This is a genomic window from Fusobacterium perfoetens (genome assembly GCF_021531475.1).
Taxonomy (GTDB): Bacteria; Fusobacteriota; Fusobacteriia; order Fusobacteriales; family Fusobacteriaceae; genus Fusobacterium_B.
In genome coordinates this window covers 1-46,416 of sequence record NZ_JADYTX010000016.1, presented here as the reverse complement: position 1 = coordinate 46,416, position 46,416 = coordinate 1, and the positions used below count along the sequence as shown (strand labels likewise).

The window sequence follows — 46,416 nt, the reverse complement described above, 5'->3', positions numbered from 1 at the left end:
GCTGAAAGTACTTGGGGGGCAGCCCTCTGGGAGGATAGGAACTTGCCAACTTTTTAATTTTTTGTAAAAGTTGGAAATTCATAGGAAGAAGTTCTAAAGTTAAGGGAATTATAGGCTGATTTTTTAATTTAGGAATAGAAAAATTATTTTATATGTAAAAGTGGTGTGATATTTTTAAAATAGAATTGAGATAGATATTAAGATATATTATTTTTTATATTATATAGTGGAGTTGATTTGAAATATTAGTTTCAAGTCAACTTTTTATTTTTTTGAAAAATAAAAAAAGAGAAGAATTTTATTAAAATATATTTTTGTGATATAATTAGATGAGAAAAATAAAAATGGAGAGAATATGAAAAAAGCAGTTGGAATTGTAGTGGAATATAATCCTTTTTATAATGAAAAAGAATTTTAAGAAAATTGAAAAAATTTTTTATTAATAAATTATAAAAATAAAATTATTTTGAAGTAAATTATTTTAATAAAAACAAAGATAATATTTTATAAATTACATAAAATAACTTTTTTATAGATGGAATAGTCTAATAAATATATTGAAATTAAGGAGGGATTTTTATGGAGAATGAACAAAGATATTTTGAAATGACAGCTAGTAGTAATAAACTATTAAGATCTTCATTTCTATATATGATACTTGGTTTATTAGTTACTTTTTTAGTGCCTGTGTATATGATATTTTTTAATAATAATCTGATAAATTTTGTTATAAGAGGATACTACGCTATACTTATAGCTGAAGTGATACTTGTGATGGTGTTATCAGCTCGAATTGAAAAAATATCTCCAATGTCGGCAAAAATTTTATTTTTTGTATATTCAATTTTAAATGGATTGGTATTTTCGATGATAGGATTAGCTGTCGGGGATATATTCTTGATAGGATATACTTTAGCTATAACAATAGTTATGTTTGGATTATTAGCAATCTATGGGTATACTACAAAAGAGGATTTAAGCAATTATGGTGGATATTTAAAAACAAGTCTTTTAACTCTTTTGATAGTAAGTGTTCTTAATATTTTCTTGAAAGCTCCAATGCTATATTGGATAGTTTCAATAGGTGGAGTGGTTGTATTTTCTGCCTTAACAGTGTATGATGTTAATAAAATAAAACAACTTGCTTATAGAATTTCTGATGGAGATCCAGAAATGGTTGAAAAGTTAGGTATAATTGGTGCATTGGAATTATATTTAGATTTTATTAACATTTTCTTATACTTACTAAGAATTTTTTCAAAGAGAAGAAACTAGTTAAAAATTTAAGATAAAAAATAAAGAGGTTGTTGCAAATTTAAGAAATATAAGATTAAAAATTACTGCAGATTACGAAAAATTGATTTATTTAAAGCTCATCTCACTAAAATCACAAAACTCGCTACGCTCAAACAGTTGTGATTTTTAGCATTCAATGTCGCTTTATAAATCTAATTTTTCTCCATAATTTCCGTAATTTTTAATCTATATTCTTTTTAATAAAGAATGCAACAATCTCTTTTTATATTCTGATTAAACCAGAGCTTTTATCCATTTTCTAGAAAGAAATCTAGGATAAGCGATGATTATTTTTCCAAATTCTTCAAGACAGATTAAAATATATAGTATCGAAATATTTACATCAAATAAAAATATTGATACAAATCCCATTGGAATAGCAATAAACCACATAGCGATAAACTCAGTTACAGTGGCATATAAAACATCTCCTCCACCTCTGAAAGCTCCAATTATATAGCTCATTCCTAAAAACTTAAACGGTAATACAAAAGCCATAATTCTTAAAACTGATAAAATATCTTGTTTGATACTTGGTGAAACATTAAAATAAACATTTGTAAAAGGAGCAGTGAAGAAAAATAAAACTCCCATAACGACACCAACTAAGAAAGAGAAAGAACCCATTTTCAATCCTTTTTCATAGACAGACTCAATAGAATCTCCCTCACCAATACTATTTCCAATTACAATAGAGCTTGCAACTCCAAGTCCTACACCAAAAATATAGAAAAGATTATTTGTAATATTTGCAACTTGCATAGTAGTTATAGCATCAGTTCCAAGTACAGCATAAGCTTTTGAATAAGCAGTAGTTCCAGATACCCAAATAAAATCGTTTACAACTACAGGGAGAGCAGTTTTTATAAAAAGTTTTACATCATATTTATCAAAATCAAATAGTTCTTGGAAACTAGCTTTAACAATATTATTTTTAAAATAAACCATATATGTTAGATATAAAAATTCTATAAGTCTTGCAAAAGTTGTACCAAGGGCAGCTCCAACAACTCCAAGTGGCTCAATTCCAAATTTTCCAAAAATAAAAATATAGTTAAGGACACCATTAAATAAAAATCCGATTAAACTTCCTTTCATTGGAATAGAAGTTTGACCTGTACTTCTTAAAGTAGCACAGAAATTAAAAGATAGGCAAGTAAAAATATAACTAGGTGCAACAGCTCTTAAATAAGCAGAACCAGTTGATATAACATCTTTATTTTTATCAAATAACCCAATTATAAATTCTGGAAAAATAAGGGCGATACTTGTAAAAAAAACTGATGATAAAAGTGATAGTATAAGTCCAATTCCAGCAAATTTTTTTATATTAAATATCTCTTTCTTTCCCCAAAATTGAGATATAAGTACACTTCCTCCGACGCAAACAGCAGAAGTTGTTAAGAAAAACATCAGATAATATTGGTTAGCAAGTCCTACAGCAGCAATGGAAGTTTCTCCCAAATGTCCAATCATAATATTATCTAAAAAATTTAGAGAGGAAGTAATAAGATTTTGACCTATAAGAGGTAGAGATAAAATAAGTAAATTTTTAATAAATTTTTTATCAAAACTAAAAAGTGAAAGTAATTTCATAAATATCTCCTTAAAAAATTAAAAATAAAAAAGCAGTGTGGGTAATATAGCCGCTCACCTGCTTTTGACTTTGTATATTATACTTAAAAAAGAGTTATTAGTCAATACAAAAGAATTTTAAAATTATAAAATTAATATATTTAAAAAAATTTAAAGAAAAACAGGATTGATAAAATTAATAACTAGATTAAAATGCAATTTTTTGTTATAATTCAACTATAAAGAACATTTTTTGGGGGATTTAGATGAATACAAGAAAAATGGAAAATAGAATAGAAAGTGAAATATTAGAATTAACTTCTTATACAGGAAAATTAATTCTTCAAAATGGAGGGGAAGTCTATAGGGCTGAAGATGTTATTTGTCGTGTAGGAAGACACTATGGTTATGAGATAGAAACTTTTGTTACATTGACTTGTATAGTTGTTTCTGTAAAAGGAAGAGATAGCCAATATCAATCTTTGGTTACAAGAGTTACTGAAAGAAGTTGGAACTTAAATAAAGTTCATAAGGCAAATAAACTTATAAGAGAGATAGATAAATATACTTTTGAAGAATTTTATGAAAAAATGAGAAAGATAGATAAAAGTTTTTATATAGAACTTTATAGATATATAATTGGATTTGTTTTTGTAGCAATGTTCATTGGACTTTTATTCGGTGGAGGATTTAATGAAGCTATAATTGGTGGAATTGGTGGATTGATTGCTGGAATAGTAACTTATCTAATGGGAAAAGTTGGATTAAATGGTGTTATGGTCAATCTTGCAGGAAGTATAATTTGTACAGGGGTGGCGTGTATTGGAACTTATCTGGGATATACAGAAAAAACTTCAACGATTATAATTGCCTCGCTTATGAATTTAGTTCCAGGACTTGTGTTTGTTAATGCCATAAGAGATTTTGTGGCAGGAGATTTGATAGCAGGTAGTTCAAGACTTATGGAAGCTCTGATGATAGCCACATCTTTAGCTATTGGAGCAGGATTTATTATTACTTGTTATACTGCTTTGGGAGGTGTAATCTACTAATGATAATTCAAATGATAGGTCAATTTATATATTCTTCGCTGGCAACTTATGGATTTTGTCTAATATTTAACGTAAGAGGAATGATAGCTATGTCAGCCTCTTTTGTAGGTGGACTTGGTTGGATGGTTTATATTATTTCTTCAAAGTTAGGATTTAGCATAGGAGTTGCATTCTTTTTGGCAGGAGTGGTAGTAACTCTTGGTTCGGAAATAATAGCTAGAATTTTAAAAACTCCAGTAACTTCAGCTTTGATACCGACGTTTACACCATTAGTTCCCGGAGGAGGAGCATATTATACAATGCTTTATCTTTTTAATGGAGAATATACAAGAGCTATGGAAAAGGGAGCAGAAACTTTTATAATTTCGGTGGCTATAATAATTGGATTTGTTATTGTGACAGAGATGTTTAAATTATATGGAAAAAGAGTAAAAAAATTAAAAGAAAAGGAGCAAAAAATTGAAAAAAACTAATGCAGTTAGGGAATTAGACCAACATAAGATAAAATATTCTTTGAGAGAATATAAAGTTGATGAAAATGATTTAAGTGCTATTCACGTGGCTTTGGAAACAGGTTTAGAATTAGAAAGAGTATTTAAAACATTGACTTTATTAAATGAGAAAAAAGAATTTTTGGTAGTTTGTATTCCCGGTGGAGATAATATTGATTTAAAAAAACTTGCAAAACTTGCCGGTTGTAAAAAAGTAGAGATGTTACCATTAAAAGATTTAACAGCTTATACTGGATATGTAAGAGGTGGTTGTTCGCCACTTGGAATCAAGAAAAAACATTTAAGTTTTATTCATAAATCAGCACTTAACTATGAAACTATAATTTTTAGTGGTGGAATGAGAGGTCTACAAATAGAGATGTCACCAAAAGATTTGATAGATTATCTTCAAATGACAGTTGGAGATCTGATAGTTTAGTCTGGAAAGGAAAAAAATTTTGGAAAGAAAATTGAATGAATTTTTTAAAGAGATAGATGGAAAAGATAGAATAATAGGAAAAGAGAAAAAATTAAATTATTCTGTGATGGTTTTGTTTTGTAAAATAGAAGATGAAATAAATATCCTTTTTGAAAAAAGAGCTATGAATATAGCTCAAGGGGGAGAAGTATCTTTTCCCGGTGGAAAAATTGAAAAAGAGGATAAAAATTGTATAGAAACAGCTTTAAGGGAAACTTTTGAAGAAGTGGGGATAAAAAAAGAGAGAATAACTGAGGTAGTTCATTATGGAAAACTTTTGATTCCTACTGGGCAACTTATAGATGTACAATTTGGAGTGGTTGAAAATTTTTGTTATGAGGAATTAAAATTAAATCCAGATGAAGTGGAAAAAATATTTTTAGTGCCACTTAAATTTTTTCTTGAGACAGAACCAAGAATAGAAAAAGTAATGGTGGAGAATAGACCTAAATATTTAAAAGGAAATGAAGAAAAAAATTTTCCTGTTGAAGAACTGGGGATACCACATAGATATGAAAAACCTTGGGGAAGAGAAAGAGAAATTTATTTTTATAACTATGCTGGAGAAGTGATTTGGGGAATTACTGGAGAGATAATTTATTCTGTGGCAAAAGATATGAAAAAAAATGTTTGACAAAAAAAGTGATTTATGTTATTATTAAAAAAAACAAAAAAAAAAAATAAAAAATTTTAACAATTAAATTTTAAAAAAAAAAAAAAAAACGAAATGATTCAAAAATATAATTTAGTAAAATAATGGAAACGTTATGACACAAAGCTATAGGGCCTTTAAAATGGCAGCCAGTTGCAGCTTAAGAATTACACAAGAGGGGTAATTTTTTATGCTGTTTTTTTACACAAGAAAATTATAATTTGATTTAAAAAAAGTATTACTAAATGAAAAAGAGTGAGGAAGATTTATGAAAAAAGTATTATTATTAACAGGAATTATGGCATTATCAATGGCAACATTTGCTGCAACAACAACAACAACAACAGCAAAAAAATTTGCTGACGCAGTAGAAGGAGTAGTAAATGTAAAAGCTAAAGTAGTAGCTCCATTACAAATAGTAGCTACACATTTGGATTTTGGAACAATGATTCAAGGAGAAGAAATAACTCATGAATCTAATGTACCATTAGATATTTTAGGAACAACAGGTGAAAAATTACTTATAGAAATAAAAACTTCGGAAGAAGGAGAATATGTAAAGTATACAGGATCATTACATAAGTTTAATGTAATATTAAAAACAGGAACAGGAGCTACTGATAACGAAAAGCTTACAACAAAATTATCAATGTTTACAGCTGGAGCACCTGGAGATGATACTACAAATGGAATTTATGTTTTAGAAGCTGGAAACAAAAAAGAATTTATGATAGGTGGAACAGCTACAGCAAGTGCAACTCAAAAAGAGGGAGATTATACTGGAAAACTTTATATAAGAGCAAAATATTATTAATAAAAAAATAAGAGTTCGAAAGTTTCGGACTCTTATTTAGTATTTATCTAAATAAGGAGGATTTGGCTTTGAAAAAATTATATATATTTTTAAGCTTATTATTTATAAATATGTTTGCGTATGGAGTTAATTTTGCAGTTGCTCCTACAAGATTTGAAATTAAAATTGATAAAGTTGTAACAAATGAAGTTTATATTTTTAACAACACAAAAAAACCTTTAAGAATAGAAACATATACAGAAAGTGATAATGATTTTGGAAGTGAATATAATTTAGATTCAAATATAGTAGTGTTTCCAAAAATAGTATCTATAAAACCTGGAGGAAGACAAACAGTAAGATTTAGAGTAAAACCAGGGCAAAATTTAAAAGATGGAGAATATAAAAGCTATATTATTTTTAAAGAAGTTCCATCAGAAATAAAATCTTATGGAGAAAATAGTTCTGAAGAAGTATTAACATCAAAAGTAACAATTCTGACAGAATTAGGAATAAGTGTGTATGGAAGTATTGGAGAAGAAATTCTTAAAGGAAGAATAGAAAATTTTAAAACTTCTTATGAAAATGGAATTTTATCAATAAGATTTGATGGAATATCTGAAGGAAATACTTCATTTAAATATCAATTTGTGGTAGAAGATGAAAATGGAGATATTTTAAGTAAAGGAAAATGTGGAATTCCTACAAGAAATAAAAAAAATCAAATAGGATTTGGTGTAAAAGAAGTTGCTAATGCTAAAGGAAAAAGTATAAAAGTAAAAATTTTAGACCAAAAGAATAATATATTAAAAGAAGAAAAAGTAAGAATAAAAAAATAATTGAATAGAATTAGTTGTGATTAAATTAATAAAAAGGAGGAGAGAAAAATAAAAATTGAGATAGGAAAAAAGAATAGATATATAATTTTCTTTTTAACATATTTATTAACTTTTATATATGTCCAAGCTATTGAAACAGATATTCTTTCTTTTTATTGTAAAGAAATTATTATAAGAAAGGTTACTACTAGGGCAGAATTTACAGCAAAATTAAGAGTTAAAACTGATAGCACAACTGAAAATCAATATATAGATTTTGGAAATTTAAATGGTAGTGATGGAGATAATTTTATTAGAGTTGAAAATGTTCGTGTGGTTGAAACAGATTCTACTGAGATTAAATTTTCAAAAGATGAAAATGGAAATTTTCAAGATACTCTGGAATTTAATATAAAAGGAAATTTGGTTTTTTATTGGGATAAAGAAAAAAGTAACAGTTTAAAAAGAGTTAAACTGGGGAAAGTCCGTGAAAAATTAACTAGAAGTAGTAGTGTTGTGGAAGCAATAGTGGACACTTTAACTGTGAAAGAGCCGCTAACAATCAAAGTAATAAATCATATGGATTTTGGAACTATTGTTGTAGGAAGTGGAGCAAATGCTAAAACACCTGCTGAAATAGAGGTAGGGGGAAGTGATGGAAGTTTTATACAAGTTACAATACCTAAAACAGTGGATATATCAAATAAATCAAATGGTAAACTTCCAGTTGGATTAAAATTTAAAGATAAAACAGAAGAAATATCTGGAGAAGAAAAATTTATAACAGAAACAATTAAAACAGAAGGAAAAACAGATAAAATTATAATTGATGGAAGCGTTAATACTTCAGGAATAAATGAAGGAGTTTATGAAGGGAAGTTTACAGTTAGGGTAAGATATATATGATTAAAAAATTTATTTTTGTAATAATGAGTGCTGTATCTTTTTCTTTTACAACATTGGGAATGGAATTAGAAGATTATTATCTACAATTAAAAGTAAAAAGTTTAACAGATGATTTTTTTATGGGAAAATATGATAGTTTAAATGATGAAATTTATTTGGGAATGAATTCATTTTTTTACTTTATGGAATTGTATGATATAGATGTGGATATAAAAAGAAAAAAGATTTTTGGAAAAATAGATAAGCAAGAAATAAAAATTACTTTTGAAGATGATGAATGTGCAATTTTAGATGATGAATTGTATGTAAAATTAGAGGTATTAGCTGAAAAATTAAATTTTAAATCAGCAAAATTTTCTTCAGAAGATTTAAGAATTGTTATTGAACCAAGGTTTGAACTTCCTTATGAGAAGAGAGAAAAAGGGAAACTTAATAGATTGAGATTGGATTTAAGTAAGGAAGAGGAAGAGAAAAAAATAGATGTAGAGATGCCGAGAAAATTATTTACTCCCGGTTTGGTTAAACTAGGATATAGACAACCAAATTTAAAAAATAATTCGTATAATGTAAATTATGAATACGCATCTCAGCTTTTTTATGGAGAATTTTATATGTCAGGGGGAATAAAACCTGAAAGGGATATTGATTATGGAAATTTGACATACTCAAATATTTTAGGTGGGAATGATTTAGTTCTTGGAAATTTCTCTTTGATAATTCCGAGTTTTTTGGACGTAGAAACTAAAACTATTGGGGTTAGTTTGGATAGTAATGGGACTTATATGACAAGAGATGGTGGAATTACTATTGTTAAAGGTGAGGCAATAGATGCTGAAAGTATTGAATTATACAGAAATAATTTTTTACTAGATTATAAAAATTATGGTGATGAAGGATTTAGAGATAAAAATTTTGAATTTAGAGTAAATGATGGAGTTATTAATTCTAACTATATTTTAAAAATTTATTATAGAAATGGAAGAATTGAAGAAAGAATTGTTTATTCTTTATCAGATTCAGATTTGTTGAAAAAAGGAAAAAATAGATATTCTTTACAAGTTGGAAAAACTGATGGAACTGAAGACCACCAAAGAGTAGGAAAATATTTTTATGGAGTTACAGATAATATTACTTTAGGTATAGGTGGAATGAGGCTTACATCTGTTGAGGGAGAGGAGTACAAGTTTTTAGAGAATGATATTTTATTTAGAACTGGTACAAATAAATTTCCTTTGATGATTCAATATAAAAATTATTATGATTATCAAAATCACGAAAATAATTTTGAATCTACAATAGAACAAAAAATATTTGATTATAATTTAAAATATACTTATAATGAATATTCGGAAAAAATTGATATAGATAATAAAATAAAAAATTATAAATCGGTTTCTGTTGGAAAATCTTTTGGAAGAAATTATATAGAGTTTGGAGAAAGTAAAACTCAAGAAACTACTGGAGCAACAGAAAAATATATTTATGGATTGATAGATACTTCAATATTTTATCCTTTGTATACTTCATTAAGAGTTGAAAAAAATATTAACGGATATAATAAAAGAATAGCTTATAATCCCTATATAAGTTATATGGGGAGCAATGGTTTTAGTATAATGGCAAATACTAGAATAGAAAAAATTAATGATGGAGATTATATAAAGGAATATTCGTTGAGGACAAACCTAAGAAGGCAGGAGATTGTAAAAAATAAACTTTATGCAGATTTAGGGTTTGAAGTGAGATATAGAGATGGTTATCGTAGACCGACATATGGAATAACTTTTGATATTGAGTTAGATGATTTTATTTATACAAGAATTTCTTCAAGTTCAAACTTTGATGAAAAAGGAAAACATTCAAATGGAACAGGAATTCAAGTGGATAAAACAATAGATTTAAGTGATCCAAAACGTCAAATTAGTAAAAATATTTCTTTGAAAAATTCTTGGGTTTATGGAAAAGTATTCTTAGACGCAAATAATAATGGTGTTTTTGATGAGGGAGAAGAAGTTCTTAGCAATGTAGGAATTATGGCGGATAATGTAATATTCTACAGTAATGGAGATGGAGATTATATTGCAGAGGGATTATATTCTACAAATGTAATAGAATTAAAAGTTGATAGAAGAACTATTGATCCTATGACAAAATATTTGAAGGAAACTTTGAAAATAAAAACTAGAAAATCAGCTGGAATGAGAATAGATATTCCTATAAATATTGTTTCTATGGTGGCTGGAAATATATGGAAGAGTGAAGATTTTACCGAAAGAGAATTTATGCAAAAATTAACGATGGTAAATATTCTTTTGGAAAAAGATGGTAAGGTAATTGATGAAGTGAGACCAGAGTTTGATGGAATGTTTTTCTTTGAAAGCGTTCCAGCAGGGGAATATAAGATAAAATTTGAGTATTTGGGACAAGATGAAATTGGTTTCTCTCTTCCTGAGGTAGATGTAAAAATTGAAACTTTGGGAACAGATATGGGAGAATATTTTGATGGATTTGATACTGTTTTAATAAGAAAATAGAATTAAAGAAAAAGGGACTGTTGCAAGTTCAATAAAAAATGCAACAGTCTTTTTATTTTATAAAATATTAAAATATTAATTCGTTTAAAGGAATTTTTGGCACATAGTTATGACGTTTTTCAACATCTCTATAATAATCAATATTTCCCTCAACAGCGTCAACAACAGTTGAGATCTCCAAAGGTTTACCAAGAGCAATCAGAATCTCACAATTATAATTTTCAGGAATATTTAATAAATCGTGAACTTCTTTTTTATTGAAAGCTCCAAGGATACAACCACCATATCCCATAGATACTGCAGTAAGTAAAATATTTTGAGCAGAAAGCCCCATATCAAAATAATTATAATTCATATTAAGAGTTTTATCATTAGGTAAACACATTACAATATATGCCACTGGTGATTCTTCCAAAGATGGATTCCACTCTAAAAGTCCAGCCCATTTTGTAAGAGAAAATATTTTATCACAAGTTTCTTCATTTTCTACCAAAGCATAACGAATATTTTGGGAGTTTCTAGCACTGGCAGAGAGTCTAGCATTCTCAACCATCATTAAAAGTTCACCCTTATTAATTCTTTCATTAGAAAAAGTTCTGTAAGATCTGTTTTTTAGAAAAATATCTTTTTCCATTTAATAAAACCTCCTTTAAGTTTGTAGTTATAATTCTAAAATAAATCTAAATATATATAAATAGAAAACAATCAATAAAAAAATCTATATTTTTAAATAAAACTATTAAAATCAAATAAATTATGGTACAATACTCATATCACTACAAGTATTGGAGGGATAAAATGAAAAGAAGTCTTGAAGAAATCTTAAATGCCATAACACATTACACAGGAGCTATCTTTTCTTTGATAGGTCTTATATTAATAGTAACACATTCTGTGAAAATTGGGAAGATTGGTTATACTTTTGGTTGCGTGATATTTGGTTTGGCTCTAATTTTTCTTTATATGATGTCAGGTACATATCATATTTTGGTAAATGAAAAATTAAAAAAATTATTTAGAAAGCTTGACCATATAGGAATATATATTTTAATATCAGCTTCCTATACACCTTATATATTTACTATTTTAGACGGCAAAACTAGATGGATAGTTTTTTTTATTCAATGGGGTTGTACACTTCTTGGAATAGTTTATAAAATATTTTTTACAGGAAAACTAAAACTTTTATCTACTATTATATATCTAATAATGGGTTGGATGGTTGTTTTTGTATTTAAAGATGTGAAAGCGTCACTTAGTGTTTTATCATTTAATTATCTTGTTGCAGGAGGAATAGTTTACACAGTTGGAACGATATTTTATATGATGAAAAATTTAAAATACAGCCATGTAATTTGGCATATATTTGTAATATTTGGAAGTTTATTTAATTATCTTTCAATATATTATATAGCAGAAACAGTATAATTTTTGGGAGGCAGAATGAATTTTTATGTAAAACTGATAATAAAAATTTTAGAAAGAAGTATGAGTAGTCAAGATTCAGAAATTTTAAAAAAATTAAAAAGAGGTATTGATCTTACAACAGAGGACAAAAAAGAACTTGAAGAGATGATTGATAACTTATAGAAAGGAGCAGAATATGGCGATAAAATTTGTTACAGACTTTAATAAGGAAGCCGTATTTTATAAAAACAAAGAGTATACTTACAAGGATTTAATAAGAGAGGCAAAATATATCTCAAAAGTTTTAGGGATAGAAAAGGGAGAAAAAGTAGTAAACTTTATGGAAAATCGTCCAGAGTTTATCTGTAGCTTTTTTGGAATTTGGAATAGCAAAGGTGTACCAATAAATATTGATGCAGGATATACAGCAGAGGAATTAGAATATATTTTAACTGACGCTGATCCAAAAGTTATTATGACTTCAAATAAAAATCTTAAAGTGGTAGAGGAAGCAATAAAATTAAGTGGAAAAAATATTAGGATTATAAATTGTGATGAGATAAAATCTCCAGAAGATTTCGAGGTTGATGAGTATGTGATTTATTCTCCAGAACCTGAAGATATAGGAGTTTTACTTTATACCTCTGGAACAACTGGAAAACCAAAAGGAGTTGTTCTTACTTTTGATAACCTTATGTCAAATGTTGATGCGATAATTGAGATAAAAATGGCAACTCCAAAAGATAGACTTTTGGCACTTCTTCCATATCATCACGTATTGCCACTTTCAATAAATCTTTTGATGGCAATCCATATTGGAACTTTAGTTGTTTTAATTGATGAGCTTTCGGCTAGTGCTATCTTAGGAGCTTTACAAAAATATAAGATAACAATAGTTGTTGGAGTTCCAAGACTTTGGGAAATGATTCACAAGGGACTTATGGAAAAAATAAAAAGTAGCAAGATTGCTAATCTTTTATTTGAACTTTGTAAAAAAGTAAAAAGTGTAACTCTAAGTAAAATAGTTTTCAAAAAAGTTCATCAAGCTCTTGGAGGAAATATAAGATATTTAGTTTCTGGTGGTGCAAAACTTGATCCAAATATAATGGACGATTTTAAAGTTTTAGGAATAAAAGTTCTTGAGGGATATGGACTTACAGAAACATCTCCAATAATTGCTTTTACAAGACCAGATGACGTTTGTATCGGAACTGTTGGAAAAACAATCCCCGGTGTAGAAGTGAAAATTGCTGAAGATGGAGAACTTTTAGTAAAAGGAAGAAATGTCCTTAAAGAATATTATAATAAGCCTGAAGCAACAAAAGAGGCTAAAGATGAAAATGGTTGGTTTCATACTGGAGATTTAGGAAAAATAGAAAATGGATATATAACTATAATCGGTAGAAAAAAAGAGATGATAGTTTTATCAAATGGTAAAAATATAAATCCTATTGATATTGAAAATGAGATTGCTAAGGGAAGCGACCTTATAAAAGAGATAGCTGTTGTGGAGCATAATAATCATCTTTTAGCTTTAGTTTATCCAGATTTTAAACTTATAAAAGAGAGAAGTATAACAAATATTACAGAAACATTAAAATGGGATATAATAGATTCTTACAATATAAATGCTCCAGCTTATAGAAAAATTTTGGAGATTAAAATAGTTAAAGATGAATTTCCAAAAACGAAACTTGGAAAATTGAGAAGATTTATGCTTAAGGATATATTAAAAAATCTTGAAGATGGTGGAGAAAACGCTCATAAAGAAAGACCAGAAGATCCAGAAACTAAAACAAGAGAATTCCAAACTTTAGCTCAATATATAAAAGAGGAAAAGGGAGAAAATATCTATCCAGATTCTCATATAGAGATAGATTTAGGACTTGATTCCCTTGATATAATTCAATTAAACTCATTTATTGAAAAAACTTTTGGATTTAAAATAAAAGAGGAAGAAGCTATTGATTTAAAAGTTATAAAAGATATTTGTGAATATATAAGAAAAAATAGTAAAGAATATCACCTTGAAAAAATTAATTGGTCAGAAATTTTAAAAGAATCTATTGATTATCCATTGCCATCATCAAATATGATTTGGTTGACTAAGATTTTCTTTGCTCCAATTTTAAAATTCTATCTAGGTTTAAAAATAAAAGGAATAGAAAAACTTTCTAAAGAGCCAAGAATAATAATCTGTAACCATGAAAGTTTTATTGACGCTTTTGCAGTTCAAAGATTATTTAAAGGGGATATGCTAAAAAATACTTATTACTTTGCTATCAAAAAACATTTTGATAAAGCAGGGTTAAGATTTATGGCAAACCACGGAAATATAATTCTTATGGATATAAATGAAAATTTAAAAGAAAGTTTACAAATTTCTGCTGAAGTTTTAAAAGAGGGAAAAAATTTAGTAATCTTCCCAGAGGGAGCAAGAACTCGTGACGGAAAATTACAAGATTTCAAAAAATTCTTTGGAATTTTATCAAAAGAACTGAATATTCCTGTTACAGTTTTAGGAATAGATGGGGCTTACGAATCTATGCCATTTGGAAGTATATTCCCAAGACCTGCAAAAATAAAACTAGAAGTTTTGGGAGAAGTTAATCCTAGTGGACTTTCTGTTGAAGAAATTGTTAATAATTCCAAGGAAATTATAAGAGTTTGGAAGTCTGGAAAATAAAAATTAACTTGACAAAATAACCTAAATAAAGTATAATTGGTTATGCAGTAGAGATTATTGAAGTAGTTGTAAAATGTAAAGGTATCGAGATAAAATACTGAAGTTTGTTTTAGTACCTTGTAAAATTTAAGTATGGAGAAATCGTCTATGCAAAAAGTATTTTATGGAGGTATCAAAATGAACAAAGGAACAGTTAAATGGTTTAACGCTGAGAAAGGATTTGGATTTATCACTTCTGAAGAAGGAAAAGACTTATTCGTTCACTATTCTGAAATCAAAAAAGAAGGATTCAAAACTTTAGAAGAAGGACAACAAGTATCTTTCGACGTTAAAGAAGGACAAAAAGGACCTCAAGCTGCAAACGTACAAATCCTTGGATAATTGAAAAATTAAAGGAAAAAATTAAACCTACTCGATTGAGTAGGTTTTTTTATTTTATAAATTATTTAACATTTCTAAAACGATTTTTGCCGAGTGGTCAGATGCAGCAGTTTTTAAATCTTCATAACTTATTTGAGCAGAACCATCAGCTTTATCAGATATAGTTCTTAAAACTACAAATGGAACTTTATACATAGCATAAGCTACTTGAGCAACAGCAGCTCCTTCCATTTCAACAGCTTTAGCTTCAAAAGAGTTTCCAAGAGATATAACTTTTTGTTTATCAGCGATAAATTGGTCACCAGATATTATAGTTCCAACGTGAACTTTATCTTCTCCTAAAACTTTAATAGCAGATTTTTTTGCTAATTCAATTAAATCTCTGTCAGCTGGGAAGAAAGGTGATTCTTCTTCATCAACAAGTCCAAGTGGACAACCAAAAGCTGTAAGGTCAACGTCGTGTTGAGCAAGTTTATCAGAAACTACAAGGTCAAGAACATTTAAGTTGTGGTCGATAGCTCCAGCAATTCCAGTGAAGATTATTTTATCGACACCAAATTCTCTGATGGCAATATCTGTTCCAACAGCAGAATTAACTTTTCCTACTCCTGTTCTAAATAAAACAACATTTTTTCCTTGAAGTTCACCCTCGTAGAAAGTTATTTTTCCTATTTTTTTAGAGTTTACATTTTTCATAGAACCTTTTAAAAGATTGATTTCAGAGTCCATAGCTCCGATAATTCCTATTTTCATTTTTTCTCCTTAATAAATTTTATAATATACTATGCAAGGCATAGTTTTTAACTAATTAACTTTCTTTACAATATAAATTAATATCAGTTCCATCATCAAGAGTTAGAATATACCAAAAATATCCAGCATATATCCCACTTCTACCAGCATTTTGAAAACCGATTATACATTCACTTTCAAAAATATTTTCAAAAATTTCTTTTGTTACAATTTCAGTATCTAAACTTAGAATTTCTTCTCTAGTCATAATAAAACTCCCTATTCAATATTTTTAAATCCTTCACCAAGAACTTCAGAAACATCACTTATAAAAATAAATGCTTTTTTATCAATGTTTCTTACTATTTTTTTAACAGCAGTAACCTCATATCTTGAAACTATGCAACAGATAACTTCTTTAGGATCTCCTTTAAATCCACCTTTTGCATTAAGGATTGTAGTACCTCTCTCAAGTTCTTCCATAATTTTTTCTTTTATCTCAAAACTTTTCTCAGAGATTATACTTATAGATTTTGTTGAGTCAAATCCATCTTGTATAATATCAATAACTTTTGCTGAAGTGAAAAGTCCAACAAGAGTGTACATAAAGACCTCTTTTCCAAAGAAGAAAGCTAAAAGTCCAAGAACTATTGTATCTAAAATTAAGAAACATTTTCCAACTGGAATATTGAAGAATTTATTAAAAATCTTAACTAAAATATCAGCTCCACCACTAGATCCTCCAGCTATAAATATTGTCCCAAGCCCAATACCACTTAAAAGTCCACCAAATAGTGCTGCCATCAGTTTATCTTCCATTGGTCCAAGGCAATTTTGTAAAAGTCTAAAAGCTATTGATGTAGCCAAAGTTCCATAAAAAGTTTTTATAATAAATTTTCCACCGATTAATTTATATCCTGCTATAACCAAAGGAATATTTATACAAGCATAGGTAACACTTATATTAAATTCAAAAAGATAATATAAAATGGTGCAAATTCCTGCAACTCCACCATCAGCCATCTGGTTAGCTACAAAAAAATAATTTACTCCAAAAGCATAGACAAAAGCTCCAAAAGTGATAAGTAGAATATCTTTTACAATCTCTTTATAACTAACTTCTGAAAATATATCTTTAATCTTTTTTTTCATAGTTTATCTCCTAAAAAATCAAGTAAAATAAAATGTCTATTACAATTATAATCTATTTTTTTTAAATTATCAAGTAGATGAAAAATATTGAAAAAATATGAAAAATTATATTGACAAATATTCTAATAAGTGGTACTATTACATTATGAAATTATTAGCACTCACTAATAAAGAGTGCTAAAAAATAAAATAAAAAATTTAAAAATTATTATATAAAGATTTTATGAGGAGGAATTGGAAAAATGAGTATTAAACCTATTGGAGAAAGAGTTGTGGCAAAAGCTATAAAAGCTGAAGAAAAAACATCAGGTGGAATTATTTTGACAGCTTCTTCCACTAAAGTAAATCCAAATACAGTTGAAGTTGTGGCTGTTGGACTTGGAGAAAAAGTAGCGAAAGAGATTAAAGTTGGAGATAAAATAATCTATACTGGTTATGGTGCAACAAAAGTTCACGACGGTAACGAAGAATTTATGATAATTGATTTTGAAAATATTTTAGGAATTATAGACTAATTTGGGAGGCAAGAAAATGTCTAAAGTATTATTATTTGATGAAACAGCTAGAAAAAAATTAGAAAAAGGTGTTGATACATTAGCTAATGCAGTAAAAATTACATTAGGACCTAAAGGAAGAAATGTAATTCTTGATAGAGGATTTGGTTCTCCATTAATTACAAATGACGGAGTATCTATCGCAAGAGAGATAGAACTTGAAGATCCATTTGAAAATATGGGAGCAAAACTTATAAAAGAAGTGGCTACAAAAGCTAACGACGTTGCAGGAGATGGAACTACAACTGCTACAATTTTAGCTCAAGCTATTGTAAAAGAGGGACTAAAAATAGTAAGTTCTGGTGCAAATCCAATGTTTGTAAAAAAAGGTATAGAAAAAGCAGTTGATAAAGTTATAGAAAAATTAAAGGAAAAATCTAAAAAAGTTGAATCAAACTCAGAGATAGAACAAGTAGCTTCAATCTCTGCTGGTGATGGAGAAATCGGAAGACTTATAGCTGAGGCAATGTCAAAAGTAGGAGAAACAGGAGTTATAACTGTTGAGGAGGCTCGTTCTTTTGAAACTTCACTAGAAGTTGTAGAGGGAATGCAATTTGATAAAGGATATGTTTCTCCATATATGGCTGACCCTACAAGAATGGAAGCTGATATGGAAAATCCATTTATTCTGATAACAGATAAAAAAATTACAAATATTCAAGAACTTTTACCAATTCTTGAAAAAGTTGTAAAAACTTCAAAACCATTATTATTAATAGCTGATGATTTAGAAGGAGAAGCTCTAACAACTCTTGTTCTAAATTGTATCCGTGGAACATTAAATCTAGTTGCTGTAAAAGCTCCATCATTCGGAGATAGAAGAAAAGCAATATTAGAAGATATAGCAGTATTAACAGGTGCTACAGTAATTTCTGAAGATAGAGGAATGAAATTAGAAGAAGCAGATATGTCAGTTCTTGGTACTGCTAAGAGAGTAAAAGTAAGCAAAGATTCTACAACAATAGTTGATGGAGCAGGAGAAAAGGAAAATATCAAAGAAAGAGTTGCTCAAATCAAAGCTCAACTTGAAAATATAACTTCTGATTATGATAAAGAAAAAATGCAAGAAAGAATAGCAAAACTTTCTGGTGGAGTTGCGGTAATTAAAGTTGGTGCTGTAACAGAAACAGAGATGAAAGATAAAAAATTAAGAATAGAAGATGCTTTAAACGCAACTAGAGCAGCAGTTGAAGAAGGAATAGTTCCAGGTGGTGGAGTAGCTCTTGTAGAGATTGCAAAAGCTATAAAAGATTTTAAACTTGAAGGAGAAGAAGGAATGGGTGTAGAAATAGTTAAAAAAGCTCTTCTTGCTCCAATGAAACAAATCGCTACAAATGCTGGACTTGATGGTGGAGTTGTAGTAGAAAAAGTAAAAACTATGGAAGATGGATTTGGTCTTAATGCAGCCACTGAAGAATATGTTGATATGGTTTCAGCAGGAATTATCGACCCAACAAAAGTAACTAGATCAGCTGTACAAAATGCAGCTTCAATAGCAGCATTAATTCTTACAACAGAAGTATTGGTAGCAGATAAAAAAGAGGAAAAACCTAGTATGCCTGCACAAGGTATGCCAGAAATGATGTAAACTTTTAAATTTTAACTTTAGGGAAACAATAAATTTTAATATAAAAATAGCAAATATTAGGCAAATTTAAAAAACTTTCAAACTTTCAAAAAAAGAAAAAGCCATATAAATCAGTAAATAAAATTATTGATTATATGGCTTTTTTTGGGGTATTATTTATTTAAAAAATTTATAGCGGAATTTACCATTACACTAAGAGTGGTAGTAGTAATTTTTTCATCATTTATTTGAAAACATGAATTATGTGAAGGAGCGTAATTTCCTGAACCTACTATGAAGAAGCAACTTGGAACTTTTTGAGCAAAGAATCCAAAATCTTCAGCACCTAGCATTGGTTTAGTTCCTAAATTTATAAATTTGTCGATATTTTCATTAGGATAGATTGAAGAATAGTATTCTCTTGCAGAATTATTTACTAAATCAACCATCTCTGTATCATTGACAACTGATGGATATCCTTCTTTAAAAAGAAACTCTAAAGATCCACCCATAGATTCAGCAATAGATTTTGATATTTTTTCAATATTTTCTATTAAAGTTTGTCTAGCAGTTTTATCTAAGTTTCTCATCATTCCATTAATTTCTACATAGTCAGGAACTATATTAGGAGCACTTCCACCAGAAATTTTTCCTAAAGAGAAAGTACTTATTGCAAAAGGATCAATATTTCTAGTAAGAATTGATTGTAGAGCAACTATAATATGTCCAGCTATTAAAATTGCATCAACTCCATCTTGAGGTTTTGAAGTATGAGCTTTTTTTCCATGAATTTTTAAAGTAAATCCATCTGAGTAAGCAGATGAAGCGCCATATCCTAAAGATACAATTCCTTCAAGTTCTGGCATAACATGAAGAGCCATAGCAGCATCAACTTTAGGATTTTCTAAAACTCCTTCATTGACCATGCTTCTTCCTCCGCCACCATTTTCTTCAGCAGGTTGGAAGACAAATTTTACTGTACCAGAAAAATCATCTTTCATTTCATTTAAAATCATAGCCACACCAAGTAAATTTGCAGTATGGAAATCATGTCCACAAGCGTGCATTACACCGGGATTTTTTGAAATATAATCTACAGGAGCTTCTTCTTGTAAAGGAAGAGCATCCATATCAGCTCTAAGTAAAAGAGTTTTTCCTTCGCCTTTACCTTTTAATATAGCAATAATTCCTGTTTTTGCTATATTGTCTTTAACTTCTAAACCTAATGAAAGAAGTTCTTTTTTCACCAATTCAGAAGTTTTATATTCTTGAAATGATAATTCTGGATTAGCATGTATGGTTCTTCTAAGTTCTATAACTTTATTTTTGTATTTTTCAGATAAACTTTTAATTTTTTCTATATTCATAATTTCCTCCTAAGCCCAACCAATAGATACAGCAATTGAAAGAGAAGCTATAATTACTATAAGAAATGCAATATATAGTGGATAAATAAGTTTAAACCAATCTTTCAAAGATGCTTTTGCAACAGTAAGGCTACCTAATAACATAACATTTATTGGATTTAAAAGATTTGTATATCCATCTCCTAGTTGATAAGCAAGAACAGCGGTTTGTCTTGTAACATTAACAACATCTGCAAGAGGAGCCATTATCGGCATAACAACAACTGCTTGACCAGAACCAGATCCAATTCCAAGATTTATAATTGCATTTGCAATAAACATACCTATTGCAGCCATTTGTTCTCCAAGAGAAGCTAGAGGAATTGAAACATAATAAACAATAGTATCAAGAATACCAGAACCTTCTAATATAACAGTTATAGTTGTAGCAAATAGCATAAATAATATAGGATTTGCCATTCCTTGAGCACCTTTTATCATTGATTTACAAATTTCATCAACACTTTTTCTTGAAACTAAACCACAAAGGAAAGAAGTTGGCAACATAACAGAAGCTAGTTGACTTACTCCAAATTTCCAGTTTGCTGAACCATATGAGAATAAAACGAAAGCAGCAAAGAAAATAAATAAAACCAGTCCGTGAGTTACAGTAAATTTTTCATTAGATAAATCTTCTAACTCCCCAAAAGAATCTAAAGTTATTTTATCCATAACACTTTTACTTTTATCATGTCTTACTCTATAAGCGTAGAAGGTTAAGTAAAAAGCAGTTATTGAAAGTAAAATTAAAGTTAAAATTAAACGGAATTTAAAACCTGATAATGGTGGAATTCCAGATAATTCTTGAGCTAGTGCCGTAGTTATTGGAGAAATTGGTGAAGACATAAATCCAGTGTATGAACCTAAAAACATAAGTCCAACAGCAAATATATTATCAATATCAAGTCTTCTAGCAATAGTTATTCCAAGAGGAATAAAAGCTATTACAGTAGAGATCATAACAGAAGCTGTTCCTAAAAATCCAGTGAAAGCAAGTAATAAAGGAATTATAAAAACTGCTTTGTCTCCCATTTTTTTGGTTAAAGCATATATTCCCATATCCATAGCTTTTGTATCTTGCACAACACTTATAGTTCCTCCAACGATCATCATAGTTATGAAAAGTTTACCCATACTTCTATATGCTGTTATAGGAAGATCATTTAAAACTTTAAGAGGAGATAAAAATTCTTTATTAACATAATGGAAAGAATTTGGATCTATTATTTTTCCTATTCTATCATAAGCTCCAGATGGAATTATAAAAGATAAAAGATATACAATAGCTATAAGAATAAAAAGTAATATAAATGGATTGGAAGCTTTACTTATTTTTTTCTCGTTATTTTTTTTCATTATAAAATCACCTCTAAAATTTATTTTTATTTAATTGTGCTTATCTCTATTAATTTTTTGAATAGAGGTAGCATCTCGTCAGAATCAGTTAATAACATTTCTGGGTGCCATTGAACTCCCAAAATAAATTTTTTATTTTTTAGCTGAATAGATTCAACTATATCATCATTAGATGTAGCAATAATTTCTAAATCTTTTCCTAATTTTGCTACACTTTGATGGTGATAACTATTTACAAAAATTTCTTTACCAAAAATTTCAGATAAAATTGAATTTTCTTTTAAAGAAACTTTATGGCTAGCTTCATGTCTTTTGCTTTTTTGAACATGGTTAAAAGCAATGTAAGAAAGAGCATTTAAATCTTGAAATAAAGTTCCTCCTAAAGCCACATTTAAAATTTGATGTCCTCTACAAATTCCTAAAAGAGGTTTATTTTTTTCTACAATAAGTTTACAAAGAGCTAATTGATATTTATCTAATTCAGAATTAGTAGCTCCTAATTTAATATGAGGGTCTTCTCCATAGTAGATAGGATTGATGTCTACACCTCCAGAAAAAATAAATCCATCACATAAATCACATTGAGATTTGATATCTTCTTCATTTGTAATTGGTGGAAGCATTAGAGGTATTCCCCCAGCTTTTTCTACAGCTTTAACATAGTCATGATTAACATAAACTCTATCTAAGCCCGGCATCATTCCATTTTCCATTGTAAGAAAACTTGTAGATATTCCGATTATAGGTTTCATAAATGAATCGTTCTCCTTTCTTTAAAATATATTTGATATGATATATTCAAGCAATTATTGTGCCAAAGTAAATTAAAAGAATACCCCATAAAAAATTGAGGTTTCCCAAAAAATTAATTAAAAAAATAGGGTAAATTAAAAAAATACCCTATTTATATTAGATTTACCCTAAAAAAATTATACCTTTTTCAGTAATTTCAGTGCCTTTTCTTCCTTTAGTAATAATAATATATCCATTATTTTTTAAATTATTTAAAATAGTTCGTAAATTATTTTCCGAAATATATAGATTTTTTTCTTTTAAAACATTTAAGATTTTTGTTCTACTGGCTGTAGAGTTATTAGAATTAAAAACAGATATTTCTTCAAGAACTATTTTATTCCAATCAACTTCAATTTCTTTACTAATAGTAAAAATATTAGGTGGAAGAGATTTCATAAGTTTAAAATAATAAGAGCAATTTATTAGTTCTCTTATATTGCCAGGCCATTCATAAGAAACAAGAGATTTTTCTATATATGGATTTAAAAATTTTATATCTTTTTCTATAAAAGTTTTAAAAAGTAAAAGTATATCTTCTTTTCTTTCTCTTAAAGGTGGAAGATTTATAGGTAGAATATTTAGTCTATAATATAAATCTTGTCTAAATTTTCCATCTTTTATAAGCTGAGGAAGATTTCTATTTGTAGCAGCAATGATTCTAACATCTATATTAATAATATGATCACTACCTATTCTCATTATTTGGCGTTCTTGTAAAACTCTTAAAAGTCTACTTTGTAAAGAAAGAGACATATCTCCAATTTCATCTAAAAAAATAGTTCCATAATTTGCCTGCTCAAATAATCCAAGTTTGCCATTTTTATTCGCACCTGTAAAAGCTCCTTTTTCATATCCAAAAAGTTCACTTTCAAGTAAATTTTCAGGAAGGGCAGCACAGTTTATAGCAACAAAAGGATTATTTTTTCTTTTGGAAGAGTTATGAATGGCTTGAGCCATTATTTCTTTACCAGTTCCACTTTCTCCATAAATAATAGTAGTATAATCTGTAGTGGCCATTTTTTTAGCTATTGTTATTACGCTTTGCATTGCTTTAGATGAATGGATAATATCTGAAAAAGTATATTTAGCAAAAAATCCTTTTTTTACAAGTTTATTAGTTAACTCTTCATTTAAAGCTTTTATATTATTTATAGGATTAAAATTAAAAAAGTAAGCTCCTATTTCTCCGAAAAAATGAAGTTCACTTTTAGATACCATAAAAGATTCTTCATTTAAAATTAAAAGCTCTTGTTCAGATGTCATTTTAGAAAGTTTATTGAAGAGTTCATCTTCAAGATAGTTTTTTATATTTCCAGAAGAGTTTTCTCCTAAGTTAAAAAGTTCTTTTATTTGAAAGTTGCTGTGTATTATATTATAGTTATTATCTACAATCAATACTCCAGAATCAAATTTTTCTAAAGTAGTTTTTAAAATTTCATTTTTTAAAAAAGAATTTTTATATTGTTCTTTTAAACCAGCATTTATATCTAAAATAGTAGAGCTATATTTAATCAAATTTTGCGAGATACTTTTATCTTCTAACTTTAATACATTCATTATTTTCATCAAAGTATAAGTATCTAAACAACGTTGTCCAATATCTAAAATATTTTCGATATAACTTGGAACATGATTTTTTTCTCCTGGAGTAATTGCTATTTTTATTGAAGTATCTTGTACATCATTTTCATTGAAAGGGATTAATTGTAAATGATTTATTCCAAGTTGATAGATTGTTGAAAGAGTTTGAATACTTGTTTCATAACAATCATTTACAATAAGAACTTTTGTTCCACTAGGAATATTTAATATATCATAGGCTGATTTTTCGAGAATAGTTCTTTCAACGACAATTACATTATCAGTAGAATTAATATAATTTTTTATTTCTACTAATTTTTTTTCAAGCATAACTAGAATTACATCACCTATAATAGAATCTGAAGGAATTAGTTCATTTAAGTAGTAATTTTTTATGTTGACTTTATTTTCAAAAACTTTTGTTAAATCATTGGTTAAATTTTTTGATACCTGATTATTCTTTCGTGAATTAGTGACAATAGCTATTGTTTTAATATTAAACTCCTCCTTTTGAAAAAATATTAATACATAATTAATCATACCATAAATTACATAATTTTTGTGAGATTTTTTTTGTTATAGTCCAAATCGCAAAAAATAAAAAAAGATTAACTTCTCATTAGGTAGAGAAATTAATCTTAAGAAAATTAAATTTCATTTAAAATTTTATCAATCTTTTTAAAAAGATTAAATAAAGTTTTTTGTTTGTCTACTGGCAGTTTTTCAAGAGTTTCTTTTTTAGGAAGATGAGTTAAAAAATTATTAAAATCAAAATCCATTATCTCATTTTTTTCTTGAAAAGAGATACTATCAAGAGTCATATTATCCAATATATCTATTGACCTTTCTCTTTCGATAGTTCTTATGATAGATTGAGGATTTTCATTTTTACAGATGTCATTTATCTGTCTATAAGGAAGTTTTGCAACAACTTCTTTTGAAAAATCATCTTCACATAAAGTATAAAGTTTATAACGGTTTCTATGTCTTAGGGCAGTCATCTTATTAAATCCATTAAATTCAAGCCATTTTACATAGCAACCAGTATATCTATTACCAGCAAGTCTAAGCTCAACCTCTGAAAATATTTTACCAAGAGTAAGTGATGTACGAGCTTGAAGGTTTAAAACTTCCAAAGATTTCTCTTTTAAAAAACTATTTACTTCATCATCACCAGTTATTTGAAAAATCTCCTTATTGATATTTTTTATTAATAAAGATTTTTTTTCCTCTTGAGGTTTTTCAGATACTTTTTTTTGCTTTCTTGAGTTTAGTAGATCTTTTAATTTTTCATCAATTTTTTTCTCCATGCTACTCACCTAATTCTATCATAATATCAGCTAAAGTTTTTTTAGCATCATCTAAAAGTTTTGATTTTGTTTCCCATATAGTTTTTCCATTTCCTAAAAGATTTTCAACTTGAGAAAGTTCTCTTATTGGTTCAGGGAAAAGAATATCAGTATCTCTTAAAAGATTTTTAAGTTTTTCAAGATTTTCACTTTGAGTAACTGTACTTCTAAATTTATTAGGAACAACAGCAAGAATTTTTTCAATTCCAGCTTCTTCAATTACATTTGCTACTCCCTCAATAGTAGCTCTGTCGCAGAAAACAGGGATTATTATTTTATCAGAACATCTTACAAACTCAGAGTCAATTTTAAGTAAAGGCATACTATCTATTAAAATATAATCGTATTCCTCTCTCATTCTATCTAAAAATGGCTCTAATTTTTTTGAGAAAACTGATGAAAATTTACTATTTTCAAGAGGAATGAAGAAAAGATTTTCTCTAAGTTTGATAAGTTCTCCCTTTTTACCTCTTACCCAAACTTTCAAACCATTTTTAAAAGATGGCACTTCTCCATCTCTAAAAGTATAGTGAAGAATATTATTTTGAGAGTCAGAAGTAAGGATTAAAACTTTTTTACCAATTGAGGCAAGTCCAGCTCCAAGTTGAACTGTTAAGAAAGTTTTTCCAACTCCCCCTTTATTAACTTTTATAATTATAACTTTTCCTTTATTATCAATCATAATTTATCTCCTGTAAAAAATAATTTTGCCCATATATTGTAGCACAAATACTAAAAAAAGTTTATAGAAAAATTAGATTTAAAATTTTAAACTCAAGAAACCCTTTGGAATATAAAGAATTTTTTTGAATTATAAAACACTTTTATTTGTTCTGCTTTCTTAAATAATTTTATTTAGAGGAGATAAAAAATAAAAAAAATAAAAAATAACACTTGATTTAATTTGAGTTTCATACTATAATCTTAGCAGTATTAACCAAGGGACAAGAAAAAAGATTATAAATTTTAATATATATCATTAATAAAATATCTTAAAAAAATTTTGAGATATTTTAAAATAAATAAAAGGAGGATGTATTTAATATTTATTAAATTGTATTGTATGGATATGTTTAAGTTAAAAAATATTATCTTTTCTTAGGGGGCTTTTTAATAAAAGCTTGCCAGTAGTTAAGTCTTAGTTATAAAAAAATTACAACAGTTGGTAAAATTTTTATAAAATTTATTTATCCTGATTATGTGGGAAACTTAACTTTCTCTGTTTAGGCTGTAGTTAAATGAGTGTAGAGAGTTCAATAACTTAACGCCACGAGAACAAAAAACAGAGAACCTGAGAAAATTTATTTTGTACTCCGAGAAGTCTGCTGGGTAGCTTTTAGAGTAGCAGATAGTTTATCTTTACACTTTACAAAAAATCATTATCAAATGGAGAAAATAGATAAAATTATCTCTATCTTTTTTTGATATTGAAAAATTGAAAGGTTTTATATAAAAATCTGAAAAAATATTGAGTACAAAAGTATTATGAAAAAAAGTTTTATGGCGTTTTTTGTGTCACTGTTTTTATTTTTGTTTGTAGGTTGTGGTGGAGGAGAAGAAAAATCAGCTCCTAAAGAGGCAACTAAAAAAGTTGTAGTAAAAATTTCAGCAGACCCTGATTTTTTAGACCCACACAAATATGTAGCAGCAGCAACTGGAGAGATAACTTTTAATATCTTTGAAGGATTAGTTAAAATGGATTCTAAAGGAGAAATTAATCCAGCTTTAGCAGAAAGTTATAAAGTATCTGATGATTTTTTAACTTATACTTTCAAAATAAAAAAAGGAATCTTATTCCAAAATGGTGTAGAACTTACACCAGAATTAGTAAAAGCATCTTATGATAGATTTTTACTAACTGACTTCCCAACAAACCTTTCTACAACAGAGTTTAAAAAATTAATAAAATCTGTTGAAGTAAATGGAGATGAAGTTATATTTACTTTAAAACAAGTTACTGGAGAGGGAATTGCTGCATTCTTAGATGGTATAGTTTATGTTGATGGAGAAAAAATCTATGGAACAGGACCTTTCTATTTAGACGAATATGTTCCAGGTGAAAGAGTAACATTGAAAAAATTCGACAAATATTGGAATATAGCAAATACTGGAAATGTGGAAGAGGCAGAATTTAGAGTAATAAAAGATGACCAAAGTGGAATAATGTCTTTCCAAATGGGAGATGTAGATATTATTCATAGACTTGGAGCTGAATATGTTGGAATGATAGGAGATTCAGGAAAAATTCAAGAGGGAGAACAAAATATGGTTCAACTTCTAGCTCTAAATAATGATGTGGCTCCATTAAATGATTTAAGAGTAAGACAAGCTATCCACTATGCTATCAATAAAAATGAAATTATAGAGGGAGCATCTCTTGGTAGAGGAGCAGTTACTGGTGGAGCAGTAAGTCCATCTGTAAAATCTATTTATAACAGAGAAACAGAAGATTTATACCAAACTAACTTAGAAAAATCAAAAGAACTTTTAAAAGAAGCTGGGTATGAAAATGGATTAAAATTAGTTTTAAGAGCTCCAGCAAACTATAGAGTTCACGTTGATACAGCTCAAATAATCAAAGAACAACTTATAAAAGTTGGAATTGATGTAGAAATAGAAGAGATTGAATGGGGAACTTGGTTAAGTGATGTTTATAAAAATAGAAATTATCAAATGACAGTAATTGGATTTGAAGGAAAACCATCTCCATATGCTACTGTTGATAGATATAGAACTAAAGATCCAAGAAATATGTGTAATTTCTCAAATAAAGACTATGACAAAGTTTTATCACAAATTCCTGTTGAAATGGATAAAGAAAAACAAATTGCACTTTATAAAGAAGCTCAAAAAATATTAACAGAAAATGTAGGAGCAGTATTCTTACAAGCTCCAAGCTATATAGTAGCACTAAATAAAAAAATAGACGGATATCAAATATATCCTATCTATGTATTAGATTTAAGTTGTCTAGTAATAAAATAAAAAAAGGAGTTAAAAAGTGTTTTTAATAAAGAAAATTTTTACCTCAATAATAACACTTTTTCTAGTATCTATAATAAGTTTTACAGTATTAAATGTAATTCCGGGAGATCCTATTTTATCAAAATTAGGTGTAGATGCTACAAAAGAACAGGTAATAGCATTAAAAAAAGAATATGGACTTGATAAACCAAAACATATAGCATATATTGAGTGGACAAGAGATGCTCTTCGTGGAGATATGGGAGAATCAATAAAATATTCAACACCTGTAAATGATTTAATAGCAAAAAGAATGGGAGTAACTTTAAATCTTGCAGGAAAAGCGATGGTTATTACTATTTTGTTTGGATTTCCTTTGGGACTTTTATCAGCAATGAGAAATAAAAAAAGAGGAGACGGATTCCTATCAATATTTAATATGATAGGGATCTCTATCCCATCATTTTGGATAGGACTTCTTCTTTTGATGATATTTGGAATTTATTTGAAAGTTCCTATAAAAACTGTTACAAATATTTTACCAGCTGTGACACTTGCTGTATCACAAATTTCTATAACTTCAATTTATCTAAAAAATATAATTCTTGAGGAGCTTAACAAAGATTATGTAAAAGCTGCCATTGCAAGAGGAAGAGGGAAAAATGAAGTTATAATAACTGATGTGTTGAGAAATATTTTATTTCCAATGCTTACAATAGTCTCTGGACTTTTTGTAAAAATATTAGCTGGAAGTGTAATAGTGGAGAGTCTTTTTAATATTCCGGGACTTGGAAGTCTTATGGTTTTAGGAGTAGAGAATAGGGATTATCCAGTGGTTCAAGCTTTGGTACTTTATAGTGCTATTATAGTTATAGTTACAAATTTATTTACAGATTTACTTTATTCTTATGTAGACCCTAGAGTAAAAATTTCTTAGAGGTATAATTTATGAAAAAATTAGCAAAAATAGATAAAAAACTTTTATTCGGAATAAGTTTCTTTGGAGTTTTGGTGCTTGCCATTATTCTTACAAAGATATTTAGTCCCTACGGAGTAACTTCTATAGATGTAAATAATAAATTTGCTGAGCCAAGTTTTTCTCATCTTTTTGGGACGGATAAATTTGGTAGAGATATATTTACAAGAGTAATGGAGGGAGGACAAATCGCCCTTTTGGTAGGAATTTCTTCAATATGTATCGGACTTTCAGTGGGAAGTATCTTGGGAATGTATTCTGGTTACTCTGGTGGATATGTAGATGAAGTTATAATGAGAATTATAGATGCTTTTATGTCTTTTCCGGGAATCTTATTTGCTTTGATGATGATAACTGCTTTTGGATCAGGGACTTTTAATACAATCTTAGTAATTGGGATAATGAATATTCCTCACTTCACTCGTTTTGCAAGAGGGGAAACTTTGAAAGAAAAAGAAAAAAATTATACTCTTTCGGCAAAAACTAGAGGAGCATCAGATTGGTGGATATTATGTCACTATATTTTCCCAAATATAAGAGGAAAACTTATAGTTTCAACAGCTCTATCTCTTGGAGTATCAATTCTTACAGAAGCATCTTTAAGTTATCTAGGACTTGGTATTCAAGCTCCATATCCAAGTTGGGGTTCAATGCTTCGTGAAGCTCAAATATATTTTTTAACAGCTCCGTGGTATGCAATTTTTCCGGGACTTTTTATAACTCTTACTATATGTTCTATCAATTTGATAGGAGAATATGCTAGAGAAAAATATAATTCAAAAGGATAATATAAAAATGAAATTATTAGAAGTAAAAAACTTAAATATATCAGTTGATTATAAAGAACAACTTTTATCATTAGTTGAAAATCTAAATTTTTATGTAAAAGAGGGAGAGATATTTGGAATAGTTGGAGAATCTGGTTGTGGAAAAAGTATATCTTCAAAAAGTATAATAAGAATTTTGGAAGATAGATTTCACCCAACAGGTACAGTTTTATTTCAAGGAAAAAATCTTTTAGAACTTTCTGAAAAAGAAATGATGGGGATAAGAGGAAATAAAATTAGTCTTGTGTTTCAAGATGCTCTAAGTGCTTTAAATCCTCTTAAAAGAATAGGAAAACAAGTAGAGGAGATTTTAAAAATCCATAAAAAGTCTATGTCAGCTGATGAAAGAAAATCAAAAGTTATAGAGATTTTAACAGAGTGTGATATTTATAATCCAGAAGAAGCTTATAATAAATTTCCTCATGAACTTTCAGGAGGGCAAAGACAAAGAGTTATGATAGCTATGGCTGTTATATGTGAGCCATCTCTTATAATTTGTGATGAATCTACAACAGCTCTAGATCTTAGAACTCAACTTAGAGTTATAAAACTTTTGAAAAAATTAAATAAAGATAAAAAAATGGCGATAATTTTTGTTTCTCATGATATAGCTTTAATAGAATCTATCTGTGACAGAGTTATGGTTATGTATGGTGGAAGAAGTGTGGAAATATTAGAGGGAAGTTTAAAAAATGCAAAGCACCCTTATACAAGAGCTTTATATAGTATGCTTTTTAGTATGGAGGATAAAAATAGAATGCTTCCATATGTTCCCGGTACTGTAATATCTCCACTTGTGAGAAAAAGAGAAAAATGTTATTTCGGTGACAGATGTAAATATTATAATAATTGTCGTGAAAATGATTTGGTGGAAATATCAGAAAATCATTTTGTAGCTTGTGAAAAGGTGATAAAAGATGTTGCTAGAGATAAAAAATCTTAATAAATATTATGGAGAAAAACATATTTTAAAAAATATATCTTTTTCCATTGAAGAGGGAGAAGTTTACGGATTGGTTGGAGAATCTGGTTGTGGAAAATCTACAACAGCAAGAGTTTTAACTGGTCTTACACCAGCTCAAAGTGGAGAGATAATATTTCAAGGGGAAAAATTAAATTGTAAAAAAATCAGTGGTTTTAGAGATATACAAATGGTGTTTCAAGACCCAAATTCATCACTAAATCCTATGAAAAATATTCGTTGGATATTAGAAGAACCTTTTAAAATAAATAAAATGAAAGATAAAAAAAATATGGAATATCAAATTAAAGAGATGCTTGAAATGGCTAATCTTAGTGAGGATATATTATCAAAATATCCTTATGAACTAAGTGGAGGACAAAAACAAAGAATTGCTATTATATTAGCACTTCTTTCTGACCCAAAACTTTTAATAGCCGATGAGGCAGTTTCGTCTTTGGATTTGTCTGGTCAAGCAAGTATTCTTAATTTTTTTAAAAAACTTCAAACAGAACTTAAGGTTTCTTATCTTTTTATATCTCATGATTTGAGAGTTGTTTATCATATGTGTGATAGAATAGGAATAATGAGAAATGGTGAGATTGTAGAAGAGGGAACTCCAGAAGAAATTTATAAAAATCCAAAACATGATTATACAAAAGCACTTTTAAGAGCATTGCCAGGCTCTTATGAGTTTGAAAAAGAGTTAGAAAATATATAAAAAGTTGGGGAAAATAATATGAATAAAAAAACAGAAGAATTAAAAAGATATTTAAAATTATATATTGGACTTTTTATGTGTGCTTTAGGTTGTATAATGATTTTAAAAGCAGATTTGGGACTTTCTCCTTGGGACGTTTTACATCAAGGGATTTCTAAAACAACAGGAATTACAATTGGTCAAGCAAGTATAGGACTTGGAATAACAATAGTTTTGCTTGATATTTTTCTTGGACAACCAATTGGTCTTGGAACTGTATTAAATTTTTTGAGCATAGGACTTTTTATGGACTTGATATTGTATTTAGATTTTATTCCAGTAAAAGAATCTTATCTATACAGAGGAATTTTACTAATGACAGGAATATTTTTCTATGCTTATGGAACTTTTTTCTATATGATTCAAGGTATGGGCTGTGGTCCAAGAGATGGATTTATGCAAATTATAACTAAAAAGACAAAATATCCAGTTGGAATTATAAAAAATATAATAGAACTTTCAGCTCTTGGAAGTGGTTGGCTTTTAGGAGGAAAAGTTGGAGTTGGCACTGTTGTTACTGCTATAAGTATGGGAATATTTTTACAAATATTTTTTAAGGTTTATAAGATGGATATAAAAACTCTGAAACATAGAAATATAAAAGAGGAAGTTTTTCATCTAAAAGAAGTATTTGGATAAAAAATAAAATGGACTGTTGCAAATTTAATAAAAAATGCAACAGTCCTTTTTTATCAATCTTTTTTATCTAAAGTTTCACTTATAAATGTTGAACCTAAAATTAAAATTCCTCCAATAACTTGGAATATTGTCATCTTTTCTCCTAAAAATAGAGATGAGATAAGAACGGCAGTTATTGGGTCAATATAACTTAGAACAGCGATTGTATTACTTTTTAAATTTTTTAATGAAGAGAAATATAAAACATATGCAAATCCAGTATGAATAACTCCTAAGAATATTAAATATACCCAAGAAATTTCAGTCATTTTTGAAAAATCAAATCCAGTTGTAAAAGCTACATATGGGAAAAGCAAAAGTGAAGCAAGGACAAGTTGACTTACAGTTGTTTCAACTCCTCCAAGTCCTTTTATAAATTTATTTAGAAGTATTACTCCAGCATAGAAAATAGCAGCAGCAAGTCCATAAGTTATTCCTAAAAAATGATTGTATTCTCCAATAGAACTGTTTTTATTAGCTCCAACTATACATAACATTCCTACCATTGCCAAGCAGACACAAAGAAATTTTTTTAAAGTTATTTTTTCTTTTAAGACAGCAGGAGCAAGAATTGTCACAAATATAGGAGCACAATAATAACTCAAAGTAGCAATCGAAACGGTTGTATATTTATATGCCTCAAAAAGAAATATCCAATTTCCTCCAACAAATAATCCTGAAACTGTGAGAATAGGAAGATTTTTTTTCATTGCTTGAAATGAAGTTTTTTCCTTAGAAAAAAGTATCACTCCAAAAAGAAATATACTCCCAATAACTCCTCTAAAAACTGCTATCTCTGGTGATGTAAGATTAATATTTCTTACAAAAAGAGCGATAGTTCCAAAAATAAGCATTGCTGATAAATTCATCAATTTGCTTTTAAACATAATATCTCCCCCTTTACAATTTAATTATAAGGAAGTATATATCATATTTTTTTAAAAGTCAATTTTTTTCTAAAATAAGAATATAGCTCCAATATTTCTAGCTAAATTTTTATCTCTTCTAAATGAACTAAATCTTGGATTTTTAAAAGTACACTCATCTGAAACTATAATATTTTTAGGTGAGATTCCATATTTTTTAAAGTTTTCAAGGTTAAATCTTACATTATCAAAATGCCATTTTTCATCTATTTTAGAAAATGAGCAATCTAGTAAATCTTTCGAAAAGTTTGATTTAAAATTTTCATAAAATTCATCTCCTACTTCATATTTTTCCATTGAAATTCCGATACCAATTCCTATTAAAATATTTTCTTTTAGAGAACCATAATTTTTATTCATTTTTTTTATAACTTTTATTCCAATCTCTTGAAAAGATCCTTTCCAACCGGAATGACAAATCCCAATAACTTTATTTACAGTGTCATAAAAATATATTGGTAAACAATCGGCGTGTTTTGTTATAAGTATTACATCTTTTCTTTGAGTTATAAATCCATCAACACCTTCATAAAAAAATTCTTGGATATCATTTTTTATATCTACTATATTTGCAGAATGAGTTTGCTTAGCCCAACTAAAGAAAAAGGAGTTAATTTTTCTGTTTTAAAAAATCTTTTTAGATTTTCTTGCCCTGATTCTAAATTAAGATCAGTATCTCCAATAGCCTTTGTAGTAAATAAAGCTTTCACTCTCAAATTTTTAAATTTCTCTATTTCAAAATATTTTTCTCTATCTTTAAACATATCTTATCCTTTCTATATTTTATAATTTATTATAAATATTATATCATAAAATTTAAGATAAAATAAAAAAATAGAGCTACCATATTTTTTTAGTTGCGATAGCTCCATTAAAATTATTATTTAGAATTATATTTTTTTAATCCCTCTTCTAAGATTTTAAGAGATTTTCTTATTTTTTCCTCTTCTATACAGTAAGAAATTCTAACTTGTTGTTTTCCTGCATCTGGAGTTTTGTAGAAACCTTGAGCAGGAGTAAGCATAACAGTTTCTCCCTCATAATCAAAATATTCTAGCATCCAAATTGCAAATTTTTCACTGTCATCAACTGGAAGAGTAACCATAACATAGAACGCTCCCTCAGGTTTTGTAACTTTCACTCCATCTATTTTAAGAAGTCCTTCGTAAATAACATCTCTTCTTTTTTCATAGATAGCTCTATTTCCATCAAAGTAATCTTTTTTTAATGTGTTGTAAAGTCCCTCTGCTCCAATCATATCAAGAGTAGATACAGAAAGTCTTGCTTGACATAATTTATAAACTTGAGATATAAACTCTTTATTTTTACTAACTATTGCACCAATTCTTGCTCCACAAGCTGAATAAGTTTTTGAAATAGATTCTATTATGATAGTATTTTCTCTATATTCTGGGAAAGAACCCATACTAGTAGCAATTTTGTTATCATAAGATAAAAGTCTATAAACTTCATCACTGATTACATAAAGATTATATTCTTTTGCAATATCTCCAATAATTTTTAATTCTTCTTCAGTATAAACAGTTCCTGTAGGATTTCCTGGGTGAGTAAGAAGAATAGCTTTTGTTTTTGGAGTTATTTTTGCTATTATTTCTTCTTTTGGTGGAAGATGGAACCCATCTTCAGATTTTGCTGAGAAAGCATTTACTTTTATTTGTAACATTTCAAAGAAACTGTTGTAGTTTGCATAATATGGTTCTGAAAGTAAAATTTCATCATCTACATCAAATATTGTAGTAAGAACAAAAAGTAAAGCTTCACTACCTCCAGCTGTGATAAGAATTTCTTCTTCATTGAAATCTAAATCAAAATTTTCTTTGTAAAATTTGCTCATTGCTAGACGAAGTCCAAGATTTCCTTTTGAATGAGCATAAGATAAAGTTTTTTCACCAGAGTTTACAATAAATTCTGTAAATTCTGGTGGTGTTGGTAAATCTGGTTGACCTATATTTAAATGATAAACTTTTTTTCCTCTTTTGATAGCTTCTTCTTGATATGGTATTAATTTTCTAACAGGAGAAACTTTTATATTACTAGCTCTTTTAGAAATATTCATTAAAACACCCCTTTAAATTTTATACTTTAACCTTATTATATAATATTTTACAAATAATTGGAAGAGTTTTTGTAAGTATACTTAAAAATACATATAAACTGAGAAAATAATTTGGTAATTTTTTTCAAAAGAGTATTATTTTTTTAAATTATAGTTCGATTTTTTTTAAATATATGCTATAATTATATAAAGAATAAATAGGCTTGAAAGGTGTTATTATGAAAATTTTAGTTATAAAATTATCAACTCTTGAAGAAAGTATTTTAGCTGTTCCTTTATTAAATTCTTTGAGAAAAACTTTCAAAGATAGTGAGATAGATTTAGCTACTTATGAAGAAAATATTTGCATATTAGAAAATAAAAAGATTGTAGATAATATTTTGGGTATAAATAAAAGAGAAAGAAATGGTAAATTTAATTATTTTCTAAAAAGTATGAGAATATTAAAAAAGAAATATGATATAATAATCGAACTTCCATCAGATAAAAAAAGTAGCATTTTGGATATGTTTTCCTTTGGTGCTAAATATAAGATAAAAAAAGATGATGGGAAATTTTTTAATGGAAGTGGATATTTAGTTAAAGAGATAGAACATTATGATGAGGTTGAAAAAAATCTTGAATATTTAAAACCTCTTGAAAAAATAGATGGTGTAAAAGTTATTTATGATAAAGAGATAGCTTTACAAGTATCTCAAGATGAGAAAAAAGATATAAGAGAGAGAATGAAAAATAATGAGGGAGTGGATTTTTCTAGTCCTATTTTTGCTAGTTCTCTTTTTTTAGACTCTGAAAATGATTTTTTCCCAGTGGAAGAGATGAAAAAACTAATAGAGAAACTAGCAATGGAAAAATTAAATATAGTTTTCTATTATGAAAAGGGAAATAAAAGAAAAACTGCAAAATTTATTAAAGAGTTAAAAAATAATAAAAATGTATATATGTTTGAGATAGAAAATTTGAAAGATTATAAAGGATTTTTTGCAAATTGTAGCTTTTTCTTTGGAACAGAAACAAAAGAAAGATATATAGCTCAAGGAGTGGGAGTTCCTAGTTTTATTATTTTTGAAGACCAAGAGAAATGGATCTCTAATTATGGAGAAAAATTTCAAGGAATTGTAAGTAATAAAATAAAAAAAGAGTATTTTGGGGTTATGAAACCAAGAGTATTTGGAGAGATAAACTGTGAGAATATATATATAAATATAGAGAGAATGTTAAGAGAAAATAAAGTGATTGGATAAAATTTTAAATAGAATGTAAAAAAATTAAATGTAATTGGAGGTGTAAAAATGTTAAAAAAAATACCAATAGGGATAGATGATTTTAAAAAAATAAGAACAAATGATTATTTTTATATAGATAAAACAAAATTTATAGAAGAAATTCTTAATGATGGAGCTGAGGTAAAACTTTTTACTCGTCCAAGACGTTTTGGAAAAACTCTTAATATGTCAATGCTTAAATATTTTTCTGATGTAAGAGAGAGTGATGAAAATAGAAAGTTATTTGATAATCTATATATAAAAAATTCTTCTGTATTTTCCGAACAAGGAAAATATCCAGTTATTTTTATTTCAATGAAAGAGATAAAAGGAACTACTTGGGAAGAAATGCAAAAAAGCATAAGAAGAACTTTCTCAAACTTATATGAAGAATATAAATATTTGAGAGAAAGTTTGGATGAAAGAAATAAAAGAAAATTTGAAAAAATTTGGTTTGATGAGATAGATGGAAGTTATGATGATGCGTTAAATTTTTTAAGTAAAATTTTGGAAGAATATTATAAAGAAAAAGTTGTAGTTCTTATAGATGAATATGATGCTCCTCTTACTATGGCTTATGAATATAATTTTTATGACAGAGCTTCTGTATTTTTTAAAGAAATATACGGATCTGTTTTAAAAACTAATTTAAGTCTTAAAATGGGAGTTCTTACAGGAGCCATAAGAGTAGCACAGGCTGGTATTTTCTCTGACTTAAACAACTTAAAAATAAATACAATTTTAAGTGAGACTTATGACGAATGTTTTGGATTAACAGAAAAAGAAGTAGAAAAAGTTTTAAAAGAATTTGATTTAGACTATAAAATGGATGAGGTAAAATCTTGGTATGATGGTTATAAGTTTGGAAATGTAGAGATTTATAATCCTTGGAGTATTTTAAACTACACTGATGAGAAAAAATTAAAAGCGTATTGGATAAACACTTCAGGAAATGTATTGATAAAAGATTTATTAGTTCGTTCAGATAAAACAACATTTGATAATTTAGAAAAATTGTTAAATGGCGAAGAAAAAATGGTTTTTATAAATGAAAGTATAGCTATTGGTCATACTCTTTCTCCCAACAATTTATGGGAATTAATGTTATTTTCAGGATATTTGACTATAAAAGAAAAAATAAGCGAAAATACATATTTAGTAAAAATACCAAATAAAGAAATACAATCATTTTTTAAAATATTATTTGTAGATATTATTTTTAATGGAGTAAATAATAGTATCACTTCTATGAAAGAGGCATTACATAGCAAAAATATATCGTATATAATGACTATCTTAGAAAATGTAGTCATAAATGCAATGAGTTTTTATGATGTAAGTAAAAAATATGAAAATCCATATCAAACACTTTTAGCAGGATTTTTATATGGCTTAGATGATTTTTATGAAATGAAATCAAATATTGAAACAGGGTATGGTAGAGCAGATATAATTTTGAAACCAAGAAATAAAAATTGGGCTGGGTATATATTTGAATTAAAGAGAGCTAGGACAACGGATATAAAAAAAGAGGCAGAAAAAGCTCTTAATCAGATAGAAAATAAAAAATATGATGCTTTGTTAAAAACTGAAGGAATAAAAGAGATAATAAAAATAGGTTTAGTTTTTGATGGGAAAAAAGTGGAATTTAAATACTATAAAGATTAGCTGATAATTATTGGATAAAAGTTTTGGAAAGAATTGGGGTGAAATTTTGTGAAGATAAAAAAGATAGAGATAAAAAATAACAAAATTTTAAAAGATATAAATATAGATTTTGAAAAAAATGGGAAAATAATAGATACTATTGTTGTGGCAGGTTCTAATGGAAGTGGTAAAACTACTTTTTTAGAAAGTATTTGGAATTATTTTTCAGACATAGCGGAACATAGAAGAGATATTTTAGGAAAAGTAGATATAACTTTTAATGACGATTTTGAAAAATTAAAAGATTTAGGAATAATAAATAGTTTAAAATATATAAGTTATTTTATAGAAAATGATAGAAAAAAATATCAAGCAATTTTGTCTTCTTTCGAAGTTTTACCTAAATTAATATATATTCCAACAGAGATAAATTTTAGTGAAGTAAAAACTGAAACAACAAATTTCTATAAAGAATATAGCTTTTTTAATATAGTAGATTTCAATATGATAAAAGATATTCCTTCATATATAGTAAGTAGAATCATGTATATACTTGGTCAAAATGAAAATTTAACTATGTTAGAGGCTAGAAAAAAAATAACAGAGGAAATAAATGGCATCTTTAATATTCTTGAATTAGATGTAAAATTAAAAGGAATATCAAAAGACGGTAAAAATATGCCTATTTTTGAAAATTCTCAAGGAGAGGAGTTTGATATAAATGAGCTTTCGTCAGGAGAAAAGCAACTTTTCTTAAGGACTTTATCAATAAAAATGCTTGAGCCAGAAGATTCAATTATTTTGATAGATGAGCCAGAACTTTCTCTGCATCCAAAATGGCAACAACAAATTATAAAAGTTTATCAAAACATTGGAAAAAATAACCAAATAATATTGGCTACTCATTCTCCACATATTTTAGGAAGTGTTCCTAGTGAAAATATAATAATTCTTTCAAAAAATGAAGAAAATAAAATAGTTCCTATAACTGGAGAAGAATTATATAGTTCTTATGGACAGACTTCTGATAGAATTTTAGAAGATATAATGGGAATGAAAAGTGCAAGAAATATAGAAGTACAAAACTTATTAGATGATGTAAGAAATCTTGTAAGTGAAAATAGATATGAAACAGATGAGTTTAAAGAAAAATATAATGAGTTGGAAAATATATTAGGAAACTCAGATAGTGACTTGATGCTCATTGATATGGAAATCAAAAGAAGAAAGAGAGGTTAAAGATGTTTAAAATAAATAAAACAGAAGAACCTCAATTTTTCAGAGATTATAAAAAAAGAAATAATCCCAAAAGTTGGAAAGATTTTTCTTATGATATAAAAAGACAGTTAAAAGAATATATGTTTGAAAATGAATATGAGTATAAAAATGAAGAAGGAAGTTATTGTCCTTATTGTGAATTAAAAATAAATTTAGAAAATAGTCAGATTGAGCATATTTACCCAAAGGACAAGTTTCCAGAAAAATTAATGGAATATTCAAATTATTTAGTAGCTTGTATTAATCCAGTGACTTGTGGACAAAATAAAGGAAATAGATGGGAAAATTATTTTATAAATCCGACTATTGAAGATCCAGAAAAATATTTAGAATATGATTTAATGAGTGGAAAAATTATTCCAAAGGAAAAAGATACACAAAAGATAGAATATAAAAAAGCTATTGTAACAATTGAATTATTAAATTTGAATCATCCAAGACTATGTAATATGAGAAAAAATTTTATAAGAGAATGTTTATGTTCTTTCGATTGTGTAAAATATTACGATAATTTTCCGACATTAAAAACTCAAATAATAACAGATTATAATTTATAATAAATTAGGAGATAAAATGAAAATATTAGTTGTAAGATTTAAACAAATGGGAGATGCAATTTTAGCTACTCCAGTGTGTAATACTTTTAGGAAAACTTTTCCAGATGCAGAGATAGATTTTGTATGCTATGAACATGTAGCACCAATTTTTAAAGAGGATAAAAATTTCAATACTATAACTATCACAGATAAAGTAAAAAATAATGCTTTTAGATATTTATGGGAAGTTTGGAAAATAACAAGAAAAAAATATGACATAATAATTGATCTAGTTTCTACTCCTAAAAGTGAATGGTTTACTTTATTTTCTGGAGCAAAGTACAGAATAGGAAGATATAACAAAAAAAGAGGATTTACTTATACACACAAGATAAAAGGATCTTATGAATTTAAGAATGAAGTAGAAAAAGGATTGGAACTTTTAAAACCTCTTGAAAAAGAATATAATCTAAAATATGATACTAATTTTAGATTATATGTTACAGATGAAGAAAAAGAAAATATGAAAAAACAAATGCTAGAAAAAGGGATTGATTTTACAAAACCTATTGTTCTTTGTTCTGTAACTGCAAAACATTCTTTTAAAATATATCCATTAGATAAAATGGGTGAAACATTAGGAAAAATATTAGAAAAAAATCAAAATATTCAAATGATATTTTTTGGAACTTCTGAGCAAAAATCTGATATGGAAAAAGTAAAATCAATGGTAGGAGAAAATCAAAATAATATTTTTACAAATATAGAAACTAAATCTGTAAGAGATTTGTTAGCACTTATTTCAAACTCCGATATGTATTTTGGAAATGAAGGTGGAGCAAGACATATGGCTCAAGGATTAGATATTCCAAGTTTTGCAGTATTTTGGCCAAAATCAGATGTAAAATGTTGGATTCCTTGGGGTGGAGAAAAACATAGAGGAATAATATCAAGTGATATCCAAGAAGATTATGGAGATATGTCTTGGGAAGAGATATTTAATTTGATAACTCCAGAAATGTTAGTTAAAGAATTTTATAGAACTTTTGATAAATTTGCAAAAAAATAATTTAAAATGATTTATAAGGGGAAAATATTTATGAAAAACTCTTTAAAAATTAGCTTAATAATTCCAATATACAAAAAGAAAGAATTCATAGAAGCGGTTTTAGAAAGTATAAATTACCAAACATACAGAAATTTTGAAGTAATAGTTACAGAAGATGATAACACTTTAGGAAATTTTATAGATACTTTAAAAAGTAAATTAAATTATAAATTAATTCATGTTCAACAAGCAGATTTAGGATATAGAAGAAATACTGCATTAAATAATGGAGTTAAAAATTCTTCAGGAAATTTAATAGTCGTAATAGATCAAGATTGTATGGTTCATCCAAAATTTTTAGAAGAATATGCCAAAAGTTTAAAAAAAGGTGATATGTTTACTGGAAGAAGATTTAATTTTGGAGAAAAATATACAGAATTTGTTTTAAAAAATAGGATAAGAAAATTTAATTTACTGAAATTACTTTTTACAGACTCTCCTATAAAAAAATTTCCAGATGCAATATACTTTCCTTGGGTAGATTTAAAAAGAAATACTCGCTGCCTAGGAAGTAATTTTGGAATAAAAAGAGAAGTACTATTAAAATTAAATGGTTTTAATGAAGATTATATAGGCTATGGATTAGAAGATGTTGATATAGAAAAAAGAGTTTTAATGGCGGGTGGAAAATTATTTTCTATGAAAAATAAAGCTATTCAGTATCATCTTTATCACCCAGAGCCTCAAGGAAGTTTGGATCGTTGGAATCTGAATAAAAAAATTTTAGATAAAACAATAGAAACAAAACAATTTATTTGTAAAAATGGTTTAGAAAAATTATAAAATAAATTAATGGGAGATAAAAATGGATAAAGAAAAAATAGTTAAAAATAAAATGGGAGGGGGTACATCTAGTAATAATCTAGAGTTAAGTATAATTATACCTGTATATAATGTCGAAAAATATTTAAAAGAATGTTTAAATTCTATTTCTAAAATAAAAGATATAAATTATGAAATATTAATAGTAAATGATGGATCACCAGATAATAGTCAAAAAATAATAGAAGAATTTTGCAAAAATAATATTAAAGCTAAATTTTTTATAAAAGAAAATGGTGGACTTTCATCAGCAAGAAATTATGGAATAGAAAGAGCAAAAGGGGAGTATGTTTGGTTTGTAGATAGTGATGATTTTATAAATCCAGATGAATTTCAAAATTTTTATAACAAATTAGATAAAAATTTAGATATATTAATTGGAAATTTTTATATTTTTAAAACTAACAATATTTCAAAAGAAGAAAAACTTTTAAAGAATAATAAGGAGTTGTCTGGAAAAGAATTACTAGTAAAAAAAGGAAAAACTGTGATTGGAAAAACTTATGTTTGGAGAAATTTATATAACAGGGAATTTTTATTGGATAACAAATTATATTTTAAAGAAAAAATAGTAGTAGAAGATCAACTTTTTACTATACTGTGCCTTTTAAAAGCTAAAAAAGTAAAATACTTAGATAATTATATTTATTATTACAGGATTAGAGAAGGAAGTATAACTACTGCTCCAAATAGAGAGTTATTTGCAAAAAGTTCATATAAAATATGTGAAGAACTATTAAAATCAGAAAAAGAAATAAATAATCTTTATTGGGTTAAACAAATGATGTTTTCTCAATATACAAATTATATGAAATATTTCAAAAAAAGAGATTTTGAATTAGAGAAAAGATTATGGAATTTAAAAGGAATGTTTCTTGTAAAATTGGAGAAAAAATATAAAATATGGAGATTTTTTAGAAAATTGAAATAGAAAAAATAATAGTTTGGAGGAAAAATATGAAGAAGTTAAAAATATCAGTGATAATATCTGTTTACAATAAACTAGAGCAATTAAAAAATATTTTATTAGCTTTGAATAATCAAATTGAATTACCATTTGAAGTGATTATTGCTGATGATGGTTCATCTGAAATTTTAGAGGAAAAAATAGAAAGCATAATTCCTAAGTTAAGATATACATTAAAACACGTTTATCAAGAGGATAAAGGATTTAGACTTGCATCTTCAAGAAATAATGGATTAAATTATAGCTTAGGAGATTATATTTTATTTATAGACCAAGATATATTATTTGATGAATATTTTTTGAAAAATATAAAGGAAAATATAAAAAAAGGTGAAGTTTTAAAAATAAATGCTTTGTTTCTTGATGAAGAAAGAACTGAAAAAATCAATGATAAAATAATAAAGAATGATAATTTTGATTATAAATATATAAAATCAGAATTAAGTGAAGAAGACTACAAACATATAGAGGAATTGAATAAAAGAGATAAGCGAAGAAATTTTTGGTATAATCTTCATTTAAAGAAAAGAGGAGCAAAAATAGTTGGGCTTGGGATAGGTTGCTTCAAAGAAGATATATTAAAAATAAATGGATTTGATGAAAAATATGAAGGTTGGGGCTGTGAAGATGACGACTTAGGAAATAGATTTTATGCTTTAGGATTAAAAGTCGGTGTGTTTAATTTTAATAACTTGGTAGTTCATATGTGGCATAAATCAAGTTCCAATAAAAGTGGAAATGATGGATATTATAGAGCTAGAAAAAAAGTAATTCTTTCTAAAAAAGAATATATTTGTGAGTTTGGTTGTAAAAATAGATTAAAAAAAGAAAAAATAAAAGAAAGAATAATAAAATAGGGAGGAATAACTGTGAAATTTTTAGAAAAAATAAAAAATTCAAAAGAATATTTTTTATTTTTAGGGTATATAGGGGTATGTTATTTAAGTGCAATTATTTTTACTTTTCAAAGGTCAAATTTAGGGATTGTTTTATTAATAATAGGAGCGTTACCTTTTTTAAAAGGATATAGATTAGATAAAAATCAAAAATTAATGTTGGCTTTTTTTCTTTTGGTTCCTTTGTTTCAATATTTTAATTTAGATGAAAGAGAAATAGTATTTAAAGAATTGAGAAAATTATATAAATTCTTTCCTATTTTTTTAACACCATTGTTTTTAAATACAACAGAAAAAATAAAAGGAATTTTTATTGTTGTAACAATTTCAATATTATTTAATTGTGGTAAAATATTTTTGTATTTAAAAAGTGTAAATTTTAAATTAGCTGGATACACTTATGATGGATTAGCCAATTTAGGATATACTTCTCATACTATGGCTGGACTTTCTTTTGTTGCTTTAGGATTAGTTTTATATTTTTGGTTAAAGAAAAAAAATATATTATTAGTAATAAGTAGTGTTGTTTATTTAATTATTATTTATTTTGTAATTTTAGGTCAAAGAAGAGGGGCTTATTTGGCTATCTTGATTCCATTAATAGCTATATTGATTATTAATATTAATAAGAAGATATTGCTTTATGGAATATTAATTGGAATTTTAGGTCTAGGAATAGTTAGTAAAACAGATTATTTAAAAAATAATGTTTACTATAAAAGATTTGTAAGCATAAAAAATGTGAAAGAGTCATCTCCTGCAATAAGACTTATATTATGGAAAGCTTCAATTGAAATGTATAAAAAAAATCCTATTGTAGGATATTCTGAAGAAGGAATAAGACAAGGGTATTTAAATTATATTGAAAAAAATGAAAAAGAACTTTCTAAAATATTACCAAGTTTAGAGGGAATAAAAAAAATAGCTTATGATAGAAATCCCCATAATATGTATATGAGAAGTCTTGTTGATATGGGAATTTTAGGAGTATATTTTATAGGATTAATTTTTTATTTCTTATATGAAAATTTAAGACTTATTTTTTTAGTAAGAGAAGAAAGAAATATAGAATATGTAATGTTATTAAGTAGTTTTGGAATAATTTTATCTTTCGTAGTAATTTCTCTTACAGAAAGTGTATGGGAGACTCATAATATGAGAGAAGGTCTTCTTTTTGGAATAATTATTTATTTTTCATTAAGAAGAATTATAAAAAATAAATATGGTGAGAAAAAGTGATAGAAAAAAAAATACATTATATATGGTTTGGAAATGAAAAAAATCAAAAAGTGAAGAGTTGTATTAAAAGTTGGAAAAAATACTTACCAGAATATCAAGTCATAGAATGGAATGAGAAAAATATAGATATAGATAGTTTGAAAAAAGAAAATAAGTTTTTCAAAGAGTGTTACGACAGAAAACTTTGGGCATATGTGGCAGATTATTTAAGATTAAAAATTTTATATGAAGAGGGTGGAGTATATTTAGATACGGATATAGAAATAATAAAGGATATATCACCTTTATTAGAAAATGATTTATTTTTTGGATATGAAGATGAAAAAGTAATAAGTTTTGGAATTTGTGGTTCAATACCTAATCATAAAATTTTTAAAAGAATGCTTGAATTTTATAGTAATGAGATATGGAAATCTGAGTTATATGTAATAACTAATATTTTAACAAAAATTTTAAAGGAAGAGTATGGGGAAAATTTAGATTTAAAAAAAGAAAAGATTGCAGTATATCCAAGAGAATATTTTTATCCTTATGGACCTAACGAAGAATTTAAAGAAGAATGTATTACTTCTAATACTTATACAATTCATTGGTGGGGAAAAAGTTGGATAGAAAATCCAGAGAGGTATTTTCTTAAATATAAACACTTACCTATTTATGAAAGAGTTTTGAGATATAATGGAAAAAAAATTGAATATATATTCCAAAAATATGTAAAAAAGAAATATAATAAAAATATTGAAAGCTGAGGAAAATTATGGGAAAAATATTATTTAAAATAAAATCCTTGGGATTGGGAGGAATAGAAAGATTAACAGTAGATGTTTTGAATAATTTAAAACTGGAAGATAAAGAGATTATTTTAATGTTGGAAAAAAGAGAGGATTTTTTCAAAGAACAAATTCCTAAAAATATAAAAATAGTATAT

Annotated in this window: 46 protein-coding genes and 1 riboswitch; of the genes, 31 read left to right on the top strand and 15 right to left on the bottom strand. The window is 27.1% G+C overall.

The window, feature by feature from the left end:
- Positions 1–579 precede the first annotated feature (579 nt).
- Positions 580–1,275 carry a Bax inhibitor-1/YccA family protein gene (locus I6E15_RS05195; protein ID WP_235246056.1) on the top strand — a complete coding sequence of 232 codons (696 nt, stop codon included), beginning with the start codon at positions 580–582 and terminating at the stop codon, positions 1,273–1,275.
- Positions 1,276–1,530: 255 nt separating this feature from the next.
- Here the strand turns inward: I6E15_RS05195 and I6E15_RS05190 are convergent, their stop codons facing one another.
- The gene (locus I6E15_RS05190) at positions 1,531–2,892 is read right to left on the bottom strand and encodes an MATE family efflux transporter (protein ID WP_235246048.1); all 1,362 of its coding nucleotides are present in this window, start codon (positions 2,890–2,892) and stop codon (positions 1,531–1,533) included.
- Positions 2,893–3,137: 245 nt separating this feature from the next.
- Between I6E15_RS05190 and I6E15_RS05185 the strand changes: the two genes are divergently transcribed.
- The 8 genes from I6E15_RS05185 (at position 3,138) to I6E15_RS05150 (ending at position 10,595) form a co-directional block, all read left to right on the top strand.
- Complete coding sequence (locus tag I6E15_RS05185; RefSeq protein WP_235246039.1) at positions 3,138–3,923, top strand: threonine/serine ThrE exporter family protein; 786 nt, start codon at positions 3,138–3,140, stop codon at positions 3,921–3,923.
- Entirely contained in the window at positions 3,923–4,396 is a 474-nt protein-coding gene (locus tag I6E15_RS05180) for a threonine/serine exporter family protein (protein ID WP_177160881.1), read from the top strand. The genes I6E15_RS05185 and I6E15_RS05180 overlap by 1 nt, the downstream gene beginning before the upstream one ends.
- Entirely contained in the window at positions 4,383–4,853 is a 471-nt protein-coding gene (gene ybaK, locus I6E15_RS05175; protein ID WP_177160882.1) for a Cys-tRNA(Pro) deacylase, read from the top strand. The genes I6E15_RS05180 and ybaK overlap by 14 nt, the downstream gene beginning before the upstream one ends.
- A 19-nt stretch (positions 4,854–4,872) precedes the next feature.
- Entirely contained in the window at positions 4,873–5,526 is a 654-nt protein-coding gene (locus tag I6E15_RS05170) for an NUDIX hydrolase (RefSeq protein ID WP_235246030.1), read from the top strand.
- Positions 5,527–5,629: 103 nt separating this feature from the next.
- Positions 5,630–5,705: riboswitch (cyclic di-GMP riboswitch) on the top strand.
- Positions 5,706–5,812: 107 nt separating this feature from the next.
- On the top strand, positions 5,813–6,358 hold the full coding sequence (locus I6E15_RS05165) for a DUF4402 domain-containing protein (protein ID WP_235246009.1): 546 nt from the start codon (positions 5,813–5,815) through the stop codon (positions 6,356–6,358).
- Positions 6,359–6,426: 68 nt separating this feature from the next.
- Entirely contained in the window at positions 6,427–7,176 is a 750-nt protein-coding gene (locus I6E15_RS05160) for a molecular chaperone (RefSeq protein ID WP_235246002.1), read from the top strand.
- Positions 7,177–7,488: 312 nt separating this feature from the next.
- On the top strand, positions 7,489–8,061 hold the full coding sequence (locus I6E15_RS05155) for a DUF4402 domain-containing protein (RefSeq protein WP_235245993.1): 573 nt from the start codon (positions 7,489–7,491) through the stop codon (positions 8,059–8,061).
- A complete protein-coding gene (locus I6E15_RS05150) occupies positions 8,058–10,595 on the top strand; it encodes a hypothetical protein (protein WP_235245984.1) in 2,538 nt (845 codons plus the stop codon). Before I6E15_RS05155 ends, I6E15_RS05150 begins: the two co-directional genes overlap by 4 nt.
- Before the next feature lie 67 nt (positions 10,596–10,662).
- Here the strand turns inward: I6E15_RS05150 and I6E15_RS05145 are convergent, their stop codons facing one another.
- Positions 10,663–11,229 carry a nitroreductase family protein gene (locus tag I6E15_RS05145; protein ID WP_177160886.1) on the bottom strand — a complete coding sequence of 189 codons (567 nt, stop codon included), beginning with the start codon at positions 11,227–11,229 and terminating at the stop codon, positions 10,663–10,665.
- 164 nt (positions 11,230–11,393) lie between these two features.
- On the opposite strand from I6E15_RS05145, the gene trhA reads away from it, so the two are divergent.
- The 4 genes from trhA to I6E15_RS05125 all read left to right on the top strand — a co-directional run bounded on the left by trhA (position 11,394) and on the right by I6E15_RS05125 (position 15,069).
- Entirely contained in the window at positions 11,394–12,023 is a 630-nt protein-coding gene (gene trhA, locus I6E15_RS05140; protein WP_235245966.1) for a PAQR family membrane homeostasis protein TrhA, read from the top strand.
- Positions 12,024–12,038: 15 nt separating this feature from the next.
- Positions 12,039–12,185 carry a hypothetical protein gene (locus I6E15_RS05135; RefSeq protein ID WP_235245958.1) on the top strand — a complete coding sequence of 49 codons (147 nt, stop codon included), beginning with the start codon at positions 12,039–12,041 and terminating at the stop codon, positions 12,183–12,185.
- Between the two features lie 13 nt (positions 12,186–12,198).
- Complete coding sequence (locus I6E15_RS05130) at positions 12,199–14,688, top strand: AMP-binding protein (RefSeq protein WP_235245955.1); 2,490 nt, start codon at positions 12,199–12,201, stop codon at positions 14,686–14,688.
- Between the two features lie 177 nt (positions 14,689–14,865).
- Entirely contained in the window at positions 14,866–15,069 is a 204-nt protein-coding gene (locus tag I6E15_RS05125) for a cold-shock protein (protein ID WP_177160889.1), read from the top strand.
- 54 nt (positions 15,070–15,123) lie between these two features.
- Here I6E15_RS05125 and I6E15_RS05120 read toward each other — a convergent pair whose 3' ends face one another.
- The 3 genes from I6E15_RS05120 to I6E15_RS05110 are packed head-to-tail and all read right to left on the bottom strand — an operon-like array spanning position 15,124 to position 16,953.
- Positions 15,124–15,822 carry a 5'-methylthioadenosine/adenosylhomocysteine nucleosidase gene (locus tag I6E15_RS05120; RefSeq protein WP_235245946.1) on the bottom strand — a complete coding sequence of 233 codons (699 nt, stop codon included), beginning with the start codon at positions 15,820–15,822 and terminating at the stop codon, positions 15,124–15,126.
- A 55-nt stretch (positions 15,823–15,877) separates the two neighbouring features.
- On the bottom strand, positions 15,878–16,069 hold the full coding sequence (locus tag I6E15_RS05115) for a hypothetical protein (RefSeq protein ID WP_235245931.1): 192 nt from the start codon (positions 16,067–16,069) through the stop codon (positions 15,878–15,880).
- An 11-nt stretch (positions 16,070–16,080) separates the two neighbouring features.
- Positions 16,081–16,953, bottom strand: coding sequence for a YitT family protein (locus I6E15_RS05110; protein ID WP_177160891.1), 873 nt, complete (start codon positions 16,951–16,953; stop codon positions 16,081–16,083).
- A gap of 242 nt (positions 16,954–17,195) precedes the next feature.
- Here I6E15_RS05110 and I6E15_RS05105 point away from each other — a divergent pair, with 242 nt between their 5' ends.
- Together I6E15_RS05105 and groL are read left to right on the top strand one after the other, a co-directional pair.
- Positions 17,196–17,468: a co-chaperone GroES gene (locus I6E15_RS05105; protein WP_235245929.1), complete on the top strand. Its 273-nt coding sequence runs from the start codon at positions 17,196–17,198 to the stop codon at positions 17,466–17,468.
- Between the two features lie 16 nt (positions 17,469–17,484).
- The gene (gene groL / locus I6E15_RS05100) at positions 17,485–19,095 is read left to right on the top strand and encodes a chaperonin GroEL (RefSeq protein ID WP_235245926.1); all 1,611 of its coding nucleotides are present in this window, start codon (positions 17,485–17,487) and stop codon (positions 19,093–19,095) included.
- Positions 19,096–19,247: 152 nt separating this feature from the next.
- Here groL and I6E15_RS05095 read toward each other — a convergent pair whose 3' ends face one another.
- The 6 genes from I6E15_RS05095 to I6E15_RS05070 form a co-directional block, all read right to left on the bottom strand.
- Entirely contained in the window at positions 19,248–20,441 is a 1,194-nt protein-coding gene (locus I6E15_RS05095) for a M20 metallopeptidase family protein (protein WP_235245919.1), read from the bottom strand.
- A gap of 9 nt (positions 20,442–20,450) precedes the next feature.
- Positions 20,451–21,836 carry a YfcC family protein gene (locus I6E15_RS05090; RefSeq protein ID WP_235245910.1) on the bottom strand — a complete coding sequence of 462 codons (1,386 nt, stop codon included), beginning with the start codon at positions 21,834–21,836 and terminating at the stop codon, positions 20,451–20,453.
- 26 nt (positions 21,837–21,862) lie between these two features.
- Positions 21,863–22,588, bottom strand: a complete 726-nt coding sequence (locus I6E15_RS05085; protein WP_235245902.1) for a gamma-glutamyl-gamma-aminobutyrate hydrolase family protein — start codon at positions 22,586–22,588, stop codon at positions 21,863–21,865.
- A gap of 163 nt (positions 22,589–22,751) precedes the next feature.
- Positions 22,752–24,542, bottom strand: coding sequence for a sigma-54 interaction domain-containing protein (locus I6E15_RS05080; protein WP_235245891.1), 1,791 nt, complete (start codon positions 24,540–24,542; stop codon positions 22,752–22,754).
- 317 nt (positions 24,543–24,859) lie between these two features.
- On the bottom strand, positions 24,860–25,522 hold the full coding sequence (locus tag I6E15_RS05075) for a hypothetical protein (protein WP_235245878.1): 663 nt from the start codon (positions 25,520–25,522) through the stop codon (positions 24,860–24,862).
- A 1-nt stretch (position 25,523) separates the two neighbouring features.
- Positions 25,524–26,243, bottom strand: coding sequence for a ParA family protein (locus I6E15_RS05070; RefSeq protein WP_235245876.1), 720 nt, complete (start codon positions 26,241–26,243; stop codon positions 25,524–25,526).
- Positions 26,244–27,046: 803 nt separating this feature from the next.
- On the opposite strand from I6E15_RS05070, the gene I6E15_RS05065 reads away from it, so the two are divergent.
- Genes I6E15_RS05065 through I6E15_RS05040 form a run of 6 tightly spaced genes read left to right on the top strand, consistent with a single transcriptional unit; the run spans position 27,047 to position 32,688 of the window.
- On the top strand, positions 27,047–28,546 hold the full coding sequence (locus tag I6E15_RS05065) for an ABC transporter substrate-binding protein (protein WP_235245868.1): 1,500 nt from the start codon (positions 27,047–27,049) through the stop codon (positions 28,544–28,546).
- A 16-nt stretch (positions 28,547–28,562) separates the two neighbouring features.
- Positions 28,563–29,462 (top strand): ABC transporter permease, encoded by a 900-nt coding sequence (locus I6E15_RS05060; RefSeq protein WP_235245854.1) that lies wholly within the window; start codon positions 28,563–28,565, stop codon positions 29,460–29,462.
- Between the two features lie 11 nt (positions 29,463–29,473).
- A complete protein-coding gene (locus I6E15_RS05055) occupies positions 29,474–30,289 on the top strand; it encodes an ABC transporter permease (RefSeq protein WP_235245845.1) in 816 nt (271 codons plus the stop codon).
- Positions 30,258–31,271, top strand: coding sequence for an ABC transporter ATP-binding protein (locus I6E15_RS05050; protein ID WP_177160899.1), 1,014 nt, complete (start codon positions 30,258–30,260; stop codon positions 31,269–31,271). The genes I6E15_RS05055 and I6E15_RS05050 overlap by 32 nt, the downstream gene beginning before the upstream one ends.
- Positions 31,246–32,010 carry an ABC transporter ATP-binding protein gene (locus I6E15_RS05045; RefSeq protein ID WP_177160900.1) on the top strand — a complete coding sequence of 255 codons (765 nt, stop codon included), beginning with the start codon at positions 31,246–31,248 and terminating at the stop codon, positions 32,008–32,010. The genes I6E15_RS05050 and I6E15_RS05045 overlap by 26 nt, the downstream gene beginning before the upstream one ends.
- Before the next feature lie 18 nt (positions 32,011–32,028).
- Complete coding sequence (locus I6E15_RS05040) at positions 32,029–32,688, top strand: YczE/YyaS/YitT family protein (RefSeq protein WP_235245830.1); 660 nt, start codon at positions 32,029–32,031, stop codon at positions 32,686–32,688.
- Between the two features lie 53 nt (positions 32,689–32,741).
- Here the strand turns inward: I6E15_RS05040 and I6E15_RS05035 are convergent, their stop codons facing one another.
- The 4 genes from I6E15_RS05035 to I6E15_RS05020 all read right to left on the bottom strand — a co-directional run bounded on the left by I6E15_RS05035 (position 32,742) and on the right by I6E15_RS05020 (position 35,730).
- Positions 32,742–33,614, bottom strand: coding sequence for a DMT family transporter (locus I6E15_RS05035; protein WP_235245828.1), 873 nt, complete (start codon positions 33,612–33,614; stop codon positions 32,742–32,744).
- Between the two features lie 69 nt (positions 33,615–33,683).
- Positions 33,684–34,199: a polyphenol oxidase family protein gene (locus tag I6E15_RS05030; protein ID WP_235246063.1), complete on the bottom strand. Its 516-nt coding sequence runs from the start codon at positions 34,197–34,199 to the stop codon at positions 33,684–33,686.
- Positions 34,200–34,216: 17 nt separating this feature from the next.
- Complete coding sequence (locus I6E15_RS05025) at positions 34,217–34,417, bottom strand: hypothetical protein (protein WP_235245814.1); 201 nt, start codon at positions 34,415–34,417, stop codon at positions 34,217–34,219.
- A gap of 116 nt (positions 34,418–34,533) precedes the next feature.
- Entirely contained in the window at positions 34,534–35,730 is a 1,197-nt protein-coding gene (locus I6E15_RS05020; RefSeq protein ID WP_235245806.1) for a pyridoxal phosphate-dependent aminotransferase, read from the bottom strand.
- Positions 35,731–35,948: 218 nt separating this feature from the next.
- Between I6E15_RS05020 and I6E15_RS05015 the strand changes: the two genes are divergently transcribed.
- The 10 genes from I6E15_RS05015 to I6E15_RS04970 are packed head-to-tail and all read left to right on the top strand — an operon-like array spanning position 35,949 to position 46,237.
- Positions 35,949–36,974: a glycosyltransferase family 9 protein gene (locus tag I6E15_RS05015; protein WP_235245800.1), complete on the top strand. Its 1,026-nt coding sequence runs from the start codon at positions 35,949–35,951 to the stop codon at positions 36,972–36,974.
- Positions 36,975–37,022: 48 nt separating this feature from the next.
- Positions 37,023–38,663 (top strand): AAA family ATPase, encoded by a 1,641-nt coding sequence (locus I6E15_RS05010; protein ID WP_235245798.1) that lies wholly within the window; start codon positions 37,023–37,025, stop codon positions 38,661–38,663.
- A gap of 48 nt (positions 38,664–38,711) precedes the next feature.
- Positions 38,712–39,881, top strand: coding sequence for an AAA family ATPase (locus I6E15_RS05005; RefSeq protein WP_235245797.1), 1,170 nt, complete (start codon positions 38,712–38,714; stop codon positions 39,879–39,881).
- Positions 39,882–39,883: 2 nt separating this feature from the next.
- A complete protein-coding gene (locus tag I6E15_RS05000; RefSeq protein ID WP_235245795.1) occupies positions 39,884–40,477 on the top strand; it encodes a retron system putative HNH endonuclease in 594 nt (197 codons plus the stop codon).
- A 16-nt stretch (positions 40,478–40,493) separates the two neighbouring features.
- Positions 40,494–41,525, top strand: coding sequence for a glycosyltransferase family 9 protein (locus I6E15_RS04995; RefSeq protein WP_235245793.1), 1,032 nt, complete (start codon positions 40,494–40,496; stop codon positions 41,523–41,525).
- Between the two features lie 30 nt (positions 41,526–41,555).
- Positions 41,556–42,347 carry a glycosyltransferase gene (locus I6E15_RS04990; protein ID WP_235245789.1) on the top strand — a complete coding sequence of 264 codons (792 nt, stop codon included), beginning with the start codon at positions 41,556–41,558 and terminating at the stop codon, positions 42,345–42,347.
- Between the two features lie 22 nt (positions 42,348–42,369).
- Complete coding sequence (locus tag I6E15_RS04985; RefSeq protein WP_235245786.1) at positions 42,370–43,317, top strand: glycosyltransferase; 948 nt, start codon at positions 42,370–42,372, stop codon at positions 43,315–43,317.
- A 26-nt stretch (positions 43,318–43,343) separates the two neighbouring features.
- Positions 43,344–44,210, top strand: a complete 867-nt coding sequence (locus I6E15_RS04980) for a glycosyltransferase (RefSeq protein WP_235245784.1) — start codon at positions 43,344–43,346, stop codon at positions 44,208–44,210.
- Positions 44,211–44,222: 12 nt separating this feature from the next.
- Positions 44,223–45,488, top strand: a complete 1,266-nt coding sequence (locus tag I6E15_RS10255; RefSeq protein ID WP_235245782.1) for an O-antigen ligase family protein — start codon at positions 44,223–44,225, stop codon at positions 45,486–45,488.
- Positions 45,485–46,237, top strand: coding sequence for a glycosyltransferase family 32 protein (locus I6E15_RS04970; protein ID WP_235245781.1), 753 nt, complete (start codon positions 45,485–45,487; stop codon positions 46,235–46,237). Before I6E15_RS10255 ends, I6E15_RS04970 begins: the two co-directional genes overlap by 4 nt.
- Positions 46,238–46,416 lie beyond the last annotated feature (179 nt).

What these genes read in the sequence shown, in the direction of transcription:
- I6E15_RS05195 (WP_235246056.1), top strand. Translation starts at nt 580, where the DNA reads ATGGAGAATGAACAAAGATATTTTGAAATGACAGCTAGTAGTAATAAA.
- I6E15_RS05190 (WP_235246048.1), bottom strand. Translation starts at nt 2,892, where the DNA reads ATGAAATTACTTTCACTTTTTAGTTTTGATAAAAAATTTATTAAAAAT.
- I6E15_RS05185 (WP_235246039.1), top strand. Translation starts at nt 3,138, where the DNA reads ATGAATACAAGAAAAATGGAAAATAGAATAGAAAGTGAAATATTAGAA.
- I6E15_RS05180 (WP_177160881.1), top strand. Translation starts at nt 3,923, where the DNA reads ATGATAATTCAAATGATAGGTCAATTTATATATTCTTCGCTGGCAACT.
- I6E15_RS05165 (WP_235246009.1), top strand. Translation starts at nt 5,813, where the DNA reads ATGAAAAAAGTATTATTATTAACAGGAATTATGGCATTATCAATGGCA.
- I6E15_RS05150 (WP_235245984.1), top strand. Translation starts at nt 8,058, where the DNA reads ATGATTAAAAAATTTATTTTTGTAATAATGAGTGCTGTATCTTTTTCT.
- I6E15_RS05145 (WP_177160886.1), bottom strand. Translation starts at nt 11,229, where the DNA reads ATGGAAAAAGATATTTTTCTAAAAAACAGATCTTACAGAACTTTTTCT.
- trhA (WP_235245966.1), top strand. Translation starts at nt 11,394, where the DNA reads ATGAAAAGAAGTCTTGAAGAAATCTTAAATGCCATAACACATTACACA.
- I6E15_RS05135 (WP_235245958.1), top strand. Translation starts at nt 12,039, where the DNA reads ATGAATTTTTATGTAAAACTGATAATAAAAATTTTAGAAAGAAGTATG.
- I6E15_RS05130 (WP_235245955.1), top strand. Translation starts at nt 12,199, where the DNA reads ATGGCGATAAAATTTGTTACAGACTTTAATAAGGAAGCCGTATTTTAT.
- I6E15_RS05125 (WP_177160889.1), top strand. Translation starts at nt 14,866, where the DNA reads ATGAACAAAGGAACAGTTAAATGGTTTAACGCTGAGAAAGGATTTGGA.
- I6E15_RS05120 (WP_235245946.1), bottom strand. Translation starts at nt 15,822, where the DNA reads ATGAAAATAGGAATTATCGGAGCTATGGACTCTGAAATCAATCTTTTA.
- I6E15_RS05115 (WP_235245931.1), bottom strand. Translation starts at nt 16,069, where the DNA reads ATGACTAGAGAAGAAATTCTAAGTTTAGATACTGAAATTGTAACAAAA.
- I6E15_RS05110 (WP_177160891.1), bottom strand. Translation starts at nt 16,953, where the DNA reads ATGAAAAAAAAGATTAAAGATATATTTTCAGAAGTTAGTTATAAAGAG.
- I6E15_RS05105 (WP_235245929.1), top strand. Translation starts at nt 17,196, where the DNA reads ATGAGTATTAAACCTATTGGAGAAAGAGTTGTGGCAAAAGCTATAAAA.
- groL (WP_235245926.1), top strand. Translation starts at nt 17,485, where the DNA reads ATGTCTAAAGTATTATTATTTGATGAAACAGCTAGAAAAAAATTAGAA.
- I6E15_RS05095 (WP_235245919.1), bottom strand. Translation starts at nt 20,441, where the DNA reads ATGAATATAGAAAAAATTAAAAGTTTATCTGAAAAATACAAAAATAAA.
- I6E15_RS05090 (WP_235245910.1), bottom strand. Translation starts at nt 21,836, where the DNA reads ATGAAAAAAAATAACGAGAAAAAAATAAGTAAAGCTTCCAATCCATTT.
- I6E15_RS05085 (WP_235245902.1), bottom strand. Translation starts at nt 22,588, where the DNA reads ATGAAACCTATAATCGGAATATCTACAAGTTTTCTTACAATGGAAAAT.
- I6E15_RS05080 (WP_235245891.1), bottom strand. Translation starts at nt 24,542, where the DNA reads ATGCTTGAAAAAAAATTAGTAGAAATAAAAAATTATATTAATTCTACT.
- I6E15_RS05075 (WP_235245878.1), bottom strand. Translation starts at nt 25,522, where the DNA reads ATGGAGAAAAAAATTGATGAAAAATTAAAAGATCTACTAAACTCAAGA.
- I6E15_RS05070 (WP_235245876.1), bottom strand. Translation starts at nt 26,243, where the DNA reads ATGATTGATAATAAAGGAAAAGTTATAATTATAAAAGTTAATAAAGGG.
- I6E15_RS05065 (WP_235245868.1), top strand. Translation starts at nt 27,047, where the DNA reads ATGAAAAAAAGTTTTATGGCGTTTTTTGTGTCACTGTTTTTATTTTTG.
- I6E15_RS05055 (WP_235245845.1), top strand. Translation starts at nt 29,474, where the DNA reads ATGAAAAAATTAGCAAAAATAGATAAAAAACTTTTATTCGGAATAAGT.
- I6E15_RS05050 (WP_177160899.1), top strand. Translation starts at nt 30,258, where the DNA reads ATGCTAGAGAAAAATATAATTCAAAAGGATAATATAAAAATGAAATTA.
- I6E15_RS05045 (WP_177160900.1), top strand. Translation starts at nt 31,246, where the DNA reads ATGTTGCTAGAGATAAAAAATCTTAATAAATATTATGGAGAAAAACAT.
- I6E15_RS05040 (WP_235245830.1), top strand. Translation starts at nt 32,029, where the DNA reads ATGAATAAAAAAACAGAAGAATTAAAAAGATATTTAAAATTATATATT.
- I6E15_RS05035 (WP_235245828.1), bottom strand. Translation starts at nt 33,614, where the DNA reads ATGTTTAAAAGCAAATTGATGAATTTATCAGCAATGCTTATTTTTGGA.
- I6E15_RS05025 (WP_235245814.1), bottom strand. Translation starts at nt 34,417, where the DNA reads ATGTTTAAAGATAGAGAAAAATATTTTGAAATAGAGAAATTTAAAAAT.
- I6E15_RS05020 (WP_235245806.1), bottom strand. Translation starts at nt 35,730, where the DNA reads ATGAATATTTCTAAAAGAGCTAGTAATATAAAAGTTTCTCCTGTTAGA.
- I6E15_RS05015 (WP_235245800.1), top strand. Translation starts at nt 35,949, where the DNA reads ATGAAAATTTTAGTTATAAAATTATCAACTCTTGAAGAAAGTATTTTA.
- I6E15_RS05010 (WP_235245798.1), top strand. Translation starts at nt 37,023, where the DNA reads ATGTTAAAAAAAATACCAATAGGGATAGATGATTTTAAAAAAATAAGA.
- I6E15_RS05000 (WP_235245795.1), top strand. Translation starts at nt 39,884, where the DNA reads ATGTTTAAAATAAATAAAACAGAAGAACCTCAATTTTTCAGAGATTAT.
- I6E15_RS04995 (WP_235245793.1), top strand. Translation starts at nt 40,494, where the DNA reads ATGAAAATATTAGTTGTAAGATTTAAACAAATGGGAGATGCAATTTTA.
- I6E15_RS04990 (WP_235245789.1), top strand. Translation starts at nt 41,556, where the DNA reads ATGAAAAACTCTTTAAAAATTAGCTTAATAATTCCAATATACAAAAAG.
- I6E15_RS04985 (WP_235245786.1), top strand. Translation starts at nt 42,370, where the DNA reads ATGGATAAAGAAAAAATAGTTAAAAATAAAATGGGAGGGGGTACATCT.
- I6E15_RS04980 (WP_235245784.1), top strand. Translation starts at nt 43,344, where the DNA reads ATGAAGAAGTTAAAAATATCAGTGATAATATCTGTTTACAATAAACTA.